Origin of the sequence: Haloarcula sediminis, assembly GCF_035656455.1 — an archaeon.
GTDB lineage: Archaea > Halobacteriota > Halobacteria > Halobacteriales > Haloarculaceae > Haloarcula > Haloarcula sediminis.
The window spans coordinates 57,672-115,342 of record NZ_JAYMGA010000010.1 but is presented as its reverse complement, the minus strand read 5'-3'; the positions used below and the strand labels follow the sequence as shown (position 1 = coordinate 115,342).

Annotated in this window: 47 protein-coding genes and 4 pseudogenes (1 of these 51 only partly in view); 21 read left to right on the top strand and 30 right to left on the bottom strand. The window is 55.0% G+C overall.

The features are described 5' to 3' along the window. Positions 1–202, bottom strand: partial view of a hypothetical protein gene (locus VJ162_RS16265; protein ID WP_324665779.1) — the start only. Its footprint begins 695 nt before the window's first position; only the first 202 of its 897 coding nucleotides appear in the window; its start codon is at positions 200–202; the stop codon falls past the left edge of the window. 37 nt (positions 203–239) lie between these two features. Next, positions 240–4,976 carry a DEAD/DEAH box helicase gene (locus VJ162_RS16260; RefSeq protein WP_324665778.1) on the bottom strand — a complete coding sequence of 1,579 codons (4,737 nt, stop codon included), beginning with the start codon at positions 4,974–4,976 and terminating at the stop codon, positions 240–242. A 312-nt stretch (positions 4,977–5,288) separates the two neighbouring features. On the opposite strand from VJ162_RS16260, the gene VJ162_RS16255 reads away from it, so the two are divergent. Together VJ162_RS16255 and VJ162_RS16250 are read left to right on the top strand one after the other, a co-directional pair. Next, positions 5,289–9,338 carry a DEAD/DEAH box helicase gene (locus tag VJ162_RS16255; protein ID WP_324665777.1) on the top strand — a complete coding sequence of 1,350 codons (4,050 nt, stop codon included), beginning with the start codon at positions 5,289–5,291 and terminating at the stop codon, positions 9,336–9,338. Next, complete coding sequence (locus tag VJ162_RS16250) at positions 9,310–9,753, top strand: phospholipase D-like domain-containing protein (protein WP_324665776.1); 444 nt, start codon at positions 9,310–9,312, stop codon at positions 9,751–9,753. Before VJ162_RS16255 ends, VJ162_RS16250 begins: the two co-directional genes overlap by 29 nt. A 26-nt stretch (positions 9,754–9,779) precedes the next feature. On the opposite strand, the gene VJ162_RS16245 is transcribed toward VJ162_RS16250, so the two are convergent. The 3 genes from VJ162_RS16245 to VJ162_RS16235 form a co-directional block, all read right to left on the bottom strand. Next, on the bottom strand, positions 9,780–10,223 hold the full coding sequence (locus tag VJ162_RS16245) for a hypothetical protein (protein WP_324665775.1): 444 nt from the start codon (positions 10,221–10,223) through the stop codon (positions 9,780–9,782). Next, positions 10,220–14,551: a DEAD/DEAH box helicase gene (locus tag VJ162_RS16240; RefSeq protein WP_324665774.1), complete on the bottom strand. Its 4,332-nt coding sequence runs from the start codon at positions 14,549–14,551 to the stop codon at positions 10,220–10,222. Before VJ162_RS16240 ends, VJ162_RS16245 begins: the two co-directional genes overlap by 4 nt. Before the next feature lie 190 nt (positions 14,552–14,741). Further along, positions 14,742–15,677 (bottom strand): hypothetical protein, encoded by a 936-nt coding sequence (locus tag VJ162_RS16235; protein ID WP_324665773.1) that lies wholly within the window; start codon positions 15,675–15,677, stop codon positions 14,742–14,744. A gap of 540 nt (positions 15,678–16,217) precedes the next feature. Here VJ162_RS16235 and VJ162_RS16230 point away from each other — a divergent pair. The 3 genes from VJ162_RS16230 (at position 16,218) to VJ162_RS18535 (ending at position 18,560) form a co-directional block, all read left to right on the top strand. Further along, complete coding sequence (locus tag VJ162_RS16230; protein WP_324665772.1) at positions 16,218–16,379, top strand: hypothetical protein; 162 nt, start codon at positions 16,218–16,220, stop codon at positions 16,377–16,379. A 449-nt stretch (positions 16,380–16,828) separates the two neighbouring features. Then, positions 16,829–17,044 (top strand): hypothetical protein, encoded by a 216-nt coding sequence (locus VJ162_RS16225; protein ID WP_324665771.1) that lies wholly within the window; start codon positions 16,829–16,831, stop codon positions 17,042–17,044. 910 nt (positions 17,045–17,954) lie between these two features. Beyond that, on the top strand, positions 17,955–18,560 hold the full coding sequence (locus VJ162_RS18535) for an IS630 family transposase (RefSeq protein ID WP_407066869.1): 606 nt from the start codon (positions 17,955–17,957) through the stop codon (positions 18,558–18,560). On the opposite strand, the pseudogene VJ162_RS16215 reads toward VJ162_RS18535, so the two are convergent. From VJ162_RS16215 to VJ162_RS16200, 4 genes and pseudogenes are all read right to left on the bottom strand, one after another. Next, positions 18,466–18,876: pseudogene (locus tag VJ162_RS16215) on the bottom strand (IS4 family transposase); the annotation flags it as partial. The gene VJ162_RS18535 and the pseudogene VJ162_RS16215 overlap by 95 nt on opposite strands. A gap of 247 nt (positions 18,877–19,123) precedes the next feature. Further along, complete coding sequence (locus VJ162_RS16210) at positions 19,124–19,279, bottom strand: hypothetical protein (protein ID WP_324665769.1); 156 nt, start codon at positions 19,277–19,279, stop codon at positions 19,124–19,126. Between the two features lie 117 nt (positions 19,280–19,396). After that, positions 19,397–19,681: an ArsR/SmtB family transcription factor gene (locus VJ162_RS16205; protein WP_324665768.1), complete on the bottom strand. Its 285-nt coding sequence runs from the start codon at positions 19,679–19,681 to the stop codon at positions 19,397–19,399. 19 nt (positions 19,682–19,700) lie between these two features. Then, on the bottom strand, positions 19,701–20,660 hold the full coding sequence (locus tag VJ162_RS16200) for a CPBP family intramembrane glutamic endopeptidase (RefSeq protein WP_324665767.1): 960 nt from the start codon (positions 20,658–20,660) through the stop codon (positions 19,701–19,703). Between the two features lie 99 nt (positions 20,661–20,759). Here VJ162_RS16200 and VJ162_RS16195 point away from each other — a divergent pair, with 99 nt between their 5' ends. The 6 genes from VJ162_RS16195 to VJ162_RS18620 all read left to right on the top strand — a co-directional run bounded on the left by VJ162_RS16195 (position 20,760) and on the right by VJ162_RS18620 (position 24,320). Next, a complete protein-coding gene (locus VJ162_RS16195; protein WP_324665766.1) occupies positions 20,760–21,101 on the top strand; it encodes a winged helix-turn-helix domain-containing protein in 342 nt (113 codons plus the stop codon). Positions 21,102–21,249: 148 nt separating this feature from the next. Then, positions 21,250–21,426: a hypothetical protein gene (locus tag VJ162_RS16190; RefSeq protein ID WP_324665765.1), complete on the top strand. Its 177-nt coding sequence runs from the start codon at positions 21,250–21,252 to the stop codon at positions 21,424–21,426. 20 nt (positions 21,427–21,446) lie between these two features. Beyond that, positions 21,447–21,719: a DUF7521 family protein gene (locus VJ162_RS16185; RefSeq protein ID WP_407066870.1), complete on the top strand. Its 273-nt coding sequence runs from the start codon at positions 21,447–21,449 to the stop codon at positions 21,717–21,719. Positions 21,720–21,807: 88 nt separating this feature from the next. Further along, complete coding sequence (locus VJ162_RS16180) at positions 21,808–23,091, top strand: DUF6498-containing protein (protein ID WP_324665763.1); 1,284 nt, start codon at positions 21,808–21,810, stop codon at positions 23,089–23,091. A gap of 116 nt (positions 23,092–23,207) precedes the next feature. Then, positions 23,208–23,948 (top strand): hypothetical protein, encoded by a 741-nt coding sequence (locus VJ162_RS16175; protein ID WP_324665762.1) that lies wholly within the window; start codon positions 23,208–23,210, stop codon positions 23,946–23,948. A gap of 90 nt (positions 23,949–24,038) precedes the next feature. After that, positions 24,039–24,320 (top strand): hypothetical protein, encoded by a 282-nt coding sequence (locus VJ162_RS18620; RefSeq protein WP_324665761.1) that lies wholly within the window; start codon positions 24,039–24,041, stop codon positions 24,318–24,320. Between the two features lie 252 nt (positions 24,321–24,572). Here the strand turns inward: VJ162_RS18620 and VJ162_RS16165 are convergent, their stop codons facing one another. Then, on the bottom strand, positions 24,573–25,481 hold the full coding sequence (locus VJ162_RS16165; RefSeq protein WP_324665760.1) for an ABC transporter ATP-binding protein: 909 nt from the start codon (positions 25,479–25,481) through the stop codon (positions 24,573–24,575). Between the two features lie 223 nt (positions 25,482–25,704). Here VJ162_RS16165 and VJ162_RS16160 point away from each other — a divergent pair, with 223 nt between their 5' ends. Next, positions 25,705–27,564 carry an ABC transporter permease gene (locus VJ162_RS16160; RefSeq protein WP_324665759.1) on the top strand — a complete coding sequence of 620 codons (1,860 nt, stop codon included), beginning with the start codon at positions 25,705–25,707 and terminating at the stop codon, positions 27,562–27,564. 219 nt (positions 27,565–27,783) lie between these two features. Here VJ162_RS16160 and VJ162_RS16155 read toward each other — a convergent pair whose 3' ends face one another. Then, positions 27,784–27,969 (bottom strand): hypothetical protein, encoded by a 186-nt coding sequence (locus VJ162_RS16155; protein WP_324665758.1) that lies wholly within the window; start codon positions 27,967–27,969, stop codon positions 27,784–27,786. A 220-nt stretch (positions 27,970–28,189) separates the two neighbouring features. Continuing rightward, on the bottom strand, positions 28,190–29,134 hold the full coding sequence (locus VJ162_RS16150) for a hypothetical protein (protein WP_324665757.1): 945 nt from the start codon (positions 29,132–29,134) through the stop codon (positions 28,190–28,192). A 653-nt stretch (positions 29,135–29,787) separates the two neighbouring features. On the opposite strand from VJ162_RS16150, the gene VJ162_RS16145 reads away from it, so the two are divergent. Next, positions 29,788–30,810, top strand: coding sequence for a threonine ammonia-lyase (locus VJ162_RS16145; RefSeq protein WP_324665756.1), 1,023 nt, complete (start codon positions 29,788–29,790; stop codon positions 30,808–30,810). A 482-nt stretch (positions 30,811–31,292) separates the two neighbouring features. Here the strand turns inward: VJ162_RS16145 and VJ162_RS16140 are convergent. Both VJ162_RS16140 and VJ162_RS16135 read right to left on the bottom strand, forming a co-directional pair. Further along, a pseudogene (locus VJ162_RS16140) lies at positions 31,293–31,458 on the bottom strand (transposase); the annotation flags it as partial. A 353-nt stretch (positions 31,459–31,811) separates the two neighbouring features. Beyond that, entirely contained in the window at positions 31,812–33,008 is a 1,197-nt protein-coding gene (locus VJ162_RS16135; RefSeq protein WP_324665755.1) for a DUF4367 domain-containing protein, read from the bottom strand. 168 nt (positions 33,009–33,176) lie between these two features. On the opposite strand from VJ162_RS16135, the gene VJ162_RS16130 reads away from it, so the two are divergent. Both VJ162_RS16130 and VJ162_RS16125 read left to right on the top strand, forming a co-directional pair. Beyond that, complete coding sequence (locus VJ162_RS16130; protein WP_324665754.1) at positions 33,177–33,476, top strand: hypothetical protein; 300 nt, start codon at positions 33,177–33,179, stop codon at positions 33,474–33,476. A 119-nt stretch (positions 33,477–33,595) separates the two neighbouring features. Continuing rightward, positions 33,596–33,766, top strand: coding sequence for a hypothetical protein (locus tag VJ162_RS16125; RefSeq protein ID WP_324665753.1), 171 nt, complete (start codon positions 33,596–33,598; stop codon positions 33,764–33,766). A gap of 390 nt (positions 33,767–34,156) precedes the next feature. Here the strand turns inward: VJ162_RS16125 and VJ162_RS16120 are convergent, their stop codons facing one another. Next, the gene (locus VJ162_RS16120) at positions 34,157–34,453 is read right to left on the bottom strand and encodes a hypothetical protein (RefSeq protein ID WP_324665752.1); all 297 of its coding nucleotides are present in this window, start codon (positions 34,451–34,453) and stop codon (positions 34,157–34,159) included. Here VJ162_RS16120 and VJ162_RS16115 point away from each other — a divergent pair. Then, positions 34,443–34,694, top strand: a complete 252-nt coding sequence (locus VJ162_RS16115) for a hypothetical protein (RefSeq protein ID WP_324665751.1) — start codon at positions 34,443–34,445, stop codon at positions 34,692–34,694. The two genes, VJ162_RS16120 and VJ162_RS16115, sit on opposite strands and share 11 nt — an antisense overlap. A gap of 278 nt (positions 34,695–34,972) precedes the next feature. On the opposite strand, the gene VJ162_RS16110 is transcribed toward VJ162_RS16115, so the two are convergent. Beyond that, positions 34,973–35,803: a hypothetical protein gene (locus VJ162_RS16110; RefSeq protein ID WP_324665750.1), complete on the bottom strand. Its 831-nt coding sequence runs from the start codon at positions 35,801–35,803 to the stop codon at positions 34,973–34,975. A 1,086-nt stretch (positions 35,804–36,889) separates the two neighbouring features. On the opposite strand from VJ162_RS16110, the pseudogene VJ162_RS16105 reads away from it, so the two are divergent. From VJ162_RS16105 to VJ162_RS16090, 4 genes and pseudogenes are all read left to right on the top strand, one after another. Then, positions 36,890–36,985: pseudogene (locus VJ162_RS16105) on the top strand (IS6 family transposase); the annotation flags it as partial. A 107-nt stretch (positions 36,986–37,092) separates the two neighbouring features. After that, on the top strand, positions 37,093–37,479 hold the full coding sequence (locus tag VJ162_RS16100) for a hypothetical protein (RefSeq protein ID WP_324665749.1): 387 nt from the start codon (positions 37,093–37,095) through the stop codon (positions 37,477–37,479). Positions 37,480–37,605: 126 nt separating this feature from the next. Then, on the top strand, positions 37,606–37,926 hold the full coding sequence (locus VJ162_RS16095) for a hypothetical protein (RefSeq protein ID WP_324665748.1): 321 nt from the start codon (positions 37,606–37,608) through the stop codon (positions 37,924–37,926). Positions 37,927–38,214: 288 nt separating this feature from the next. Then, complete coding sequence (locus VJ162_RS16090) at positions 38,215–38,880, top strand: HD domain-containing protein (RefSeq protein WP_324665747.1); 666 nt, start codon at positions 38,215–38,217, stop codon at positions 38,878–38,880. A gap of 308 nt (positions 38,881–39,188) precedes the next feature. Here the strand turns inward: VJ162_RS16090 and VJ162_RS16085 are convergent, their stop codons facing one another. From VJ162_RS16085 to VJ162_RS16045, 9 genes and pseudogenes are all read right to left on the bottom strand, one after another. Further along, entirely contained in the window at positions 39,189–39,890 is a 702-nt protein-coding gene (locus VJ162_RS16085; protein ID WP_324665746.1) for a rhomboid family intramembrane serine protease, read from the bottom strand. 367 nt (positions 39,891–40,257) lie between these two features. Then, on the bottom strand, positions 40,258–41,109 hold the full coding sequence (locus VJ162_RS16080; protein WP_324665745.1) for an ABC transporter permease: 852 nt from the start codon (positions 41,107–41,109) through the stop codon (positions 40,258–40,260). Further along, positions 41,106–42,017, bottom strand: coding sequence for an ABC transporter ATP-binding protein (locus VJ162_RS16075; RefSeq protein WP_324665744.1), 912 nt, complete (start codon positions 42,015–42,017; stop codon positions 41,106–41,108). Before VJ162_RS16075 ends, VJ162_RS16080 begins: the two co-directional genes overlap by 4 nt. Before the next feature lie 81 nt (positions 42,018–42,098). Next, positions 42,099–42,405: pseudogene (locus tag VJ162_RS16070) on the bottom strand (transposase); the annotation flags it as partial. A 450-nt stretch (positions 42,406–42,855) separates the two neighbouring features. Next, the gene (locus tag VJ162_RS16065; RefSeq protein ID WP_324665793.1) at positions 42,856–44,595 is read right to left on the bottom strand and encodes a transposase; all 1,740 of its coding nucleotides are present in this window, start codon (positions 44,593–44,595) and stop codon (positions 42,856–42,858) included. Between the two features lie 459 nt (positions 44,596–45,054). Then, entirely contained in the window at positions 45,055–45,561 is a 507-nt protein-coding gene (locus VJ162_RS16060) for a hypothetical protein (protein ID WP_324665743.1), read from the bottom strand. Then, positions 45,558–46,442: a ParA family protein gene (locus tag VJ162_RS16055; RefSeq protein ID WP_324665742.1), complete on the bottom strand. Its 885-nt coding sequence runs from the start codon at positions 46,440–46,442 to the stop codon at positions 45,558–45,560. Before VJ162_RS16055 ends, VJ162_RS16060 begins: the two co-directional genes overlap by 4 nt. A gap of 264 nt (positions 46,443–46,706) precedes the next feature. Beyond that, positions 46,707–47,117 (bottom strand): DUF555 domain-containing protein, encoded by a 411-nt coding sequence (locus VJ162_RS16050; RefSeq protein ID WP_324665741.1) that lies wholly within the window; start codon positions 47,115–47,117, stop codon positions 46,707–46,709. 132 nt (positions 47,118–47,249) lie between these two features. Then, a complete protein-coding gene (locus tag VJ162_RS16045; protein ID WP_324665740.1) occupies positions 47,250–48,455 on the bottom strand; it encodes a transcriptional regulator FilR1 domain-containing protein in 1,206 nt (401 codons plus the stop codon). A gap of 382 nt (positions 48,456–48,837) precedes the next feature. Here VJ162_RS16045 and VJ162_RS16040 point away from each other — a divergent pair, with 382 nt between their 5' ends. Further along, positions 48,838–50,067, top strand: coding sequence for a tyrosine-type recombinase/integrase (locus VJ162_RS16040; RefSeq protein WP_324665739.1), 1,230 nt, complete (start codon positions 48,838–48,840; stop codon positions 50,065–50,067). Between the two features lie 591 nt (positions 50,068–50,658). Here VJ162_RS16040 and VJ162_RS16035 read toward each other — a convergent pair. The 5 genes from VJ162_RS16035 to VJ162_RS16015 all read right to left on the bottom strand — a co-directional run bounded on the left by VJ162_RS16035 (position 50,659) and on the right by VJ162_RS16015 (position 57,449). Continuing rightward, positions 50,659–51,180 (bottom strand): hypothetical protein, encoded by a 522-nt coding sequence (locus VJ162_RS16035; protein WP_324665738.1) that lies wholly within the window; start codon positions 51,178–51,180, stop codon positions 50,659–50,661. A gap of 222 nt (positions 51,181–51,402) precedes the next feature. Beyond that, positions 51,403–51,954, bottom strand: coding sequence for a hypothetical protein (locus VJ162_RS16030; RefSeq protein WP_324665737.1), 552 nt, complete (start codon positions 51,952–51,954; stop codon positions 51,403–51,405). A 910-nt stretch (positions 51,955–52,864) separates the two neighbouring features. Then, the gene (locus VJ162_RS16025) at positions 52,865–53,224 is read right to left on the bottom strand and encodes a hypothetical protein (RefSeq protein ID WP_324665736.1); all 360 of its coding nucleotides are present in this window, start codon (positions 53,222–53,224) and stop codon (positions 52,865–52,867) included. Positions 53,225–53,829: 605 nt separating this feature from the next. Beyond that, on the bottom strand, positions 53,830–54,741 hold the full coding sequence (locus tag VJ162_RS16020) for a hypothetical protein (RefSeq protein WP_324665735.1): 912 nt from the start codon (positions 54,739–54,741) through the stop codon (positions 53,830–53,832). 137 nt (positions 54,742–54,878) lie between these two features. Beyond that, positions 54,879–57,449, bottom strand: a complete 2,571-nt coding sequence (locus VJ162_RS16015; protein WP_324665734.1) for a VWA domain-containing protein — start codon at positions 57,447–57,449, stop codon at positions 54,879–54,881. Positions 57,450–57,671 lie beyond the last annotated feature (222 nt).

Below are 57,671 nucleotides of genomic sequence, written 5' to 3'. Positions count from 1 at the left end.
TGTACTCATAGGAGAACAAGCCCCGTCCATCGCCGCTCTGAAGCTGTCGCCACCGCCAGGGATACGTGAACTCCTCTACACCGAGACGATCGAGCGCGGGGAGACAGCGGAGCAGGCCGAACTGCGACCGTTGCTCGGTCGTGTCGTGGATGAGGAACACGCCCTGCTGAGAGAGGAACGATTGGAGCGTCTCCCACTTCATCGATACTGCCTCATCAGCGGTAATTGGGGAACGACGGTCATGGTGTTTGTCCTAATGCCTCCGCGAGCAGCGTCCTGTTCAGCAAGTTGTTGTCGAGATAGGTGGCCGGTGTCCGCTCGATCAGGAGGCAGTTCTCACAGTAGCCGCTACACTCGTCACAGTCAACCACATTTCGGACCTCGTCGACGACAGCATCCAAGTGCCGGTCAACCTGTGTCGCAATCCCGTTGCCACCCTGCCGGTTGTCGACGATGTAGACACGGACTTCGTCGCCGGTGTCTGTCACCTTCACGCGGAAATCGTCTTGGTCACTCTGGGTTTCGACGGCGACCGCTTTCGTCAACGCTTGTTCCAAGCTGATGAACAGTTGGGGCCACACCGCCTCGTCTTCCTGCTCCAACGCCTTATCCGGAAGGCGATCAGCCACCGTTGTCTGGTCAAACGTGAGACAGATTCCCTGTGTGGCGTACTCTTTCCCAACAGGCGCGTACCGAGCATCACCCTCGTCGCTGTCAGGGATCCGTGCTTCAGACCGTTTGATCTCTTTCCCGGATCCCATCGTGTGCCGACGTTCGAACACCGGGATGAAGTCGATCACCTCGTAGCCGCCGACCGCGACGTGGCAGGGAAGGCCGAATACCGTGGCTTCTTCGCCTGCAGTTGTTTCGCCACGGCTCGTGACGTGTGTCGTCATGATAGGCGAGGTACTGTACTGATCTTCGAACTGGCGGGCTTTCCGGCAGTTGACTGCCTGGACACCGTGGACCGAAATCGCGTCTAACGGGCTGCCGCAGTGTGGGCACTGCTCTGCTGCTGTCCGGTAGCTTTCGAACGGCCGGGTACAGTCCTCGTTGGTACAGATCGCCACCGTCTGCAACGGTTCCTGCGTGCCTTCGACGTCCGACACTAGGTAGGTTGAGCCGTACAGGGTCATCACTGCCCCTCGCTCATTTTCCTCACCGGGGTAGAAGTCGTAGAGGCGGCCGTCACCTTGGAACGAGATGCTTTCACTGCTGCCCTCGAACTGGACAGGGAACTGTTGGCCGAACTCGCGGTAGTTCGCTAAGTAGCCCAGCCGGTTAAGCCAGAAATCCAGGCGGTCATTTCCGTCACGCACGTCGTCGAGGTCGGTGCTGTCACTGAAGCTGCGGAGCTGGCCACAGGTTTGCTGTGTCCGTTGCCGGAAGCTCACCGGGCCGTCACTATTGAAGACAGCGTCGAGGACCTCCAAGCCGCGTTGCCCGAACACTGCCTCGATATGGTCCCGCAACCGGTCCATCACGTCGTCGCGGACGAAGGTGCGTAGCTCGTCAAGATTCGCTTCTACCCGGTCGGCGAACTCGGCAACCGAGTCGACCGACTGATCAATCTGGTAGGTCTCCTCGAACGTGTCGCTGGGATGCGGGTTGCGGGCGAGATAGGCGACGACCTCGGTCACGACGTGGCCAGCCAGGACTTCGTCGAAGTCGAACGGGTCCGGGTCACGGACAGGGTCGAAGCTACCGAAGAACCGGTCCAGGTCGTCGTAGTAGTGTGCGTCGACAGGATGGGTGCCGCGGACCGTGGTGGCTACCAGGGATTCGCTGCCGCGTGTTCGCCCGGTGCGGCCACTCCGTTGCACGTAGTTGGTCAAGGTTGGCGGTATCCCGACCTGGGCAACTGAATCCAGGGTGCCGATGTCCACGCCGAGTTCCATCGTCGGGGTCGCGCTGACGATGTTGACGTCCGGATCCGATTTCCGGAACCCTTCCTCGATGGCGCTCCGCAGTGTCGATGGGACGTCCCCTTTGTGGATTCCGACCGTGATGAAGTCCAACTCCATCGTCTCAACCTTGTCGCGCGGTACCGGCGGCCCTTCACTCGGGATAAGGGGTGCAAGGATGTCGTGGCCCCAGTGGTCGACCGGGTACTCCCAGTCTGTCTCGACGTCTGCCCAGCCGAGGAGGGTCATCGAACCGTTGTCCTCAACACGGAACCGTTGGTGGACGTCGACCGTATTGCCGCAGGTCGGGCAGTAGGAAAGGCTATCACCGTCACGGGGGACAGGTGACGCCGTGTAACAGTCGTCGCAGAACGTTACCTGGGGAACCAGTTGAAGGGCGGTCTTACTCGCGTAGTCGTGGACGATGAAGATGCCGCCGCCGACATCACTGTAGCCGTCACGTGCTTCCAAATCGTCGATCTGGTCTTCGATGTACTCGAAGACGTCGTCCTCAGTTGCTTCATCCTTCCCCACGTTGAGAATCGTATTGCGGATGTCGTCCCACGTTTTGAGTTCAAGGACGTCGCCGTCCAGCAAGCCCTGCAACACGTCATCGACAACCTCGTCGATTTCCTGTTCGGTGAATCGTGTCTCGGACTCAAGCTTGTTGACCAATCGCTCCCTGGTGTACCCCTGGAACTTGATCCCGTGTTTCTGGAACTGGGGCGGGAACCGGCTGACGAAGAGATTGAACACCTCGTGGCCGATCGCTGCGGTCTTCGGATCGGGACAGGTGTAGACCCAGGCAGGGGTGACAAGCACTGCTTCACGGAGATGCTGACACTGGGATAGCCGTGCTTTCGGCTCTATCTCGTTCCACAGCTCAACGAGGATATCGTTCGCATCTGTTTCCCGGTCCGGAGTGTTCTGCCGCAGCGGCTGCCAGTATTTCTCCCGCAGGGTATCTAACACCGGGTAAAACAGTGACCGGGCCTCAGCCCGTCCACCTTCCTCGATCAAATACTTCACGTACAGCGTCTCAGCGGTCAACCCATACTCCGTCCCGATAATCTCGTTGCTGACCGACTCAGCTGTCGACCGTGAATCAGAGAAGACCAACGTCTTCTCGGACGGCATCGACCGGCACAGCGATGTCAACATGAACGAGAGCAAGGTAGGTGTCGGTACCGTGATATCGGTCAACCGGAGACGCGACGTCGTACACCCAGGACACGGACCGTTCGTCCCACCGCCGTAGACCGGTCGAAACACCTCGTCGTCCTCATCCTCGTTTTCGGTGTCGGATTCAACGAATGGGTGGTGACAGGTGCGGCAGAACCGGAGCTCTCGTGTCTGGTGGCCCTCCGGACAGGACCGGCCCCGGGTCACTTCCTCACATGTCTGGCACCAGTAGACCTTCCGCGGCGGTTTGGCGAACATGTGGTACTTCGCCGTCACCATCCCGGCTGCCCGCCCCAAGGCAAGCAAAGCTGACACGGCTTCATCTGGATTCGACGCACCTGCTTCCTCAAGCCGGTTCACGAGGTCAGCATAGTGCTCGAATTCGACCTCGGTAGTGGACTCGTCCATGAACCACGATGCAACAGTCGCGACTTCCGGAACCGTGTCACGGATAAACTGGAACCATCTGCCGCCGAGATCACCGTGTTCTACCACCTGTTCCGTTAAGGTATCCAGCTCCTCGGCGCCGATCCCGGGCGCTGCCCCACTGTTCTGGACCGCTTTCGCGGTCTCGTCTTCCTGTTCGGTGTCGATGCTGTCAGCGATTGGGGTGAACACCCAGTCACGGTGCTGATCCGGCACGGACAACGGGTCTGGACCTGACAAGAGTCCGATCTCCTCCAATGTGGTGACGGCACCGGTCAACTGTGGATAGCTGTCGCAGAATGTCTCCCGATCAACGACGTGGCGTTCGGTGAGGACGAGTGTTTCCACGATGTCGCGGAGTGAGCACTCCGCAAACCGGTCGAAATCAGTTGTCCCGGTAACTGGGAAGTCGCGGGCGCTGAATCCGAGCTCGTTGACGTCGTCTCGATCCGTCCCCGTCAAGACGGATGCTAGGTCGCTGGGGTTCTCGATGGTGGCGGAGACCAGCGTGACCTGCGGGTCGTGCGAGTTGTAAAACTGTTTAAGCCGGCGAGTGAGCAGCCCGATACTGGACCCTGAGATCCCGCTCCATACGTGGGCTTCGTCGAAGACTAAGTGTTGGACCGGGCTTTTGTCCGGACCCTGCCCCAGGATGTCACGGGTGGCCTCGTTGTTGCTGACGAACATATAGTCGAGCGCTTCCGGGTTCGTCAGGAGGATGTCGACCCCGTCCCGGATCTGTTCCCGGGTGATCTTGAGCCACGGATACGTCCAGTCTTCGCTGCCCGGTGTTCCATCGCTGGTTACCCGTAAATCGTCCTGCGTACGTGGACATTCTAGGCCGCGGACGTTGGCACCGATATCTAGGTCGAAGTCACGCGGTCCGACAGCTGCCGGCGTATCCCGGTCCCAGATCCCGATGGTGACGCGGTCTTCGCGTGGCAGTTCTTGGTTCACTGTGTCGATATAGCGGAGGAACCGATTGAGCTGGTCGACACCCAGCGTCTTCATTGGGTAGATGACGATCGCTTTCAACCCGTCGTCGTCCGTCGCCACACAGTCATTGAGTACTGGGAGGAAGAACGACTCCGTCTTCCCGGTCGCTGTCGGCACAGCCAAGATGTTGTCGTTGGGATCCGTCTCGATGGCCTCAATCGTGTCTGCCTGGTGCTGATAGAGCGACCCGGTGCGGTCCCCGCCGAACAACTCGTCGACGACGGCGTCAACAACTAGATCATCGTAGCCGTACTGGTCCAGTAACTCGGTGGCTGTCCGCTCTGCTGTGGCTGGCGGTGAAACAAATTCGAGATACGGGCCCTTGGTATCCACCAGTTTGTCGGAGACGAAAGAGGTAGCGTTGGTGACGCCTGAAATACGGTTGAGCTTGGTAAGTTTCCGATTCCACCACGTGATCTCGGAGGCGCGATCCGTGGCGGTGGTAAACGCGTTCAGCGGAGATGGCATTGACGTATAAGGGTGAAAACGTCGACCCATCAATAAGACTTTGCGTCAATTCCCCGACCCAGCCCCCCGTTGTTGGGCGGACGGCGAGGTATCCGTCAAGAGGCAAAGTTATTCAAATAGACCACTGTATTTCTTCAGCATACGAATCGATGACACTCTCTCCAACTGCCTGGCGGATCGTCCACCTCGCCACTGATGCAATATAGCGACCATACAACGAACCCTGACCGGATCCCAGCGGAGGTCCGTCCCTTGGTCCGCGGGATGTTGTTCAATCGCCAGCTACTCGGTACCGATCACGACGGCGACCCGGTGACCGACGCAATCAAATACACTAGCGAAGAGCAGAAACGCCGGCTGTCCACACCGTACGACGGCGACGACCCGTTCGTCGATGACATTCTCGATATTTTTGACTTTGACCCTCTCGACTTTCAGGTTGACAGCTGGCAGCTGATCAACGACTTCCACCAGCAACGGCACGACACGGGACAGCCCCATGCCGCTATCTTGTCGGCTCCGACCGGGTTCGGGAAGACAGAGGCGTTTCTCGGCCCGCTGTACCAACAGTTGAGGAACGGTGAGCAGGATACCACGGTTATTGTCTATCCACGGCGGGCACTTCTCCAAGACCAGCTCGGCCGCATCTTGAAACACGTACACTCCATGCGTCCCGCCGGTGAGCAGGCACCGCTCTCCGTCGGTGTCTACATGGGTGGTATGCCCTACAGCGTCGACGATGTCCGTGATGACTACTTCGAATCCGAGAACGGACAGGAAACGTTCCAACTGGCACACTGCTGGTGCGGCGACGAAAACACGACGAACGCGTTCACCTATGACGGGAGTTCGAACTCCTACACCATTCGCTGCGAGGCGGAGGACACCCACAGCTTCAGCAACAACGAACTCGTCTTGAGCCGGCAGCGGATCAAGAATGGGGAAACCCCGGACATCCTGTTGACCACGTTGGAATCGCTGGAACTCTTCGCGCTCAAACCGAACTACGACATCATCGACGACGTGGACACATTCGTCCTGGACGAGGTCCACCTGTATACTCGGTTGCGTGGCGCGCACGCGGCCAAGATAATTGACAATATCAACGACATCACGGACCAACCCCTGCTCTGGGTCGGGGCGAGCGCTACGATTGACAACGCCGACCGGTTCATCCGGAAACTGTTCGACTTCCCCTCCGGCCATTTAGCCACGGTCGACGTCCCTGAATCCGACCTCAAACAAGACCACAACGACAAGGAGCACTACTACTTCCTGCTTTCACCGGAGGATGGGCCGGGCGCCTCCTCCATGATGATCCAGCAACTGCTGTTGATTGGCCACGGCCTCCTCCGCGACACCGACGGCAACGAGGGTAAAGCCCTGTCGTTCATTGACAGTATCAGCCAGGTCAATCAGAAGAAAGCCCAGCTCGACGATGCCGAACGCGGCGACAGCCAAGGCGAACCGCCCTTGTGGCACCACCATACTGATCGGTCGCGGCGCGGCCAGCAACCGACAAATCCAGAAGCAGACTGGGCCGACATCGCCGACGCCATGGGCTACGACTTCATCGAGGACCGTGCCCTCGACTTCCTCCCGGTCTACTCCCAGATCGGGTTCGACGCGGAAGATGCTGCTGACAGCGATATCTTCCTCTCTACCTCGTTCCTCGAAGTCGGAATCGACATCGGTGAGATCAAGCACGTTACCCAGTACCGGACCCCACAGAACCTGTCCTCCTTCGTCCAGCGTACTGGTCGCGCTGCCCGGGAAGAAGGGATGGACGCACACATCTTCGTCTTCCTCTCCAACCTGACGAACGACGCCAACATGTTCTACCGGGCGGACCGCTTCCTAAGTTCCGAACTCCGAACCCCGCTCAAACCCGACAACGACGTTATCGAGTGGATCCACACCACTCTCAACACCTACTACACCCGGGCCAGCGACATCGAAAACCGCCGCATCCGTCGCGGCGAAGAAGAAATCTTCCTCGAAGAGTTCCTTACCCAGGACAAGCAGTACCAGGAGTTCTACCAGTTGCTTCTCAATCCCAGTGAGTTCCTCCTTGCCGAATTCGACATCGACGATACCGTAGAGCCGCTGACCACGGAGGCGGGGATTGAATCCTTCCGCGATATCCTCAACGAACGCGAAACCGAGCTGGAAGAGGAGTTCGCGGAGGTCGATGACCTGATCAATATCGACAGCGGTGAAATCACTCGCAGCGACAACGCCTTCGAACAGTACGTCGACGAAGTCCGGCAACGAACCCTCGAAGTCATCAGCCACTATGTCGACATTGCCGACCAGTACCAAGACCACGTCGACAGCAGCGACGCCTCTGACCTCGGTGACGAGCTTGACGAGCTCCGCGACGAGTTCGAGGAGCTACGTGAGGAGGCCCGTGACGGCTACCGCGGTGCTGAGACTGAACGCGTCGAACGGTATGAACAACTCTTCGGCAGGATCATTTCGGCAGTGGGCAACCTCACCGGGCTCCGCGCACAGGTCAACATCCACATCGATGACCGGCCTGAAGAGGTCTCCCTTGACCGGATAACCGATCTCAGTAACGCTGTCGACATCCTGAGTTCGATCGCCGGTGACGGCCGGCTCGAGGAGAACATCGACGAACGCTACCAAATATACTACCTGCGCCGGGTCCTCGACCAACTTGGAGAGTACCGTGATCTCGAACGAGACCCTGAAAGCCGGGTTAACCGGCCGCACATGAGCCTCCACTACGTGAAGCACTTGCTCCGTGCGGCCTACTACCTACACCGCTATCTCCAGGTCACCGACCGCACCTACAGCGACGAGATCTGGTACGTGCCGCCATCGTACTTCGACAGCAGCGGTCAGTTCTTCACCGTGATTGGCCCCGACGGGTTCGACGACAACGAGGAAACCATCGATAGCCTTGTCCACTCCCACGCACCGTACCGCAGCGAATTCCAAAACGAATCCACCAATCTCCACGTTTTACTCCCGCCGACCGAAGTCGAGAACTACGGGGAACAGCCGACAGGCAATGAGGTTCGGTTCGACTTCAGCGACATCCCCGGCGACCGGCGGAACGGGATGCTGATACCGGACTCCATCCAGCTCTCAGAGATCCCTGACGTCACCGGGCAACGCGCACTCAACATCGTGGCCTACTGCCCGCAGTGCCTTACCCTGCTTGACGATCAACGGTGCGTACGGCACAACGAGATTGCGTGGGGCAAGGTCCACGCCGAACCGCAGGTCAGGACCGTCGCCCGCGACACCGACGCCGAGGACGTGACCGGCAGTCTCGCGCTCGCAGGGCTGCGCGGCCAAGTCACCCTGGAAGGTGTCTCTCTCGACATCACACCGGCCCGGCCGATGGGCGACATGGGCATCCAGTTCACCGGTGACGACCGCATCCAACGCGAAATCGACAGCCCAGAGACGCCGCTCGGCTTCGACCTGAAGACACGCGGCCTGATCTATGACCTCACCGACTTCGTCGCCTACGTCGAGGACAACGAGGACCTCATCGCTGACGTCGCCCGGTACAAGAACCTGGACGAAGTCCCGGTCGATGAATTAGCGTACCATACAGCCGCCCACTTCTTCCTTCACCTAGTCGCGGATGTCGGTGGTGTCAATCCATCCATGCTGTTCTACGGCCTGGACCCTGAGGAAGGAATCGTGTTCATCTTCGAACGGACGGAAGGCGGCCAAGGGATCGTGGACCTCGTCTACGATGAACTGGAGAACGATCCCGGCAACCTGCTCGAATCCCTGGTCCGCATCACCTACAACACGCAGGTCATCAACGAACAACTCTGGGCCGACCCCGATTTCGTCGACGACCTGCCCGAGCAAGGCGTCGATGAAGACGCTGTCCAACGCTGTATCGAGACACATCTCGACGAGCAGCTCGACATGGTTTTCCCCGAGATCCGGGGTGAAGTGGTGCAGGAGGTGCTGTCGACTTATGACCGGGCTGCCCAACTCAGCGACGAGGAAAACATCCCGCTCCGCGACGCCTACACCGTGAAGCAAACCGTGGCCGGCGCCCAGCTGGACGGCGCTGACGCGTTCCCCGAGGGACGCGTTGATGCACTTAACATCGACCTAGATGAGCTGTCCCGTGTCGAGTCACTGTTCTTCTCCCCGGATATCGACGGCTGTGTCGAAAATCTGCATACGGGGGAATGCATCTCTGGCCACGACCAAGAGGAAGTCCTAAGCCACGTCTTGTTGCAGGAACTCCGCCACCACCTCGTCGACTTCGTGGACGCCGACGACGCTGTCGATGAAATGTTTGACCGTGAGCAAGTCCCTGCAGGAGAAATCAATGACACGAGCATTTACTTTACCTTCTAACGAACTTGCCTACTTCATCGGGTACACCCTGATCCATGCTGACAGGGTCGTCCTCGTCTCGCCATGGCTGAGTGATGTCGAACTCCGATTTCCGGTGAACGATCAGACATCCAGCCGAGAACTTTTGCTCTCCGAAGCAGTCGCCGAACTCACCGACACCGACATCACCTTTCTCATCAATGGCAACGAAGCCCACAACGACTATATCAAATCCCGAGTTGAACGGAACGCCGAGATCGTTGACGTCCCTGACCTCCACGCCAAAGCCGTCATCACCGCCGACTGGGTCTACGCCGGCTCCGCCAACATCACCAGACGCGGCCTTCTCGTCAACCGCGAACTCTGCAAAATCGTCACCAATACCTACTCCGACGCCGACACCTACGTCGAAGAAGAACTCAGTGTGGGCCTATAGAATCTCTGTATATTAGTACGTCTCGCTCACCTATCTAAATCCAGCATATTTTCTAAAAAAGTTGATGGTTTGGGTTCTTTATGGAAGCACATATGTGTTCTAGTCGTCTCGATGACTGCCGAACGATCCCCGTTCAGAGCTCCGCTTTTGATGTAGACCCGTCGCTCACGCGCAATAATTCGTGTTGGAATCGAAGTACACCGAGTGAGGGTAACCTCATCCTCTAAGTGATTGAGTTTCCCAGACTCTATCACCTCGCTCGGAGCGAAAATCTCGACTTCGATGTCATCTGAAATATCACGTAGGTCAAGTCGAGCACCACGGGGTCCTACCGAGACACGGAGATCGTCAATTTCAGTAGTAGCAATTGCGATGGATTCTTCTCCAAGATCGTGTGCTTCTCCAATAAAGCGTGCTTCAGAGTCCTGCCGAGGCATACTACAGCTGTCGTGGGCCTCTGGCGAACTCATACATCATCACTCCAGCTAAGGTACTCAACGTTACTATCAGTGACACGCCCCCAGAAACGGCCCTGTTCGTGGAGTTGATCTCGCTCTTCGACGGGTAACGTCCCAATAACGTGTCCCGTTAAGTGGGCCAACAATGCGTAGCTAAGAGCCTCTGATTGATCCGCATCAACGATAGTTGACTCTAACTGGAGATTCGCCTTACAACTATCCATATCAGGCGGATATAACAAGTTCCGTATGGTTTCCCGATCAAGTGCCTCATCAGAGAACACGTCCTCAAACTCAGAGAGGACAGGCTGTGGAATCTGATCGCTGGATGCTCCTTCTCTCCGTTTCTTCGAGAGGATATGTTTCAGTTCATAGATTCGTTCAGCATCAACATCGGCTTCATCTGAGAGGTAATGTATACGTTCAATAGTAGAAGCAGTTTCTTCAGCAATACGCTCAAGAGACGGTTCAAAGTCGATATTTTGTACGTTCTGAACGATATCCGCAATCTCTTCAAGACATTCTTCTCGAGTAACCGTACTGTCCCGGTCTTGAAGGGCGTCAATAGAGACTTCATCGCGAATGATTTCCCAGGGTAAGCGGTTATATCCAGAGGGAGAATTCTCATGGCCCCACATATCATCGTTCAGAATCTGGCTATTGTGAACCAGACGATAGACTGAATCGATAACAGCGGTCGGGTTCCGTTCCATCTCCTCATAGAACAACTCGATAATCCCTTGCCCCCCCTGAGTTTGGTCAAAGACATGGACACGCTGATTTTCCTTATCGATTCCGTAGAGGAGAAGCTGTGTCCCTGCTCCAGTGACGTCGGCCACAAGTAGCGTGAGGAAATGAGCAGCTGTTACCAGTGCAGATGTTTCCTCATTGACGGCGGCAAACTCCTTATGTTTTTTAGCCTCTTCAAGAGCAGCTTGCCCAACTTCAGTCTCAAAGAGGTCCGTTAAGAAACTTGACAAATCCCAGGTAATTCCTGTTGTCTCTAAAACGAATCCGAAGTCTGTGTCCGAGACAAATCTTTGGTCAGGAATTTCGCGGTCTTTATTTGGTACGAAATCCGCAGCTTGCCGCTCATATGCCGTGATTTCGAGAGTAACTGCTTCGAGGAGAGCTTCACCATCAACCGGACCGGCCCAGAGATTCCCGATCTGGAATTCAGGAGTGTCCGTCTTATGTTCAACATTAGTTCGGATATCTGCCCTAGCAAACAGTTTGGCAAAAAGTGGGTCTACGCCAAGATCATCAACTTCATCTGGACTCAGTAGCTGATAGTTCGCTGGATTGAGTGCATAGATGCCATCTGCCTCTTCACCGCTGTAGTCCCGAATTTCGGTTAGTTCAATCTGCTCAGGGATTTCTACACCTTTGTGTTCGAAGGTAGATTCTTCAGATAATTTCAGTTCAGTTGCTCCTTCGGCGTTCGTGGTTATCTCCGGGCGGAATGCTTGGAGCTCGCCTTCATCAAGATACTCCGTCTTGTAGGGTACATACTTCTTAAACAAATTATCAACCGATGCCTCACCGATAACTTGTTCACCTGCATCATTCTCACGTGCTTCGATTAGCGTAAAGTACCGGCCAGCATTCTCGAAATAATCATCCGGCACGTACCAGAACTCTGCTTCCGGATCATCGCGGTAGGCCTCCCCGATCCGGACTGAGTGTTCATATTCATTCTCTTCGATCTGCCAAGCTCGATTAAAGAAGTAGGCACTTTGAAGCAAACCTTTATACGCTGACAGGCTCCCGTGTGCTGTCCCAAGCTCCCTTACATCAAGATAGGAGTCGATCCCTTCCAACGAGCGAAGGAGATGGTTAATCTTATCGCGTTCATCAATAAGCGGTTCAAGATTCCCACTAGCAAGAAAATCAGCGGCTTCCTCAAGTTCACGAACATCATCGTTATCATACATTTGATCCTCATACTTTGTATCACGAATGTCGGATCTAAGTTGGAACCAGATCTGACCTAAAGTGTCTACCGCCTGATTAAGAATCTCAACCTGCTCATTAAATTCTTGTTCCTCAAATAACTCTAATTGGCCACGAGTATCAGATAATTGTTCCTTATCTATTTTTTCTCCAAGGGACTCTGCTTCGATAATCTCGGAAGCGGTCGTAATATTCGCAAGTGCTTGATCAGCGAGCTCGCGGAGTTTCTCAGAGGTAGCATCCGGGATATCTTTGTCGGGATCATCAGTTGGTGCGAGAAGCTTTGATTTCTCTCGAAGTTCATTTTTCACCTCGCTTTTTTGTTCGTTGAGTATATCTCGAACTTCTTCAACTCGTTCACGCTTTTTATATAACATTCCCGCTGGGCCGGAGGCCTCAACTAGCTCCCGCAGAGCACTATCTGGGTCGGTTAAGAAGTAGTGGAATCGCTCATATCCAAGCTCATCTACAAAGAGCCGTTGCACAGTCGCTGACTCATGAGCAGTATTTGACCAGTTAGAACCGTACTCCTCTTGGATTGTGTCTACTGCTTTGAAGGCGGCTCTAAACTGGTTGTGGATCCAGTTAACAACGCTGTTGTCTGTATTCAGTGGTGTATGAATATCTCCATTTAAGAAGCGATCAGCTCGGTAGAAGAAATTTTCATCTCCAGCATAACTAGACAGAAATACTTGAATGTGGGAATCGTCTCCCTTGGATCGTCCACCCCGTCCGGCCCGTTGCATGAACGTCGTAAGATCTTGTGGCGGTCGATACTGGCCAATATACTCTAGATCACCAATATCGACACCTATCTCAAGAAAACTCGTCGAATTGACCAAGTCTGCATCAGCGACCTCTGATAAACTCGTGTCCGAATCAGCATGGATCGCTACCGGGTCTTTGAAATCCCCGAAATCGCGGTTGGCCATATCCGCCATCTCTCTCCAGTCACCATTCTCGATATCTATATGTTTTTGATAGAGATTTTTGCTTTTAGCGTCGATAATCTGCTGGGTTAGTCTATTCACTTGACTTGTACTATCGATGAAAGTCAGAAGTTTGGAACGAGCCTCCTCTTCTTTTTTAGAGAGAAATGAATGCCCTGTGAGGAGGGCCTGTTGAATATACTGTGAAGCGACACCAGGGGCGTTCTCTCCGTCAGGAGTTAGGAGAAAGTAGAAATGCTGTTTATCCTCATTGTTGTCATCAATATCCTCTGGGAAAGGTCGTATATAGTCTACGGCCTCCGTCGATTCGAACCCGAAGAGATCGCGTGTGAATTCCGCTGGTTCGGCGACAGTGGCGCTGGCCCCAATATACACCGCATTATGGTCAGACTCGTCATGTTGATCGCGAACCCAGCGTATGTTCTCGACGATATTAGCTGCATGTGCTCCCCTTATTCCAGTATACTGATGTATTTCGTCAAAGACAAAGAAATCAGATGTCGCCACGATACTATAGTGCGGTTTCATCCCGATATTTTCCAGCGATTCAAGCGTCGTAAACAGAAGTCGAGGCCGATCAAGTTCATCGGTAACATATCGGAATCCATTGCGGTGAAGAATCAGATCCTCTGAAGTAAACACCACGTCCTCGTTAGCGGTGTAAACTTCATAATCCGACTCGTCACTCTCGGCCCAATATGGAAGGTGTTCGTCTGTCTCAGCTTCTCCGACGTAGAGATTTGAGTCGCCCCTATCGTCATCCCAATGGCGGATAATGCTGAGAGCTTGATCAGACCCACGAGGTCCAGACTGATTCGCTGTGATATCGTTGCTTCCATCAAGTACCTGCCACCGGTTAAATGGAATATCGCCAGACCATACACCAATTGACGGCTGTTCGAACCCATCCATCTCAGCTAAGTTCGTAGATCTTTCTAAAGCCGTACTGAGCTGATCGCGAAGCAACGCACGACTTGGGTAAACAAAGATTGCAGCGTTTGCAGCCTCCGATGTGTCAGCTATGGTCCGGAGGATTTCGCCCGAAAATCCAGCTGTTTTTCCAAATCCTGTCGGAGCAGATAGAACCAAACCCTGATCGTTATTCGTCTCCTTTACAGCTTCATGCGCCTTTCTGACTGACCTCCAACTTTCAAGCTGGAACCGGAGAGTTTTCTCCTCGTCGTCAAAGCCTAGTAACTCCAAAAACGTAGGGATATCAAGGTAGTCATAATCGGATTCAAAATATGAATAGTGGCGTCGTTTCGGCCGAGTCCGGTCTTTATTCGCATATCGAAGTGAAGCTACCGTTGGATTTCCTTTACCTGGTTCTTGGTATTCTCGGATCTGCTGATTATATACTGTCCCGGTGATGAGTGCTTTAACTTGAGGAGATAAATCCGCATCCGTGAGTGAGGTGGCTCGGTCAGCGTGTCGCACAAGTGTTCACTATTGGAAGGCCTCTTCCCGGGCATTAAACTATTGCTACCGGTAGACACAACTGATAGCGTTCGTGTGCTACAGGTCTATCAGATCGTGATATCTTCCCGCTCAGCAATTCTAACGCACTGTATCAGTTCTCAGTAAACCTCACAAACTCCATCAACGTTGCAAGATCTAAAAATCAATCTTATCCGCTTTCCTGAAGTGCATAACCTTCCGGATCATCTTCAATACGTTGTGTTCGGAACTCATCAGAAACGATGTCAGCGAGAGACTGATTCTCCTGTATCGGGAACGTTAGATCAACGACATTCGTTTCATAGCTCTCATTGACGTCACCATATGCTAGCTTAACGACTAATCGTAGGCGATGATCCAAGCAAAAGTCGTCACTTAGTTCAGGATAATCTTCTATAGCAGTCGTCGCGATCGTGCGCAACTGTTCCACAGTAAAATTGGAGGCAAGCCCATCTAACTCCTCATCGCTACTATCTTGTATCGTTGAAAGAGAACTATCCCATGTTTCAGCTATCTCACTCAACTGATCTTCCGTCAGATTGTCTCTGAACTGCTGTAATTGCTTTATTTTTAATTCGGAAACAAATATTCGAACGACTTTCGGGAAGCCAAGGATTTCGTCATTATCACCTTCTATTTGTCCCGAGCACTCTACTCGGAGTACAACTTCGGACTCACCGGCTGCTATTTGATTGCCTTCCGATGGGATCCAATCACCGTCGTCATCATTAGTGGAGGCAGCCTGCCTTACAGCTTCATGAACGAATGACTTCGTGGTAATGCCAAGATCAGAATAGGCTCTGAACTCAACGACACCCTGAAGATTTTTCGCTGCACCTCCGCCGGAATTCTTAGCAATCACATATAGTGTATTAATACCCCCAGCACGGACACCAAGTGTTTGAAGTGACGCCGACTGAGCCTGTTTCGCAGCCTCAACTTGATCCTCGATCAAATTATTCTGCTCTTGATATACATTGTACGTAAAATACGCAAGTGTGGCAGATGCGAACGTGCCGATCGCAGAAATTATCGTATTTATATTTGACAGAATACTTTCAAGAACAGCCCAGAGCATATTCACATAGATCCCAACAGGGGTCATGACTTAAGCAACACGCGTATCCACACATGATAGTATTGGTGGAGATTACAAAACATATTCCGGCTTCAATTTTCGAGATGGAGAACAAGGTTGTCGATATAATGATCATGGCTGGCTATATAAACAGTAATTTGTTAGACTAATCTCGACCTTATTCCAGCTAAAATATCTATCTCCATAGAAGACAACAGAGATCTGATCCGTCTTAATACAAGCCGCCTAGTCTTTCCTGTAGATCCTAAATGACGTCGCCGCTCAGTTTCTCGACGGTGTGGTAACAGTCCGGGTCGTGGCCATCTTCAGTCGGATTGGATACGTGGTGGCCGTGCTCGTGGAGGACGGTCCTGATGCGTCGTGGCGTGGTTCGTCCCAGTCGTCGGCGAGCGCGTTCAGGTATACAGTCTCGTCACCGGGGCTGTACGTGGTGTGAGTCTGCCCGTCGTCGGTGTCTTCACTGATGTAAGCGAGTTCAATAACGACGATTAGTCAAGAAGCACCGAGTTGTCCATATGTATACTCTGGACCTTGCAATATGCTGTTATGGAAATCGATCCCAACGAGTTCAAGGAGAATCCAGAACAGTCGGGCCTCTGCATGAATGTGCCGAATGAAATACCGCTTGAACAGCTGTTTGCGGAGGATTTTATGCAGCTCTATACCGAATTCGTGTCCGCCGAGGCATTTCTTGAGGCAAGTGAGTGAAACATTGAGAACCAAGTCCTTTCTACGGTCTCTCGAAAAGCTGTGTCACTTATATTCTCGGCAGCCACCGCAGAAAGGACACCCACAATTGCCGTCTACATGTGTGCATCTCATTGATTACCGTACTCGGAGACGTCCAGCTGAGAGGGGGAAAGTATGGAGGGCAGGAGGCGGCCAGTCAGGACCTGTCAGGGTGGCATGGAGCGAACACTCGGCCGCCTCCAAATGGGAGGGTGGGGTGGTGGGCAGGCAGGTCGGATACTTTTCGGGGACCGCCTCCGACCGGCGGCTAACTACACATACCGGCCGGTAAGTAATCAACCCCCACTGAGTGTTTCAAACCCTGAAACACGATTATCAACATCGCTGGACCAACTGACACTACCAGCTGTTTCAAAGTTGGAAACGTTGTGTTCGGTATTATACGCTTGGCACTCGGTGTCTCGGGTATGACCGCTCCTGTTGTCCGGGATGAGAATGTCCCTTGGATTGCCGACCAAGCTCAGCACCCCGATGAACTGCCAGACTCACCGCAACTCGATCTGCTCTCCGATCAAGAATCGAACATGGTAACGTTCGTTTCGAATCAACTCGAGGATGATACGACGGCGGCGTGGATCACTGTTGATGCCGATGTACTCGTTGGCATTTCAGAGGCGCGTTGAGGGAGCTGTCGCGACGGGGCTCTGATTGTCGGTACCTGCTCTAACGATCGGTTGCTGGTTCGTTGTGGAACCGTAGGTTCAGGCCGCCTATTGGTCAGCGGAACAGCGGTGTTGATACTATCCATTTACCTCACAGTTCCTCAACGGCTAGGACATACGATGCGTTTGGATGGTCGGGACATGCATCAATATCTGTCTCGACAGATGCCTGCTGACCGATTGTGTCAACCCCAGCAAGTGGACTATCACACTCGGCACATCGAATCATCGCTCGCATCCCGCTGGGAGCTTCCGAATCGCTCGTCCCAAACATAGTCGAGATTGGACGGGACGGAGTATCAATTTGCGTCAGACATCGACGATATTCTGAAAATCGGGGCGCTTGCTTATTCCGCTGAAATAATTTTCAGTCTACTGATATTATCCCCGGTTGGCGTGCAAGATTTAGAGAGTGACGGCACCGTAGAAAAGGTCGTCGATGATTTTTAACTTTTCTAAATGGCCTCTATCGGATTATTATCAATTATTCTTGTAAGTTATTTACGTCAGAGTTTCGAAAAGTCAATAACTTGGGTAATAACGTGTTTAGAGAAAATACTGAACATGAGCAAGAGATGCTGTTTTCGCCTCTGAAATATCTCTCAGGCAGGGTGAAAAAGAAACTACAGAACCACTGGTCTACTCACTTCTATGAACATGTTTTACCCAAATTGATGAAACGAAGTTCGAACGGCTATACCACGAGAGTGGTCAGCGCAATGTTTGAGCTTTCAGAGAGCGTAATTACCAGCAATGGCGGCAAGTCGTCGGAAAGAAGTGGTGAGGCATTTGTCGGAAGAGCGACTCGACGAAGCACTCAATAAACGCCCAGAAAGCGGATGAGACGCGTCTCATCCGGCGGCTCTGTTTCATGAAGAACCTCTATTTCGGTGATGCGACGAAGGTAGCCGCTCGACGTGTTGGCGTCTCCCGTGATACTGGCGATCGGTGGCTCTCCAATTGGAATGATGCGGATATCGATGGACTTCGACCGAGCTTCGCGGGCGGTCGCCCCGCGAAGCTCTCGCCTGAGCAGTTCGAGGAATTCTTCGCTCTCCTTGAGGAAGGCCAACCGTGGACACCACGAGAGATCGACGACCTCCTGTGGGAGCGCTACGGCGTCTCCTACAACCGTGATCACTTAGCACGCATTCTCCGCGCGGACGGAATGCAGTACGCCAAGCCACGGCCTATGGATTCGCGGCAACCGTCTGATGCAGAGGAGGATTTTCGCGAGCGCCTGGGAAGGGCGCTCGCAAAAGACAATGACGATGAGCCACTCGTCCTCAGGTTCTTTGACGTATCGTGGCCACAGCCGTTCGAGAACTCTCAACGGATGTGGTCATATGACCGAACCGTGGAAATCGACAAGCCGATGGTGTCGCTCCAGCCTGCTCCTCTTGATTGGCTTGAAACTCACCAGAGAGGAACTCGTGCAACCGCAACACCGTTCCATCAGCGATCATCACATCCCTGAATCGGTCGATATCAGCGTCAACAGCATTGGGAACAGCGACCTCGTTGAGCGCGGCCTCGACGAGGTCGCGGAGGTACTCTGCTAACGTCGGCGTCAACCGCTGATAGAAGCCACCAGGAGAGACCGTCTCGTCGGCCGTCGAGTTGTAACTGCGTCTGAACCCTGCGAGTGTTCGGCTCTCGCCTGCGGCGAAGCCGAACACGAGCGCCCACACGAGGACAGAAATCTAAAGCTTGCCCTCTCGCTCGACCACGCCGAGTTTCTAGGCGTGCTCTTCAAGGAACTCGGAGGGAAACAGTGTAGTGAGCCGACGCATGATTCTCGATGAGGAGCGAGGGTTGTGCACAGACTTCTCCTCCTCATTCCTCTCGAAAAGTAGCCTCGATAAGCCGCTGCTGTCACGTGATTCCTCTCTTAGCTAAAGACGGATGCAAGAAGAGGATTGACGAGAATACTGTGAGAAGTGGGAGATGATTTTTCTGGTGTCAAAGAACAAACGGCCGGTTCTGTTGAAATCTTCAGCAGATGATCTGTCTGAACTAGTTCCAGTCAGTACAGTAGGATTACTGTCCATCCGGTGGCTCATAGTCATCCGAGAGGAAGATGCGGTTTTGCTCAGGATCGAAGTAGACTTCTAACGCCCGGAGTGCCCCAGCATAGGCAGCAATCATCACAAACATGAATCCGATTAAGCTTGGGAGAATGAGTCCGAGGACCATTACGCTGAGTCAGTCACTTCTACCCGATAAATTCCGGTCACCGATGACTCACCGCCGCGTCTCTGGGATGGTGTCTCCAAACTGAACGACTTTCTTCCACAGGGAGTCCGTATACCGTCATTTCACCTCCTTTCTAGAGTACCACGTATCGACGGCTTCGACAAGGTCAGCCTCGCAGAGGCGATTTAGGTGATACTTGGCGTTCTGGATGGATGTGTCGATAGCCTCAGAGATGTCTGAAGTTGTTGCTGGTTCGCCGTCAAGCGTCGTCAGTATCTGCTGTGCGGTATCTGAGGAGACCGTCTGGAGTACGTCACTTGGTTGCTCGTCGTCAACAATGATGTTCGTCCGTTCATGCGGCGCGTGATCAACAGGAGTGCGGTAAGGGAATGCGGTTGGCATTGGTATTGAATCGAGTCAGTTACCGTCCGGCGTAGCTGGTCACGCGATCGTCCAGTTCGAGTGATCCATCACGCCAGTGAATATACGCGATCAGTACCAGGCCGCCGAGGATGGCGAAGGCGACAAAGACGAATCCCTCTTCTCCGACCCAGCGCGATGGGCCGACGATGTCAACGGCGAGGAGCTCCGGCGTCTGCTGTGAATGTCCCAGTCCGAATATCGCGCTTTGTGTGAAATTATAGAACACGTGAAAGCCGATGCTGAGTGCGAGTTCACCGGTTAGCACGTACACGCCACTCAGTACGAGTCCAGCAATTAGGTAGTACCCGTAGTGGCTGGGATTCGTTATTTTTCCGCCGTGTAGAAACGCAAACATGAGCGTGCTGAGAGTTACTGCGAGGCCAACGGCTATCCACTGGGGAACAAACCTGTTTGATCCCTCGGCAAGGTTCTTCAACATCGCACCACGGAAGATGAACTCTTCCCACGTAGCCGCGAGGGCGATATACGCGAATACGACCACCATCGCAGGTACGAACGGTAGATCGCCGGACCCGCGCATCACGCCCACGAACGTAGCCCATCCAGCACTGAGTGACACTACGAGTGCCCCACCGTTGATTGCGGTGGCGATGATTCCACCAACAGCGAATGAGTGCCACCACTCTCGGTCGAGCGAGAGCCCGAATTCACTCACCGGGTGTCGGTCAATGACTCGTGCACTGAGGAGAATTGCACCGATGAGAATGACGCCAATGCCAGTCAGTTCAAGGACTTCCCGGACGGGGTGCTCGAACCTGGCTCGGATCGCAGTCTGAAGGATTCCGAGGAGAATGAAGGTCAGCAGGGCCGGCAGTAGCGCACGAAGTGGCGCACGCAATCGGTGTTGTTCAGTGTTCCAGACCGGCCAGAGGAGTTGGAAGACCCTCTGGTGGAGGGTGGTCGGGAGGATACGGTCAATCGTCGATCGTAACGACATATACGACTCAAGAGGACGGGTACAAGTAGCATCCCAGGCACGGCTTCTGACCCAGAAGTTGTGGCGGGTTTTTTACTATTACCGGGGTCTGGCATACACATGGATGAGGACGAGGATGCTGTCTTGGCGGTACTCGACGACGAGTATGCCCGGGCGATCCTCGCTCACCTCACACTTGAATCGATGTCAGTCGATGAACTCTGTACGGCCTGTGAGATGTCCGATGCGACGGCGTACCGTCGTCTTAACCGGTTACAGGAAGCAGATCTTGTGACCGAACAGCAGGAACTTGACCCCGACGGGCACCACTACAAGCGGTATACAGCTACAGTCGAGACTGTTACCGTCACGTTCGCTGATGGGGGCTACGAAGTAGCAGTGACGCGCTCGACAACCGATCCTGCAGACCGATTCACAGATCTATTCGAGGGGTTGTCCTGAGATGTTTCTCTTACAGTTGGATGCGACTGGAGCTGATCCGTTCATCGCACTCGGCGTGCTCGTCCTTTCCGTGGTCTCTGTAGTACTCTCGCTGACTACCGCCGTCGTTCTGGTTCGTGGTTACCGTCGAGGACCGTCTCATCGCGGGATGCTTTGGCTCGCAGTCGGTCTCATCTTCCTGATTACGGTTCCTGAGTTGCTTCGCGTCGGGTTACCGACGGTGACTGACATCGGGGCTGTCGATCGGTCGATACTCGTCAGTGGCTGTGAACTATTCGGGCTGGGGACGATCCTGTGGGTGGTGTACGGAGGTGGGATGCAGTGATAGTAGAGAGTTTGCTGGCGATGGAACCGCTCAGTATGGTATCGGTAGCTCGCGGCGTGACTGCCGTCGTTGGCCTGTTCGTCGCTACGCTGGCCTATCGTGGGTACCGACGCAATGGCTCTACGAAGATGCGGGCACTTGCCATCGGCATCGGTTTCCTAACGGTAGGGGTTTTTGCGGCTGTTATGTTCGCTGAGGTGAGTGGAGCGGAGAACGGCGTCGTCTTACTCGTACGGGGTCTCGTGACAGTCATCGGTCTCTGTGTCGTGCTGTACGCGATCATCGTAGCATAGCCGTTTCTGTCGAGAAGACGATACGACCATCCACGGACGGTACAGATTTCACCACATATTTGTCTCGGTCGGCCGGCATATTCGGTGGATGGTCCCCTTCGAAAACGCACAGTGCTACAGCCCTTCACCCGAAACGATAGCCGTTATCGTTGCGAACGTGCTGCCACTCGCCGGGGTCGTCGCTCTCGGGTGGGATCTCGTTGCGCTGGTCTTCCTCTACTGGTTCGAACTCGGAATTCTCTCGTTTTGGGCGCTCGTCAAAGCAGTGTTTGCCGGCAGACCGTCGGAGTTCGATTCCGATCCGCTGATCGGAGGCGCGCTAGCGAGCAAGCGCACCGCAATCCCGGTCCCGTTCACCGACCTTGGTATTCGGTTCTCGACGCTACCTGTCCTCGTCGTTGCCATCCCTATTCTCACACTCGTCTGGTTCTTTGCAGGTGTCACGACTGTCGGTGTGATCGGTCCTGAAACCCCTGACTCGGACGCGTTGGAGATAGTGATGATCTCCGCATTCGGAATCTTTCTCAGCGAAGGAGCCTCAACGCTTCTCGAGTATTTTCACCGAGGCGGATACCGCGATCACAGCGCCCAGACAGCGGTTCAAGGGATTTTCATGCGCGCGGCAGTAATCGGTGTCGGCGGGTTATTCACGGCAACGTTCATTGGACTCGCTGCGGACTCGGTTGCATCCGACGATCCCATCACGGCTGTCGATCCGACAGTCATCGGACTCCCAATCTTAGTCGGAATTGTCCTCGTGAAGTTCAGCTTCGATCTCGGGGGACTGTACCGCGAGCGGCTTGCTGACTTCGACAAGGCATCGTCCTTCGAACTCGGATGGGCGTACGAACCACCACCGCGTGAATCGATCGATTCAGTACGTGCTGTGAACGAGCGGCTTCGACCGACGCTCTTGGGACGATTGACCGGTGGAATTTCGACAGAGAACGTCCGACGCCATCCGGGTGCGTTGGGCGTCGGCGGATTTCTCCTTCTCATTTCTCTGCTGTTCGTGATAGGGCGCGTCTGGGACATTGTTCTCGCCCTTGTCAGCGTCAGCCTCATCGTTCCAATAGGGCTTCTCACAATCGAATACTGGTTGCGGTACGGCGGCGTCGAGTACCGGATCTCGGAGGACGAGATCGTCGCGCACGACCGACTGTTCCGGACGGGACTATGGCGGATTGAGGCGTGGGATGAAAGCGACCTGCGTGTCGAACGTGGTCGACTTCACAGGTTGCTCGATACGTCGACGGTCGTCATCGAGTGTGCTGATCAGGAGTTGTGGCTTCCACACCTAGAGGATCCCGACCCGATTCTTGACGTGTTCGATCGTCGTCCTAACGGTGTCCAGAGGAGAGGAGAGAAGTAGGAAACGAAACTTCGAAATATGAGTTAAATAATTAACACTATCTGATTCAGCGAGAGAATCCCGGCCTTCACAGTAGTTGCCGAACCTAACTCACTGCTCGACTCGTAGCTCTCGGCATGGTCGAGACAACCGAGGCAAAACAGGTCTGTCGTGCAGCCTCGACACTCGTTTACCCGGCATTAGACTTCGGGATCAAACCATGTGGAACCTACACGAGAGAGGACTTGCTCGAAGTCCTCTCTCGAATCGCTTTCGATCAAGAGTTCGCCAACACGGGCGGCAAGGCCGTCCAACTGGATCGGTCCGAGCCGGTCGACGTTACGTCGCCGGCTCGGAATCCACTCGCGAAATCACTGCTCTACCACCTTCGACAGCTTGACGCGGACGCCATCGGCGCCCAGTTCGATGGCGTCCGCGACCGCCTCTTTCAGGCCCTCCAGTCACTCCGGTTGCTTCCTTCTTGTGTCGACGTCGCAATCGACCTCCACGAGTGGCGGTTCTACGGCTCAGCCGACACAGACCACGTCCTCATCACCTACCCTGACCTCGGAACGAACCGAGCCTACTGCTTTGCGACGCTCTGTATCGTCGCTCCTGGTGTTCGGTTCACTCTTGCTGTGCTCCCGATGGATGCGAACGGCTTCCGTGCGAAGCAGGAAGCCGTTCGCTCACTTATCGTTGAAGCGCGTCGATACGTCTCGATCAGACACGTCTACCTCGATCGAGGCTTCTACCAGGTTCACGTTGTTGCAGAATTAGACCGGTTGGACGTGGGGTACATCGTCCGTGCGCGGCCGAGTAAGGGGATGAAAGACCGTCTCAGCGTCGGCGCTGAGACGGTCGTCGATGCCTATTAGATGCAGCGAAAGCGGCCACCGACAGCGTCAGTCGACGTTACTGTCTTTGCCGTGCCTCATCGAACGAGCAAGGACGAACACGTCTGGTTCGTGACGAACCTCGACGTAGAGCCAGAGACAGCCAGAGCGTACGCGGCAGCGTTCCGCCGCCGCTGGGGCATTGAGACATCGTATCGGCAGATCGGCGACTTCTTGCCGAGAACGTCGTCGTCGACGTTCTCGGTCAGATTGTTCTACTTCCTGGTCGCGGTCTCTCTGTACAACCTGTGGGTGTTGGCGAACGTCCTCCTCTCGAATGGAACGATTCCGAAGAAACCGCCCCTCTCGACCCGAATCTTCCGGCTGTTCGTCCTCCCAACGGACTACGGATAGCGGCTGAGTCACACCGACCGGAACGACCGGTCAGAACGCCCCAACTGAGTGGCAACGCTCGGGACCGCCGCTCGGCGGCGGTCCCTCGGTCTTCCGGTTCTGTTCTGTGAGTTTCTGTTTTGGAATCGCCTCAACTGAGCTGTCGAAGGAAACTGCCCTCTTCCGGTCTCGATTTGATTCGGCGTCTACTGTTCACCGCGGGGAGGATGTCATCAGTGTCTGTCCTGTCGCCAACCACTGCACAGATGTTGATTAGTTTGTTTGTCTGTTTGTCATTTCGACGAACGCATCCTCGATGGTTCCTTGTTCGACGTCGAACGAAGCGATAGTCGCTCCGGACCCCTCAAGCACTTCAAAAATACGATAGCGGCGGTCGCGGGGGCATGTAACGACGATCTCTCCATCCGCATGGGACACACGCTCGACTCCGTCGAGTTCCCGGATAGCCGTTAGTACAGTGTCGTCGGCATCAGTCTCGATTCGAAGATGACTTTCGATGCCGGCCATATCACGGAGTTCTTTCGGTGTGCCCTCAGCGATAAGGCGGCCCTCTGCAAGCAGACCTACCCGGTCACAGACTCGTTCGACTTGATCGAGAACGTGACTCGAGAAGAAGACGGTCGCCCCTCGCTCTCGTTCGGCAGTGACGACCTCCCGCACGAGCCGTACTCCGTAGGGGTCGAGCCCGGAGAAGGGTTCGTCTAGAATGAGCAGATCTGGCTCACCAGCAATCGCCATCGCGAGACCGAGACGTTGGCGCATCCCTTTCGAATAGCCACCAGCGCGCTGGTCAACTGCGTCACCAAGACCGACACGCTCGAGAACCGTCCCGGGATCACCGCTCGCGTCGTTCGCATCGAGGATGTATTCGACGTGTTCGCGACCGGAAAGCGAATCATAGACCCCGAACTGGTCGGGGAGAATACCAGTCCGTGCGTGAATTGTACTGGCCTCCTGACGGGCATCCATCCCGAGAACGATTGCAGTTCCTGTAGAGGGTCGCGTGTAATCCATCAGCATATCGATAGTCGTCGATTTGCCAGCGCCGTTCGGGCCGAGAAACCCGTACACCTCACCGTCCTCAACAGAGAGATCGAGGTCGGAAACAGCGGGTTGCCCATCGTAGCGTTTTGTGAGCCCTGACGTTTTGATAGCAGTCATCGCACTTGGAGGGGGCTACTCGCCGACTGTAACATCGGAATATCGTTCTGGAGGACCATACCTTCGATTCGTAGAATACCTGTAAAAATATTTGGAACGACTGTCCTTTTCAAATCTATTTTTATTAAACATCATCCGTATAGAAGCGAAGTCGCAGTGACCTGTTTCGGGAGTATTACATCAATACAATCATGACCCAGTATCGATGCCCTCCACCTCCGTCATGCGTACCGAATTCCGGCGATATCTCCGCGGGAAGACGCCGTGGATTATCGGGTTGAGCTTCATCCTGGTGAGCGGATTGCCGACGCAACCGGACGCAGACGTTGTCCAGGTTCTCGGTGATGCAGTCGTGTTCGTAGATGCCCAAGTTGCCGTTGCGGTCTCCGTGCCATTCGCTGCGGCCGCACTCGGCTTTCGATCGATTATCGGCGAACGTGAGAACGGAACTGCTCGGGTACTTATCGGGACCCAGCTTACTCGACGTCAATTCGTTCTCGGCAAAACACTCGGCCGTAGCGCAGCTCTCGCCGTCCCAATTGTCGCTGGAACCATCGTCGTCGTCGGCTCCGATGTCTTCCAGTATGGCCGTTTCTCGGTCCCACTACTGGTCGGACTGCTACTCATTTCCCTCGGCTATGTGTTTGCATGGGTCGGGGTGACAGTGGGGCTGTCGGCTGCGAGTTCGTCAACGGCTCGTGCTGCCGTAATCGTCTTCGGTGTAACGCTCTTTCTCGGTGGTTTCTGGAACTCCCTCACGCTCCCATTCCTCTGGCAGTTTGTAACCGGCTCCGGACCGGGCAACCAGATGGCAAATCCGGCACCCTTCGAGGCCGCAAAGTGGCTCTCGCTTCCGAGCGCGTACTACGTCCTCACCGACTGGCTTCTCGGCGTGCCTGTCGGGCCCGCGAGTGCGGTTTCCCAGGTCTCCGATGCTCTCAGAAGATCTGGGCAGGCCACATCGACGGGTCCAGTGATTCCTCTATGGACTGCCCTTATAATCGCCTCTGCGTGGCCGGCGATAGCTCTGAGTGGCGGTACAGCGGTCTTTCGATGGAATGATCTCGCCCCAGCCAGCGGGACGGGAATTCTTCAGAAGCTCCGGAATCTATCCCCGTCACACCTCCTGTTGGGCCGGTTTCAATTCAAATGGATACCCGGCCAGAACGGTGTCGTTGATTCACTCCCTGGGTCGTGGCAGCCAGTGGCTCGCCGCGAGTTCCGTCGTCTTGTTCGAACACCTGGCGTGTGGGCGCTCGGCGTTCTCGTTCTCGTTGCTGGCGTTTTGAGCCTCTCCCCGACCACACTCGTTCAGGACTCACTTGGTGCTCATGTCCCGCTGGCCGGGCTTCAAACGCCTATCGCTTTGCTGGGCGGTGTCGGTATCCTCTTTGGCACTTTCCGGACGGTCACACGCGAACGCGATACTGGGAGCATCCGGGTGACCGCAAGCACCGCGGTCTCACGGACACATACCCTTGTCGGTCTCGTTATCGGCCGTGCGAGCGCGTTCGCTGTTCCGGTCGTCGGTGCCGTTCTTGGGACCTGTCTCGTTGCAATCCCTCGTTACGGACTGGTTCCCCTTGGTACGCTTGCTGGCTTCCTGGCGGTTACTCTCGTCTTTGTAGGCTGTATGACTGGACTCGGCGTTGCAATCTCGACAGTCATACGGAGCCAATCCGTTGCTGGGACGGTGATTCTCGTGTTCACCGGGCTTCATTTTGCGTGGTTCCCGATATCGAACGCACTCTACGGTGCTGTCACTGGTACGAGTGTCAGCGGGTTCGCTCCACCGGACAATCCGATATTCGTGTTCGTACGCTGGCTCCCACCGCTCCGACTGTTCAATGTCGTTACAAACCCGATTCTCGGGGTCCCGAATTCGGCGGCATCAGCGGCCGGCGTTATTAGCGATCTGCAGGAGAACGTGTTCTCGAATATCGTGGTCGTGCAATCAGCCTATGGCTCGAACGTACCTGTGTGGTACCTGCATCCAGCAGTTGCGCTCGTCGAACTCATCTTCTGGTGTGTCATCCCGTTCGGGGTCGCACTCGCCCTCTATCAGTGGCGGAGTATTGACTAAACTGAGTATGATGGAGGTCTGGACGGCGGTGCCATCAAGTGAAAGTGTGGGAAACCGGGCTAAAATTACAGCACCACTTGCGACGATAACCACGAAGACCACACCTCGCAAAACGTTGGACTGACGCAGAGATACTTTCAATATTCCATAGCACTCGCACGTACTTAGATATATATTGGTACTACCTTCGGGCCCCAATATGGTTACTTTGTGAATAGTTCATTTATCCATGAGAGGTGGAACAAAAGCGTATAGACAGACCGCAATGCTAACCAGGATGAAAGGGAATGCCAAGGGATCTTCGCGGATAATCAGGCCGGTTGCGAGAACTGAAATTGCTACAGCAACAAGTGCCGTTCGAATCGAACGAAGATGCGCGAGAAGCGCGGTCTGTTCGTCTGTCACACATCATTTTCCACAGCTATCTTGTTTTGATGTTTTGGAATAGAGATCTTTGTGGGGGGATGTGTGCTTCAACTTGCCCTCACACCTATTTCATCACTTGAGAGTGGAAGAACGATAGCCGTTTGCTGCATAGAACTTCCATATTCAGCAGTCAGTATCGGCACAGATCACACGGGGCGGGCCGGCCCACGGCGTGGCTGCCGTCGGTGAGGAGGAGGCCCTACTCGGTCTCGGTCGGTGTGCTGATCTCGTTCCCTGTCGCGGGTTCGTAGTGGACGCGGTGCACTACGGTCTCGGTCCCGTTTGAGATTGCCGTCACCACGATCTGATCGCCGTCCTCGTGGAGGGCGACGTTCGCCCACGTTCCGGCCCAGCCGTCGGGTTCGTTGCCGCCGCCGGAGAGTTCGGTCTCCCAGCCCTCGATGGTCGACTCGACGCGGATCGCTTCGGCCTTGATGCCCGGCGTATCGGTCATGACCACTTGCGCCCACTCGACGTTCGAGACGGCGCCGTCGGTGTCTTGGTCGTACTCCCAGTCCACTTCGGCAACCACGTCGTGTTCCGTGTCGACAATCTCGGGGTCAAAGACCTCGCTGGGCTCGTCGGGGACGTCGGGACGAGTCCCAACCCAGAACACCCGCCACTCCCCGGACTCGCGGAGCAGCACCCACGTCTCGCCCATAGAGAGATTCGTCGGTTCCGACGCCGCCTCGACGAGCACTCCCGAACGACCCGAGAAGGCGTCGTTGAGTTCGCCGTCGTCGAAGACGAACCCGGCGGCCTCGAACTCGCGGATCTGCGCCGGCGTCGGGTCCGACTCGACGGTCTCGGCCGTATCGGGGTCGAATGCCGGCGGCGAGTCGGGGAACGTGACCTCGCCCGCGTCGATCGTCGGGACATACGGGCTCTCGTCGTGAACGGTCTCGCGGAGTGCATCGGCATCACCGGCCGAGACGGCCTCGAAGTACGCCTCGATCGTCGCGACTGGGTCGTCGGTCTCGGCCGTTTCTGTAGGCGAGTCAGTCTCCGTGGGCGAGTCAGTCTCCGATGGTTCAGGGGACGCAGTCCCAGGGTCACCAGAACTGTTGTCGTCAGTAGTGAGACAGCCACTCAGGCCAGTCACGCCGAGCGCTCCGGCGAGATGGAGGTAGGTTCGTCGTCGCATAGGTGAACGTTCCCGTGTCGGGCCCTTAACACGTGGAACCGTGTTTCCGAGTCAGCAACGGGGTGCTCACAGGGTCCGGACCGTTGGGAGGGGTACGCGATACTGCGTCGTACGGACAATAAACGCGGCAGCATCCTGTTGGACGACCTGCACGACCAACGAGGAGGCCAGCCCATGCCGTCTTTTGATCTGCAGGGTGCAGTAGACGGTGCCAAATCGACTCACACGGCGAACTCATTTGAGCCGTCGTCAAAGGTGAGCCTCGGACGACGAGAGTGCTTACTCCTGCTGATGTATCGATCCACAGTTTCCTACCTACGTCTTCGAGAGACTCACCGACTAGGTCTGACTCTCTGACCCCGCTGTTCGCCGTATTATTCGACTTCTCCGCTACGGAGCGGTACACTGGTCGTGCTTCTCCCCGCCTTCTCAAGCGAGTACCTGATGTTCAGTACAGTGGACTCACATATCGTTCAAACAGCCCTAATGAGATACTTGATAGACATGTCGTACGAAATATAGAGGACAGCGGATCCATGGCGTACTTCCAGTCGCCTCCTGCATCACGTGTTCAGTCTGAAGTGGCACGCGGTTAACCGAGTGGGCAGATCGATGGCGGTGGGTCTTTCAGGTATTTCGTAATATGGGCAACCATGTCAAAGTACGACCCAGTTGAGTCACCGGATGAAACAACTGTGTTTCCGTACCATGAACTAACCTCCCCGACGACCACAGACGTCTTGTGCGCCCGCAACCGTGTCAGTCAGCACCTCCCCAAAACACCATTGGTCCGAAGTGAAGTGTTATCTGCCGAGTTCGACGCTGACGTGTATTTGAAGCGGGAGGATACGCTGCCGACCGGTGCCTTCAAAGTCCGTGGTGGTATCAACTTGCTGTCGACCCTCGCCCCCGATTTTCACGACCCGGGTGTAATCGCTGCCAGCACAGGCAACCACGGACAGTCCATCGCCTACGCCGGACGCCAGTTCGATATCCCCGTGACTATCGTGGTTCCGGAGGACGCGAATCAGTCAAAGGTAGCGGCGATGGAGCGTCTCGGTGCTACGGTCATGTTTTCCGGCACTGACTTCGATGATGCCCGCGTGCACGCCGAAAAGTTGGCGTCCGAGAACGGCTATCGATACGTGCATTCGGCAAACGAGCCAGCACTCGTGGCTGGCGTGGGCACAGCTGGTCTGGAGGTTGTCGAAGAACTGCCTGACATTGACTATCTGTTCTGTCCGGTCGGCGGTGGCTCCAGTGCGTCAGGCTACTGTCTCACAGTTGGGGCGCTGACCGACGCGACCGTAATCGGTGCTCAGTCCGAGGCTGCACCCGCGATGTATCGGGCGTGGGCGAACGACCATCTTGAACCACATGACCGAATGGAGACTCTTGCCGAGGGAATCGCCACACGTGTGCCGTTCGCCCTTACAACGCAGCTGCTTCGTGACCGTCTCGATGACTTCCGACTTGTGAGTGAAGACGCCATCAAGCAGGGGGTTGGTGATCTCTACAGAGCAGAGCGGATTCCGATGGAAGGTGCGTGTGCAGCGAGTCTCGCGGCAATGCGACAGCGTGCAGATGAACTTACAGGGGCTACTGTCGTTTTTCCGATTTCTGGTCGAAATATCGAGCTTGAGAAGCTTGAGGCGTTAGTTGCTGAGACCATCTGACGACAGACTGACTGTCTCTGTTGAAATTGGATTCGGTGATTTACGGTCGTACTTTTAGAACGGGAACGATGTCTTGACTATCGACACCAACCAGTGCAAGATATGGGCCCTAGCCCCTGTATCTTGCACAGGCTATCAAACACGTCTGGATTCTAACTGAAGCCTCGCCAGTCATTACGCAGGCTTGTCTCCATAGCTATTTCATAACTTGAGAGGTGAAATGAAAAGAGGTCGTGTGCTGCATAGCACCGCGTACCAACCGAAAAAATGCTACCAGTTCGACGAGATCTTCTGAAATCCGTGCGAGATATAGGACGTGAGTCTTATGTGACAGGGCCGAACGGACATGGTCCATATCAACCAACGTAGTTCACGTATATCCCTTCTCACTGTCACTAACCTTTATACATCTGACCTACCAGCGAGTCATTCACCAGTTCCCGTCTCAGTGGCTGTGGTGAATCACCAGATGTAGCTTGATTTCACGGTTTCAGCGACTGCTTGATGTTGTGAACGGCACACATCAAAAACGAGTTCACGAAATTCACCGTACCAATTTCGCCCACGTATGGTGTCGCCGAGCGTGCGCTTAATCGTGGAGAATACGGTCTCACACATCACTCTCTGGCGGTATCGAGGCCCATCAACCGCGCGCAGACCGTGGTATTGCGCCTGCTCACCGTGTAATTCGGTCGGGAAGGGGAGGATATTACTGGGTTGGGCATAGCCCGGCTGGGAGCATGTGGGGCCTGTCCCCACACACGGTGAGGATGAAACAATCACGTCGGAGGACGTGTGTGAGCGGGGACCAAGTCCCACTTGACAAATCTGGAATTGAGGATAATAAGTTTTCAGTTTTCCGTCGATGGACACCGTCGCGTGGCTATACCGTGGCCTGTGTGGTTACGAGAACTGAATTTAAACAGTCGATTAGCCAATACACAGCGTCAGTATGGACGACAATCGACAATCATGAAATAAAAAGGCTGGCGCGGTCGTTACTACACCATCGATTCGGCGATGTCTATCACCGTCGATTGGGAGACTGACCCGTATATTGTGTACTGGTGGTCGCCAGTGTTCCACACGAGGATAGACATATTCGAGTTGCCAGCGTTGAATTCGTTGTAGTAGCCGGTGTGGTCACCGACGGTCACGTTCTCGAATTCGTCGCTCTCGCTGTAATAGCTACTGACTCCTTCGCTGGTGGTAGACTGTGAGAGCGTTATCGATCCGTCGTCGCCGTCCGTGTACGAGAGTGAGACTGACGAGTTGTCCTCACCATCGCTCACGTAGCCACTCTCGAACGTGTAGTTGGTCGGTAGTTCCGGCTCAGGAACGGACTGGCTCGTATTCTGTCGCAACTCGCTCTCGGACTCATATGACTCGATATCCGGTGTTGAGTAGTCCGGTCGTTCAGCATCTTCTGGGATATCGATGCTGAACCGCTCGTCGGAAATCGTCTCGTTAATACTCACGTTGGTGAACTGGACCGACGTTTCGGAGTTGTAGCGGTCGGAATCCTCCGACATCTCGTACTGGACTGGCATGTACGTTTCTGCGTTAATCCAGAGCGTAACGTCGTGCTCGGCGTCGCTGTAGTCGTACTGTGGATTGATATCCAGTCGATAGGTTTCGGTTCCGTTGAGGAGGTCAGTCTCTTCATATGTCACCTCGCTTTGGTTATTCAACACGAAAGGGAAGAACCCGTTGTCTCTTGGATCCGCCCCTGAGAACGTAATATTGGTAGTTCGAACGGTTTTTTCCTCGACATCGTACCTGACACTCGCTGTCTCATTCCGCACAGATATCGTATCGGCAGACTCGGATTCAGTACGCATCTGTTCATCGGCAAAGTCAATCCACATCGAACTGGTCGATGAGGAGGAATAACTCTCCGAGGAATAGTTGTTATGCACCGTGAAGGACAACGTTTCAATGGAATCTAACTGCTCCTCGTGTGTCTCAAGTATCTGCTCGGCAGTGAGATTCGCTTCGCTGTCGGTGGGGTTCTGTACATCAGTTTGACCCAAAGTATCCCCCTGTGTCGGGGCCGCTGCGGCCGGACTAATAGCGCCGGTAGATGCAATGAGCAGCACCGACAACGCTACTGTGAGGATTCTTTTGGAGGGCATCAGCTTCAGCATTGCAGTCGATACATACCCTGCTATTCTCATAACCGCGGTGTAGACTTTCACGACCGCGGAGCGTCCACAAAGTATAAATAATCGCAACGCTCCTTCAGCATCCACGATACGACCGCCAGTGTCCGTTTTCAGGCCGTTCGATACGAATGCGACAGACTTGAACCCAAGCGATAGATCGATATCTGTAACATTTTTCGGTGGTGCAGATACGTCACACACATGGTCCCCCTCAACTCCCCGGTATCACTATTGCTGATTGGATTCGTCGGTATTATCGCGTTGAGTTTGCTCGCTTACTGGTTACAACAAGCACGAGACATGATGACGCCCTCGAATGGCGATCACACCGTCGCATGGGTGCTCGGATGCGGTGCTCTAATTGTCATGGGCGGGGCACCAGGAATCGTCGGTCTTGGACTGTATCTAACTGTTGAACGTGACTTGGCGATTGATGTACTGTTCGTCCTCACCACAGCAGCCGTTGCATTGTTCGGTATTGGATCCCTTTTCATCGTTTGACCGTATCGACCTCAGACAGTCAGTCTGACCGACAATCTCGTTTGCTGACTAAGCGGTCGCAATGTAAGTATGACTATTGCATTGGAGTGTTCATCTATTCTAAGAAGAACATATTTCAGATGAGGTTCAGTAAAGAAGATGATATTAATCACACAGGGATGGGCGTTGGAACCGTGATTGGAGCAGGACTTGGGGTTGCGCTCGGAGTTGCAATAGGCAACCTCGTTTTGGGCACCGTGATTAGTATGAGCTCTGGGATTGCAATCGGTGCTGGATTTCCAATGCGGTGAGTACAGGTGATACAACTACTGCCAAAAAACATATAGCCGCGAGCTATCCATTCAGTAGATGAACAACAGAGTCATTGGAATGCTTGCTTGCGGTAGTTCACTGATAGCTCTGAACCCGTCGGTTCCAGAGTCGATATCTCTAGTACCCACTCAGCTATTAGTACTGTTGCTCGGTGGTGTACTATCGGCAGTCGGCGGCTTGCTCCTACTTCGAGATCTACTCCACTCACAGAGTGCGGCCAGTTGAACCCCTTTTGTGGAAAGATAGACAATAGTTCTCTCTTCAATCCGCAGCTTAGACCGGACGGGGTGTTCCACTGGAAGCGCGAAACTCGGGAGGCCACCAACAAGCCCAGTTCTGCAGCAGTGAGTTCGAATTGATCACCCCGCTCAGTTGGTGAGGAGTTCGGGTGTGACGATCATAATTACGAGCATGCTCACCAGCACGACGAGTGCCGTGAGTCGCATGACGCCGGCTGCCCCTCGTCGAGGTTTCGGCAGGGACTCGGCAATGCCAAAGAGAGCCATCCCGGCGATCAGAAACAGTCCAGCATAGAACGGTGTCGCTCTTTCTACAATGACGTAGTACCCTTGCTGCCCGGCCAGCAGAAGTGCGCCACAGAGGTAGACCAGTGCAAGACCTCTGGAGGGTTCGCCGAACACGGTTTTATCAATGATGGAGGGCATCGAGCGTGTCGTCTCCCGCGAGGTTCAAATGTTGCGGGGATTCGCGTACCCGCCGCTGAGACGAGTATGGTTTGATCGTGAAACGGTTCTGATGGCTCTGACCGACGCGCGCGCGCTGTATTCAGAGGTTCTCAACACATCCGATACTGACAGAAAGCTAGGTATGCGGGATTCCGCTACTATCCAGAATCAAATCTGCCGCATCGTCGTCACAGCCTCTAGGCCGGTCACCCTCCACTGATACCGGTTCCAGACAGCCTCGATGCGCTCGAAGCCGTCGTCCGGCCGCGGCTCAAACCCGATTTCCTGCTTGGGAACGCGAAGAAGTTCATTTTGAGTCCGAGCAGTAGCGACGGGGTTGCCTGCGACACATCGACTGGCACTGAATCGTGGGCAAGTGCGCGTTCTTTCACAACTCCATCACCGTCCTTGTGACCATCGCGAACGAGATTACGCGTCAGTCGGCGTGACTGACACGCGTTCTTTGCACCCAGCAGAAAGGGTTAACAATTCCACAAATCAAACACTACCGACAACCGGTAGTATCTCAACTAGATTGCCGAGATTGGACCCAAGAGCGACTAAGCCGATACCACTGAACGCTATGCCGAGAACAAGCAGGAAGAGTCCCCGAGCACCCGTCCTCAACGCGGCACTTTCTGGCTCATCGTTTGCCACTATCAGGTGTCCCTCCTCCGGTGTCATGACTGCATCTGCATCTGCGGCCCCTCGTTCCGGCGCTGTGTGTGCTTCCCCGACGACATGTACCCTTTCGCCGACACCGAGTGTGCCCTCCACCAGCTCGATTGGACTATTGAACAAGCCGGAGTCCGTGTGCGCCGACGGCTCCAGATCGAGTCTTGCTTGGTCTACCTGTTCCAATAGTTCAGCACCTGTGACTGTGTCTATCTCATGGTCCAGTGAGAGACTCTCGTCCATAGGGTCGACGTATATCTCCCCCATCTCATCAGCGACGATGAATGGACTGCATCCGATGCCTGCATCAATAGATGGATCCCCGGTCCCCTGCACCTGACGGGTAATGTTATACTCGTATGCTACGCACTTTTCTCCCCGAATCGGTGATACGAGGGTGTGGCCCGGCCGAGGCGGGCGAACGGTCCCCTGGATCCGAACCAACCCATCGGCCGCGACAGCCTCACGAAGTGGTACTGCGTCGACGGTCGATAATCTCCACCAGTTGCGTATACCCTTAATACCACTAATCGTCGCGCCCGCCCCGATTGCGGTTGCGATGACCCCACCGGCTACTCCGGGCAGAACTCCGTAGACACCCAGTATGAGAGGTCCGAACAGGACAGTGCCCGCGAGAGTGCTGTCCACAGGCATATGTCGTTATTCTGTACTCTCAGTATTAAGCGACGTTGCTTGTCGAGCGGGAAGTTTTCCATATGAACTATCGACGACTTCGGGCTTTCTGCACATCGTTCTGACAGCGAAAACCGACGCCGCCAAGTAATCCACTATCACCTATTCTAGTCAAGAATGGGTAGAACTGGCGCACAGAACGACTCACTAGACGATGGTGAGCGGAACGGCTCCTGGCTTTGGGCCACCGTGCTTGCTATCCAACCGCTTTTGACAACTATTGGGTTGGTGGGTCTTCTCCTGTTTGCTCTCGTCAGTACTGCAACATCGTCGTTGCAACTTCCGAAGTTTCTCCCATTGCTCCCAGGGGCAGTGGCGCTCATTTGTATTGGGCTGGTCCACCTGTACACGCCGGTATATTTCGCCGGACTGGTACTGGACATACGGCAAGTGCGGCAATCCAGCAGCGTCTGGCGCCCGTCGTGGTGGTTCCTGCTTGGCGGCGGTGCTCAACTCGTCTACTTCAGTATCCCTCTCATACAGGCCTACGGAGGCGAAACATTTGAAGAACTCGTGTTCGGCACGCTCGAAGTAATGGCGCTGTTGGTCGCCGGAATAATAACGACAAAGTATCTACATGATCGCGATAGCCATCTGTCCCGTGCACCGATGCTCATGTCATTGTGGTCTAGTGTATGGCCGGGCAGCAGTGTTTAGCTCCTACTCTCCCCAGCTTGGACCACAAGGAGACGGCTCAAATATGTCTCAGATAGCTCCATAGAGGGGCCGCACGATTATGGCTGTCATCCCTGTAGCGATTACGAACGCCCAGCCGGTTATGCGGACGCGTCGGCCGTACTCGGGTAACTAATCGCTGTCAACGCTGACTGAGCAGAAGCCATATCGCTAAATTAGCGTCGGCTCAGTGTAACTATACGGTCTTTCCGTAGCTCTGCATAAGAGCGCATCTTCCTAACCAACAAGACGCGGCAGAAGGCGACAATGTTGGTTAACGAGTGTGGACGCTGGCCGTCTGGAACAGGTATCGGTGGCGGGTGACCGGGGGAGAAATAGTGGCGACGATACGGCGGATGTGAGCAGGTAGGCAGCTCCTTAATTTCAAACTGTTTTAGCCATGTTGAACCGAAGACAGCTGAAGATTGGCTTCAGAGTTTCGCTCGCTGGCACAATGCTCCAAACTAAACACGACCGACGTGACCGGCACCATCTGTTTCACTAGCCGTTCCCATTCAAACTGATTTTTGACTCTTCCACGTTTTTATACGTACTACTGTTGAATCCTGCCACGTATGCCCTCCATCACGCGGCGAAGGACGATTGGACTGCTTACAGGATGTGTTGCACTCGGCGCAATCGGTGGTGCCGTGGCACATACTACACAAAAGAATGCACCGCATCTGATCGTGAACAATCAAACGGATAGTGAACTGGACATCACGACGGTCATTCGCACTGTTGAAGATAGCGAGGTTCTCGTCGACGACACGACAACCATTCCGGCAAACGGCGATCACGGATACACAGATCTCGCGTCCAATGAACCGCTCGACGTGATGATTCGCACGGGAACCGGGTTGGAGAACATGTATCGATGGGAGGAAACTGATCCAGAGAACGCATTATCGGTCGGTGTCTCCATGGACGAAATCGGCTTTGTCGTTGCAACGCCGCCCTAAGACTCGTATATCCCCGAGGAACGGCGCTACGCATTCCGCGAGTGGGCCCAGCGCATCGCCGACACGACCGCCGGCACCTCCGACGACCACCTCACCGACCTGCTCGGTGAAGACGCACTGGCCCAGTTGCTCGGTATCGCCGACCGCCTGAACACCGAGGTCTACGCCGACGGCGGCGACGGAGGCGTCGACCTCCGGTATCGCGGTGCCACCATCGACGTCAAGACCGTCGGCCGCCACCGCGCCGACCCCGCCCTCACCGTCGACGCCTACGACCAACTCCGCGCTGACTACTACGTGCTGGCCAGTCGTGTCGGCTCGAGTGATATGCGGCTACTGGGCTACGCGCCGCAGGAGTTTGTCGCGAACGCGCCGACGCAGACCCACGAGAGACGGCCGTACCACCTGGTCGAGCAGGCGTATCTGTTTCCGCTCGTTGAGTGGTGACACCGACTTCGGGTGCGGAGGTCCTGGTCGGCGCCCTGCTCGTCCCCGCGATGGCGTTGTCGACCGTCTCAACTGTGGCGTGGATGCTGCGGTGACTGTTCTATCCCGATTCTTACCCAACAGTATCGCGTCGGAAGCCACCTGTGTTGGGTAACGGAAGCGCCGCTTCCCGAACCTACCGGTAACCGGTCGGTCGTTCGAACATCAACCACAGTACCTGCGACCCGATGAGCGCCAGACACGGGCTTTCGGAACTACTAAGCGGACTGCAGCTACGGCCTGACAATAATGCCCTCCAGCATTGGCCCCCGTATACGAGAGGTATCGCGCCCGTACTATGCAGAGGCCCTCCCAGCACACGATATCTTCCACGCAAAGCGAGTCCGTGATGTCTCGGTCCAACTGGCGGCCCAGCACTCCGAGTCGATCGACAGAGCCGTCCTCACAGCTGCGGCGTGGTTGCACGACATCGGCCGCCCCCTCGAACGTCTCGGAGAGATCAACGACCACGGCGAGTGGGCCGCGAACGAAGCTACAACCCTACTTGCGGAGGAAGACGTGACACCGGACCAGATCTCCGCCATCGAACACTGTCTCCGGACCCACAGCATCCGGTCGAGTTCGCCAACTCCCACGACACTCGAAGCGAAGTTGCTCTTCGACGCTGACAAGCTCGACGCGGCTGGCGCTGTCGGGCTCGTTCGCCTCGCCTGTATCGTCGGTGAGCGCTCCGGGCGTGCTGAAGACCAGTATGCTGTCCTTGATGATGCGGCCACACTCGATGGAGACCGTCCAGACGGGCCAGATATTGACCTGTTACGGGAGTGGGCGCGCGAACGGCTGGATGCGCTGTACACTTCCCCAGGCCGACGTCTTGGGGAATCCCGATGGGCGTTCATGGAGCAGTTTTTCGCCCAGTTCGCTCACGAAACCGGCGCAGACACAGGCACGTGACACGCCTATACTGACGAGCAATGCTGTCGCGTCGGTAGGCCGGTGACGTAGAGTGTGGCACTGGCTGCAAGATGGCGGAGTAGACTAACCACCACGCGATGCAATTTGAGCCGCCTGTGTTGGTTAACAGAATAGAAGCTCTCGCTCCTGCCACACGTAGCCCCACCCATGACCCACAACAACCCTGACGGCACCCACGAGCGGCGGCTGTGGTGTGACCAGTGCCAGCTCAGCGTGGCGCCGTCGACGGACGGTGGTGAACCCACGTGTCCGGCCTGTGGGAGTGGGTTTTGAGACTCAGTGCCCGCCTATCTCCTGAATCTAGCTCGCCCCACCCCATACCCGACACCGAGCACCAACCCAACGAGGTGGCCGATCACAGCCACCCGACCAGCTGGTACGACACCAGCGTACTGCCCGAGCGTAAACAGAAGGAACTCTGGCGGGAACAGCAACAGTGCACTCTGCCAGTATGCACGCAGTGCCCCTTCGTCCAGCGGCCCATAATCGCTCGTGTCCAGCGCCAGCCCGCCTCGATGTGTGACCAAGAGGTGTGCTCCGTAGAACCCGACGAACGCCAGTACACCGCCACTGGCGCCCAGCATACTGTCACCCGTCACCGCCGAGCCGACCGTCACCGACACCAGCGCCGTTGCGACGAAGAAGCCCAGGACCTCGACGCCACTCAGATGTTGCTCACTCTCGCCGGCGAACAGCCAGAACAAGGTGACATTCCCGAGTATATGCGTCACATTCGCGGGGTCATGCGAGATGGATGCGAGGACAAGTCCCGGTGAGAGTGCCGGGAACGAGTCCGTCGTGAACACCCACTGCCACTGTGCGACCGTCCAGCCGAGATACAGCGTCCCAAGCTGGACGCCGAACCACAGCAGTAACACCAGGACCAACGCCTGCGTGGCTGGCCGCTCCTGGAAGGTGAGCCGTCGACGAACTCCGTCGACGAGCGACGGTCGGTCCGTACTCGCGACCGACGCGTTACACCCAGCCATTGGGAAGACACTCACTGTGAGTCTGGACCAGCTCGGGGAACGACTCAATCTCCTCGAACCGTGGACCCTGGCTAATCTCGTGGCTCTGTTCCTCCCACACGATGTAGCCAGCTGCAGCCAACCGTGGGAGGTGGATATGGACGTATTCAGCGTGAATCGGCGTCCCTGGCGCGGATTCGTCGGCGCGAAGCTCAGTGAAGTGGACTGCCTCCGTTGGCTGGCACGCAGCGAGCCCGGTCAGAATTATATATTGGTTCTTTGTAGCTGGGTTGATGACCATCCTGGGATCAACGGCGGTGATGGCCTGGGTACCACTCTATCTGTTGGACGTATGGGTAGCGGAGTAGAGTCAGTACAATAGTAGGGACTAGCCTAGATCAGCCCCTTCGAATCGTCGATATCCAAGATAGACTGGAATCGTTGCCCATCCAATCAAGACCAAGATACCGAATACGTTCGGAAGATTCGGCCCGGGGATTGTTGTTCCGTACCAAAGTCCTTCGATGAGGTCAGGAATGTAGTAGCGTGCAGCGTTGAACGCTTCAGCTGGGCTCAGCCGATTGACATAGAGGTACCACGTTGGCTCCTCAAGAGAGTAGAAAACAGTCCCTGGACTCGGTGTTTGTGTGGTCCCGGTGAAGACAACCGCGAACAATCGCAGGATGAGGTTCCGCCAGAGTGGTTCAACGATTGCATAAATCCCCATTACAAGACCGATAGCGCGAGTTTCGCTGGCGACGAAACTGGACACGCCGACGGTAAGACCGATCCATGCGAACGCAAAGAGGAGCAGCGCTATTGTACCGCCAAGTACGTTGATGTACCCGATGGTTCCAAATCCGAGGGCAACAACGGCAGCCATGACTGAGAGGGCAAGTAAAACCGTTGTTGCTAGTATCAGTAATCGGCCAAGGTAGGTGCCAAAGACGACACTACGACGGGTCCCTGGCTGTCCGAGCAGTATACGGATGCTTCCGGAGGTTCGTTCGCCAACAATAGATTTGAACCCGATGCCGATCGCCGCGAGTGGCAGCCAGAGCGTGAACTGAGCGACTGCAAGAATGAACGGTTGCGTATGCTGATTCGCAATCGGGGTGGATAGAAACGCCAGGATGTGCGACAGACTGAGAATCGTCATCGCCCCGGCAATCACCCAGATCGATCGAGTACGCAGTGAATCTTTGAAATCTTTCTGCGCGATTGTTGTCAGCGAACTCATTCCGAATCCCCTCCGGTTGTGAGCTGACTAAACAAATCAGCCAGTGACGCTTCCTCGATTTCGATGTTGGTTACGGATACGCCGGAGGCTTCAACTTGCGCGATGACGGTGGATTTCTGCTGGGGATTACGAAGCTGGACATTGAGAGTCCCGTCAGTGTATTCGACATCGCTGACACCGTTGAGGTTGCCCAGTTCGAGCCCCGTCGGCGTGCCGTCAATTGAAAGAGTCAACGTCGATCGCTCGTCGAAGGTATCTCGAAGGCCAGAGATAGTATCGACGGCGACGAGTTCGCCGTCGTTGATGATTGCAACGCGATCACAGACTGCTTCGACCTGTTCGAGGATGTGGGTCGAAAAGAAAACCGTTGTTCCAGCTTCGGCTTCCGCTCGGATTATCTCTCGCATGTCTTGGAGGCCATTCGGGTCGATGCCTGCTGATGGTTCATCGAGAATGAGTACGTCGGGGTCACCAACGAGTGCCATCCCGAACGCCAGTCGCTGCGCCATGCCTTTCGAGTAACTCCCGGCTGCCTGGTCACCGGCATCAGCCAGTCCAACACGGGAGAGGAGTGCATCAGTGTCTTCCTCGCTTCCATGCAAATCTTTGGCCAGTTCGATGTGTTCTATTCCAGTAAGCGAGTCGTATAGGCTGTACTCGTCCGGAAGAACACCGATGTTCTGTCTTACCTTTCGAGGGGTTTGCTGTGGGTCATGGTCTGTAACGACAGCGCGCCCCTCGGTCGGCCGGATGAAATCTAGGAAAACGTCGATGGTCGTCGATTTCCCCGCCCCGTTCGGGCCGAGGAAACCAAACACCTCTCCACGTTCTACGCGGAGATTAAACTCATCAAGCGCTGTTTCCTCATCATACCGCTTGGTCAGCTTTGTGGTTTCGATAGCAGTCATCTGGAGGGCGCTTTACATTTATAATCTGTTCACAAATATATACTGGTTTGACTCTGTAGTTTCGATACACTGCGCTACATTTTACGGATATCGGACGCTCCGGCGAAGGTTGTAGACGGTGGCTTTGAGAATGATTTCACGGAACTCAAGCCACTCAACTTCGCGCACGCACGGCACCGCCGAGCGTGCGCTTGATGCTTGAGAAGACGGTTTCAGACATGAATCGTTGGTGATACCGATCACTGTCCATGCGGGCGTTGTGATCGTGACCGAGTGAGTTAAACAGGCGGTGTTTGATCAACGGGCGGATACCGTTTTGACGGAGTTCGTCACGGAAGGCTTTCGCGTCATATCCTTTGTCAGCAGCGAGGCTCCGCAGGTCGCCCGCCGGATGGCCCCGCGGTTTCGTGCGTTCCTTCGCCGGGAGGTGAGCGCATTGCTGTGAAATCCACGCCGTGCTTGCCCCTCGTGAGAGGCATCACTGTCTGAATCGGCTGATTTGCTTCGTCTTTTCTCTCCGACCGCTCCTCATCACCGCTGAGGAGCGGTCGTGACTGTTGAACCGACCAGTATTCTGGAGCGATTTTCTCCGAGAGACGGTTCTCTCGTGCACGAATTCGGCGGTATTCGCAGCGCCACACGTTTTCGGGATATAGAGCGTCTACAAACGAATAGCGGCCGAATCAGACGAAGTTTGAGATGTTTTCAAGGAACTCCTATGCATCGGTCGCCAGCTGACGAGGAAAGATGGGGCGATTGGAAGAGAACAGCCGATATCATGCTCAGACCGCGAGTCCTGCGGCTTGCCGCAGACGAGCGACAGATACAGCACGCCTTCTCACCCGGCTTTTCGGAGGGAGTTCCCGACCGCCCGGACGAACGTCCTGGCGGTCACGACTGGCGGCGACCTGATTTCTCGCTCCATGCCGACTTTCACCAGAAAGTCGGTGAGTCGCCACAGATTGTACAGTAGCGCTGCGAACGTGAAGTTGAACAACCGTACTCGGTAGTCTGTTGAGGAGGTCTTGGGGAGGTACGCTTTCACCGACTTGTACTGGTTTTCGATGTCCCAGCGACGGCTGTAGCTGTTGGTCACGTGAGCGATCTCGTCGGGATCGACGTGATCGCGGTTCGTCACGAATACGGCGTACTTGCCTTCAGCGTCGTCACTGGTGGCTGGAACGTACAGATATTCTGCAGTATGATCGACGTCCCCGTCTATCCCGACGGGGACGTCGTGGTTGACGGCCGCGTCTACCCCGTCTTTACTCTCGATTTTCTCAATGGCCTCGTAATCCGGCTCGTACTTCGGTACTGGCATCGTGTACAGCAAGCCACGACCGTTGATCTCTGCACGGACGTTTCTCGTGTAGAAGCCACGATCTAGCAGAATCTCGTCCAGATCGACGTACTGCTGGGCTCTCGAAAGCAGACGCGCTACGACGTCTGCTTTCGAGTCAGCTGGGGCGTCGACTGGTTCCCAGTCTGAATGTTCCTTGACGCCCTCAATCCCAAGGATGATCGGAACATCGTTCCCGACGATTGTGATCGTCGCGAACGTGTAGCCGTGTTTCAACTCACCATCGTCGACGTACCCGCTCACCATGGGCGGGTACGTCGACTTCGGAATCTCGTCGTCCTTGTCGATCCACGGCCAGACGTGGTAGGGAACGTGGGTGAAATCGACGGCCGCCACGACGTGGCGGTCGTCGAATGGATCTTCGTACCGAATCGTCTGGAGGATATTCTCGGTCGCTGTATCGAACGCGTCCATGAGATACTCGCGGAACACCTCGGTGAACGCCACGATATCCTCAATCTGTTGCTCTTGGAGTGGGACAGAGACCTCCTGATCAGCCGGCATTGCGAACTGCTTGATCACTCGGAGGAACGTAGAGTCATCACAGGCGTCGTTTTCGTCGAGAAACCAGCCAGCTTCGCCTTCGGAGTGGGCGCTTCCTTGGGTGAGGCATGCCGAGGCGAACAGATCGAGGATCTGTTCGTCCTCGTAGACTTTGTTATCGGCTCTGTGAGAGTCGAACTCGCCGAAGGCATGCCTTCGGGCGAGCTCGACAATTTTGTTCCCCTGCTTTCGAACGTGCTCACGTGTTACGGTCGGTTCATCACCGTCTTCTTCGATATCGTCTTCATCGGGAATGATCGGAACCCGCGCTTCCAACACGACACCGCAGTCAACAGCTTCTTGTACGATACCCGTAGCTGCGGCGTTAAGCGTCCGTTTGGTTTGTTCGCTAAACTGCTGCCACGCGTACGAGAGTGATTGCTGGGACGGTGCCTTCTCCAAATCAAGTATCTTCAGGAGTGATGGTCGGTTTTCGAGACGATCTGCGACCTCGCTCTGGGCGAGGTCGTAGATCTCCTGATAGAGATACACCCGAGCCATCGGCTCAGTCCCGTTTGCGGCTTTGTGTTGCTGTCGGCAGTCAGTGAGTCCTTCAACTGGAATCGATACCTCCCCGAGGACACGCCAGAGATGATCCACTGTTTCACAGACTTCTCCAGCGTGATAGACGATCGCCCCCGCGAGCGCGGGGGCGTCGTCGTCACCTGTTGACATCTGCTCAGAAGTCATCTAGTTCTGAGTCCGTCGGCAAGAGATTTCAACTCGTCACATTGGTCGCTAAATCGACTGGTTCAGATTTCTCTTGAACTCATAGCTGTCTCATCAGTCGATACTACGACACAACGGTATTGTCAGCAGTCTAGTGGTTGGTAGAATTTGAGATCCCGAAAACGTGGCGCCATCTGTGAATAATAATATATCGGTATAACGTTTATACACAGGAATGATATCCACAGAACGCTACTATAATGCTTCAGGACTCTGAATACGGCAAAATTCTATGTGTCACCGAGTGCTTACGTTTACTCCAATAAGCGTAATACCGCCTATCAAAGAACTCTCAACGTGTATGCTTCCACCATTCGATAAAAAGACCGCGGTAGTCAGTCAGTTCTGGTACGAGATGACAGATTGATCGTTACGGTTCATCAGGATTTGTTGAGACACAATATCTTATTCTGATTCAGACATCCCTAACTCTTCTCGGACAATCTCTCGATTCTGTAGCACTGCTCTGAAGAGAGCCGTGTAGAAGTCCCAGTGCTTGTCGAGTTCACCTTCGAACTCTTGGGAGAACTCGTAGTCTACCTGCTTATAGAAAGCGTTGACCTCCTCTTTCACTTCGGGGGGAACGTACACGTTGAAATTTTCGTATGTATCGATCAGCGCCCCCAAGTCCTTGTCTGGGTTCGGGTAGACGTGATCGTCAAGACCGCCTGGTTCAGGGCCCCCTTCGTCTCCTTTCTCTTCAGTTTCTTGCGTTTCTAACGTTTCTGATGTTGCTGACGTTTCTGTTGTTTTCACTTCTTCGCTCGCAGTTTCACCGCCGTCGTGCTCATCGTCTACTGTCTCCTCGTCCTCTTCAACTAACTCAGACGGATCTGTCGGCTGATCACCGCTCACACCCAGTGCCTTTGCTCGCTCGGCCGTCTCTTCCATTTCTTGTTCGAGATCGCTCATGCTTCAGGGGCCTCCTTGATGCGCTCTCGGAGTTCTTCGGTACTCATGTTCCGTGCGTGTTTGAGGTCGACGTCATGATCTGGAGGTGATGTCTGCTCGAGGACATGCTGCACGACTTGGTCAAATACAGGGAACTGGTCGTTCTCGACAGCCTCACTGTGCTTATAGATCGACGCCTGATTCCATTTTGCTCGGTCGAAGGCAGCTCTGTCGTCGACGAGGACTCCTTTCTCGTCGAATGTGTCCTCGAACCAATCGATGACCTTTCGCTTTTCTTTGGTGAGCTTCGTCGAATCGTAGGTCATAGTGAACGCGAGATACTCGATTTCGAGGCTGTGCATCATCGCCAGCGTCTCGTAGTGGTCAAACAGCAGGTTCGCCGAGTGTATCATCTCCGAGCGCGGCTGCATCGGTACGATGACGTTCTCGCCGGCCGTGACAGCATTCTTCGAATACGCTGAAAGATCAGGCGGACAGTCACAGACGATGAAATGGTAGTCCTGGTCGATTTGTTCGATGACCTTGCCGAGTCGGTTCTCACCGGCATCAGCCGAATCGAGTGGCGTCTTGTTCCCGTTGAACGTCGTGTTCGAAGGAATCAGATCGAACTCCTCGTGATCCTTGAGAATGATCTCGTTGATCTCCGACCACTTGTTCACATCCAGGAGAACGTTGTCCAGTGACAGCTGGTCGATGTCCTCGTAGACTTCTCTCTTACCGAGGTTTGCCGTTAGCGACCCCTGTGGGTCGAGGTCGATAAGGAGGACATCGAACCCGCGTGCTGCGAGTCCACCCGCGAGGTTGAGTGCGGTGAAGGTCTTTCCTGTTCCGCCTTTCTGGAACGATACTGCGATTACCTCTGGTTGGGTGGTTTCCGACATTTCTAATGCTCTATTCATTTCGACTGTTTCTAACGCTAAAAACGTTAGTCAGCCACTTGTCTGACGTTTCTAATATTAATAATGTTTCTAACGCTGATTACGTATCAGAGACCATTGACGCTGAGAACGTCATTAATCGGTCTAAGACGGGTACTTTAGCAGGACCGAGATTTCGACTTCACCCATGCTGTTAGAAACACTCTCTATGTTTTTAACATTGGCAGTTTTTCTAACGCTATTAATATTAGAAATGCGCGGTGTTGACTACTCACGCGATACGTCGACCGACGTGAGTGGTGTATCTTCCAGATGTGGCCCGATCTCTCTTCGAGCCCTTCGCTCTGCCTCCTCCGCTGACTTAGCTTGGACCTCAAGGGTCACAAAGAGACCGACGAGAGCAGTCTTTGAAACCAACATCAGGGCTTCTGTCTTACTGTTACAGTCGTTGCAACCCAGGCTTTGCACCTCGATGTTACAGTTCCTTGTGCGATCGCTGGCAGCACTGATCCGCTTGCCGACTTCGCTAACAGCGATATTGATGGCATCTTGTCCCGTGTCAGCTCCACGGACGATCCACGGCACGGAGAACGTCACGCTATGCCATTCATTACCGGTGGTGGCGCTGTGACTCCCATCCTGGGGTGTCGGTTCTGGATGGGATTCACTCTCAACCATCGGGGAACCATCGTTAGTGGCCGTACTAGATTGAGTTTGTCTTTCGGCCATGACGATGCAGAAGCGAGCAACGGTCAATAGGGCAACTCCAAAGACAGTGTAACGAGTTGTGGAACATTTCTTTCCAACAAATCATGTTACCTTCGTCTGAGGTAACGACGATTGAACCGAGCGTTCGTGACTTTGCTCGTCTCTGAGGGCACTTGCTACATGCTCCTGAAATACACGTATGGGCGGACGAGCGCCTTCGAAGTATTCGTTGAAGAGGCCCTGTACCCATTCTATAACACAGGAGTCGGATGATTCGAGAGCTGTTGACTCTGCTTCCGTGACTCCAGTTGAGGGAGCGGGTGCCATGATTACTCGCGAATCGTCGTATATGGCAAGGAGGAGCGGTATCGGTCCGGGAACGAACAGTAGTCGTGCACTTGGCCTGACGGACCCCTCTTCGAGATACACGGAATAATCGTCCTGTGCGGCATAGTCGACAAATCGATGGTCGCTGTGGAACTGGAAGAGAACCTGGTCGGTGAATATAACAGTGACACTAGGGGAGTGTTCGATGACGGGACGATATGCCTGATCGAGTGCAGGGCTCCGGATGGCACTCATACCCTGTAGTCCCTCTAAATCTGCTTTAGCACCGCTCACAAACGCGTTCAATACGTTGTGGGGCTGGTCAGGAGTATTATGTATAAGCGTGGAATCCTCGAGGGCTTCGAGCGGAAACGAATCGAGCTCAGCGGGTAGCCACCGAATGAACTTCTTGTATTCAATAGCTCCTGCTACTATGGTCTGAAGTTGTCCGAATACCTGGTAGAGTAGCTCACCTGTCTCTGATAGCTCATAGACATCAGCCCGGAGTTCGACATAACCATCCTTCTGCAGACAGGTGATTATCCGATGGACCGTTGTTCGAGCGATTGCTCTCTCATCTCGGGCACACTTGACGAGATTGCTCCTTCTAATGGACTCTTCACTGAGAGCACGAAGTAGCCACTGTTGGTGTGATGAACGTGCGAGGCGGGCAAGCGATTCGATTGTTACCTTCGCATCAATATCGGAGTAGGCCTGCAGCAGTCTCGCTCCAGAGCAGGTCAACGTGTACCGCTCGTTCCGCTCTCGAACGAGACCGGCTTCTTCGAGTGGGGCAACCGCTCGATACGTCGTCTGGCGAGTAACATCCGTCATCGCTGCAAGATCGGGAATACAGAGGCTTCCACGTTGGAGGGCTTGCAAGACGCGGATACGCGTTGGATGCTGGCTCCGGTATGATGTGCTAGCACTGGCTTGTACCCGGGAGTCTAGAAGAGATTGGAGGAATTTCTCGGGATTCATACTGCGATTATCGCATATCTGGTGGTTATTAGAGATAATGAGTGTTTGCATACCAGACACTACAGATAGTAATTGTACTCCTCTAGGGTTGACTCTCAGCTAATCTCTGAGGCTGGCCTCGGGAGCAGCCGCAAATAGTATAGCAGTATACGATTTATGAAATATTTACTTGCCGAATTTCTCCGGCTGTGGGCTCCTAAACGCGTGATTAGAAGAGAATGTGAATTGAGCCAGTTGGTCATGATTACGCCGGTAATCACGACCACTTTCAAGTACCCCGACGCCGTCGGTGAACCACGAATGCTGCAATCGGCTCAGAACGGCGCTTCCCCCGGGGTAGAGCCGCCGAGACCGGACTCGCAGAAACGAGGGGAGCCAGTCGATGCCTGACCGAGTACTCTCTACGTTGCTCGACGAGACGTTCGAGCGGTACCTCCAGGACAAGGGGAAAGGTCGCGGTGGTGATGGCGGGAACTATCGACGCAACGTTGCGCGCGAACTCAAGCGATTTGCCGAATGGACTGCCGGCGAACGTGGTCGCGACGATTGGACGGGAGTCGTCCCCGACGACGTCGACCGAGACCCAGCGTTCGAGGACCTCGACGAACGAATGTTCAGAGAGTACGCCCGTTACCTCGCCGGAGATCGGGGACTCAAGCAGAACACGGTACAAACCTATTATCGCTATATCTCTGCGTGGTGCGGCTGGTGCGTCAACGAGGGGTATCTCGAAGCGCACTACGCCCAACGGGCGAGTGCGACGGCGCCGCTGCCTGAGGACGACGGCCGCAAGCCCGGCGACCAGCAGGCCTGGACGTCCGAACAGCGCCACGCACTCACCCGTCACGTTGACGAGCAGGCTCGCAACGCCATAGAGGCGTACACGACACTCCCGGCAGATACTGACCCGCTCGACAAGCAGCGAGCGCGCTACGCGGCGCTGAAGGCGGCACGTGACCGGGCCCTGGTCTTCGTCCTCGCGTACACCGCCGTCCGCGTTGGGGAACTCCTCCGGGACCCGAACGACCCACGCCGGCGTGGCGTCCGCTGGGAGGACCTCTCTCTCGACGACGGGAGTATGGACGTCTACCGGAAGAAACAGCAGTGGGATGCCGCCAGTCTCCCCGACCCGGTGATCTCGCCGCTGCGGAGCTACCGTCAGCTGATGGACCCATCGACTGAGCGGTGGCCAGTGTTTCCGACGTTTGACCAGCGGACGCTCGCAGGGCTTGTCCAAGATGAGCTAACCGACCGAGGGGAACGCCAGGAAGTAATTTCTGAACACCGTGTGGAGTACGCTCGCGACCTCCTGCTGGCAATTGCTGAAGATATTCTCCCGCCGTCAATCACGACTGACGGCGCACGGTCGATTCTCCAGCACCTCTCAGGAGCCGCAGAGATCGACATTGACCATCCGAAACACGACTATCTCGCTCCCCACGGCGGCCGGCGCGGGATGGGTGAGGTCCTCGTCAGAGCCTTTGGATACACCGTGGCGGCCCGATATCTCGACAATTCAGAGGAGATGGTTCGAGAGCGGTACTCTCACATCGAGGCCGGCGAACTCGGTGATGTTGCGACAGAAGCACTCAACGATATCGACTCAATTTGAGGCTACTACACCAAGATCTAGCAGGGGATGATCCTATCAACAAAACTCAATATCTATGACACGTAGCTCATGCTATGCCATACTGCCCGAACTGCGGAGGTCAGGTCAAGGCGGTTCACCATTATTGTGGATCCTGTGGACAGGCATTGTCCGATACAGCTGAATCCGAAACCGATCCACCGATGGCAATCGATAGAGATGGATTCCTGTCACTGCGTTCGCTCTCTTATATCAGTGACCTGTTAGCGGGCGAACGAGACTTCGACCGCGATTCAGTCTCCTACAAGCAATTATCTCGAGAGGTTGATGCTGCGCTTGCAGATTTTGCTCGACTTGCAGTTGTCAAACACCTCGACCTTCTCCAACTCTGGTCAGCGGGCTGGAACGCGGAATCGCTGAGAACGTCCCCCGAGGATATGAATAGCAACCAGTTTCGAGACTACCTCGCTGCCATTGGATTGGGACGTACTCTTCGAATGTACGATGATGCGCTCCATACTGAGTTCGAAGACGAGTTCGACGACCGACTGCAGAAACTGATCGAGTTTGCCGACGAAGAACTGGACGACGAGGAGATCTCCGAGTAAGGAGCTACAGTTGACTCGCTGGACCGTATTCCTCAGACAACGCGTTTTTGAGATCGAAGTCATCTCCCTCTGAGATTTCTTCGATGACATCGTACACGAACTGGAGAGCCTGTACCTCAGCATCCAGATGAGCGAGCTCCTCTTCTCTTCGCTGGATTTTCGAGAGGAGATGAGATTTGAATCGCACCTCGGAGTCCCTGGATACGGGTTCAGACTGTCCAACGTCACTTTGCTGCGGTATGCGTCCATCTGGACGCGGAATTTGACCGGCCTCTAATTCTAACTCGACTCGCCTGACGTGCTTACAGGGGCTCGGGGTAGATGGGTTTTCCCCATCGGGACAGTTGCATTGTCTGTCCAGGAGGTCTACTTCGTATCGCGCGCCTGATTCGGACTGAACCTCATAGAGGCCACCCTGGCGAAGCAGTGCTACGTCCATGTTTTCTTCACGAGCCCGCCGATCGCGGCCATCAACTATCGGCCCCTGTTCGTCTTCTTGGATTGAGGATGAGTTTGTGACTGCCATGTGGAGAGGGATGGAAGAACGAGTGCGACTGTTCGCTCCTCCACGCTCTTCAGAGAGATAAAATTCAGAGCTGGGATATCGACAACAGCAGCAGCGGTAGCAGTATTATTAACGTTAGAAACGAAGGGTGGCCAATCCATTATGAGATTAGAAACGTTAGAAACGAATCCTAACACCGAACCCGGGACTGCATGTTGACTGTCCAATACCTGGGTTCTGAGACTACTCGGGCTCAGCGAGCAACTTCTCACGAGCAGCGTTGATATTCGACCGAACTGCATCTTCGGTCACATCTCGGATTTCAGCCCACTGGGCGACAGTGAACCGCTCTGCTTCCTCGACGACGATCCAGTCGACAGCCTCGTGAATCGAGAGTTCCCCGGCGATCAGTTCCGTGACTCGTTCGAGGAAGTCCTGGTCGTCCCAAGCGAGATCGACTTCTTCGAACCGGTGGTTCTCAGGGTCGTACGAGGCGACCATCTGGATGGCACCGTTCTGTTCGAGTTCTGCACGAACGTGAGCAGGCAGAGAATCCAGTGCAGTCTCTGGCAACGGGTAGGCTGGGACATCGTGGAGCGAGGAAACGTCGAAGGGTGTGAGACTGCGGTGTGACTCGTCTCCGAATTTCATTAGGTAGCTCGTTTCCGCGGTGAGCTGTGTCCGTCCCTCGAGTAGTAGATCTGCGAGTTCGGGATACTCACTACGATCAACCGAGCCTGTTTTGGAGATTGTGACGAAGTCGCGACCACTGCCAGTTCCGGGTTGAGCTGCCATCGAAATCCTCCGTTGTATGACTCAGATTCGTCGCGAACGAATATCAGTCTGCCTGCAGTCTCGATCTTCAGTCTCTGGCTCTGTTTCCAACTCACGTAGCGCCGCTGCTCGCGCTGCGAGCATTCTGAGAACCCAACGTCGTCCTTCATGCTGATTCTCGTAGGCCACGTACTGCTGGACGGTTGGGATATCGTGCATACAGACGATTCCTCCTCGTATCAGCCTTTGCTGGTTGGTCTCCAGAAGTCTCTCCGGAGGCAACACTTCTGCGATTCGCGTAGGTTCCAGCTGTCTCATTGACCTCTCTTGTGTAGGTATTGACACCAACTGGTCCCGAAAGGAACTCCTCCGCAACGGGTTACCCCACGAATTGCATTCTGCTCACTACGTGGGGTAACTTCGGTAGCACTTAGTAAGAGAATGAGCGACGGCCTCATACAGGCTATTCTCCTTCACCGTCCGTAGTTGACGAGCCGAAAAGCGGCTGAATGGCCGCTAGCCGTCCGTCTAGCGTACGTTGATCACGGCTTGTCGCTGCGAAAAGAGCCGCCTGAATACTCTCGCTGATGTCACTACTGCTCTCAATTGGTCTCTCATCCACAAAGCCTCGGCAGCGAGGCATATCGATACGGCTTGACCGAGACGGTGCGAGTTCGATTCCGTGATCCGAGAGGGTTGATTCCACCGGGGTTCCGTCGACGGCGATTCCACCACTATCGAACACCGTCTGTCTGGAGACTGTTCGCTTCAGCGTGGATTGCCTGTCCGCTTGAACCGATTCATTCTGAGTTTCTTGTTCGGTTGCCATGGCTTCGTGGAGAAGCCAGCTTCTGTCCGGCCCCTCCACTCTGTTCGGGTCGATAAACCAGCGCTGATACGGCCCTATCTTTCCATTTGAGCCCAGGTTCGGTTAGAGCTCTTGAAAAGTATAGGCACCACCACGGGGGCCATCACCTTGGATGAACGGTCCTTCGAGATGGACCTCCAGCGTGTCAGGCCGTCCGCCGTTGAAGCGGCCCGTTACCGAGAACGGAGCCAGCCATGGACCTCTTCCAGCACTGTTCTCATTCGTGCGGCAAGCATCATTGGTGACGGGTTCGAGATAGATTTCGCCCACCCGGTCGTTCATCAAGACATGCGTCAGACCAAACGTATCGCACTCCCACTCAAGATGGACATTCCCTTCAACGATGAATCGATCACCAGCTACTGATACTGCTAATGTATCGTCTTCCAGCAGATGGTAATCAAAAACCCACTCTGTCCCCATGTGAACAGTTACGTCCGTCAACTGGAGATTTCCCTCAGGGTCGTCTATCCAGGGATGATCGTTAGTTAGGGGACTATCGACGGGTCCATTGACGAATTCATTCCCAAGAGTTGTTTCAGCTGACCCAGATGCGTCGGGGCTCTCTATCTCGGACTGAGGTTCCCTATCGTCTCTTGAGTTGGATGTCTCGTCTCTCCCAACCTCTTGACCCGACGAAACACTCGTCTCTTGTTCAGGGGATACATCATCCCCAGTTTGATTGAGGAAGCCGAGGCAGCCGGAGAGGGCCGTAAGTACAGTAACTGTGCCAGCTGAGAGAACCCGACGCCGGCGCCAGCTATCTTCCTGGTAAAAGGAGAGCGGACGGGAGTCATCATCTTGAGGCCGGGTATCGAGGGCTGGCATAGCGACAATCGAAGGAAGGGACGTTGGCAGACAGGAAATAGACACAGTTGTTGCGGAATACGCAACTATGCGCTCATCTGATAGTGCACGATAGTTACCCCACGATCTAATACAGTCCTGCAAATCGTGGGGTAACTCAGAATCTGCCAAATCAAAACTAAGCCTCACGTCTGCTCCAAGCTGTGAAGTTCCGGAGTATCCTAGTCAGAAAAATCCGGACTCACGAACCGGCGGGCTCGATGCGGGATCTCGAGTCCCTTGGTTACTGGTAGAAAGATAGAGTTCTGGTCGCCGGCGACGACAGCTGCAAGCAGTTCGTGCTTGCAGAGGACTCTCCAAGGTTGATCATGCTTGTATGGACACGAACAGACAAGGCCATCCGACCAGGGGATGAACGGATACCGTCCCCCAGTCGTATACTCTCCCACGAGCAGTGGTGCCGGGAGTTCTATTCCGAACTCGCTCGGACGTGCTGCCGCAGAACTCTCACTACAGGATAGGTCTGCTTCCCGAATGACGTACTTCGCTGGGAGACTGTGAGATCGAGCATACTTGGAAGGTGTTTGATCGTCATCTCCGAGGACGACCATCCCAACGAGCGTGTTCTGCCTGGTAAGGGCCTCAGCGTTTGGCTGGGGTCCAGCACTACTCCCAAAGAGCGTCCCGTACGACGATTTTTTCAGAACTTGGTACAGATTGAGCCAGGGAATCAGCTTCCTGTACCAGGTCGCACGGCGCTTGCGCTCGGAGTGAAGCGCTTCTTCTGGATCCGTCGCTGACCGACACTGCCGCAAGCGGTGAGCGAGAAACGCAGGTGCCTCACTGAGAGCTCGATCATCCTCGAAGCAATCGTAGTATCGCTCTTCTTCCTTGAGCGTCCGACAGCACGTCTCTTCGGCGTATTTCAGACCTTCCGGTTTCGCCGTCCCTGATTGTTTCCAGGGATCTATATTCTCAGGACCGCCCTTCCAAGAGTTGTACTTCTCCAGTAATTGATCGCGGCGGATGGGGCCGCCAGCCATGAAATCGAGCCGAATACGGTGTTCGACTGGTTCAATTGCCGGAGGATCGGTCTCGACATCGTAGTTGTGTAGAGCGTCGGTTCCACCCATGGACCCTGGTGGGAGTCGAAGGGGCGGTAGCGTCGACGACGCGGCGTGGATGTGTCTTCGTTGCATTCGTCTCACGGGCTGAACTGGACTCCGCCCTGTACCCCATTCGGGCGGATAAACCGAGGTGAGCGTGGAGTTTAGAAACCGACGAGAAGACTGGCGAATTGATCGAGTCGGTCGTCTAGCTGATCCCCATCGTAGATTGTCGCTTCCCGTTCGTAGTATGTGGCGAGCTCTGAGGCATCAGCCGATAGATTCCCTGCCTGAGTGTCAGTAGCGATTGTGAGAGAACAGATTGGGGCTGGGGATGCTCGGATCTGTTCGATGACATCGTCGACGCTACTGGGCTCTCCGTCGGTGACAGCCACGATAAGCGGTTCATCGCGATGGTCCTCGACGAGCTGACTTGCGAGTTCGAGCGCGTCTGCCAACGGCGTACCCCCGCCACAGTCCGTGTCCAGTAACGTCGCCTGGATGTGTCGCGTCTCGACTGAGAACGGCTTTAGGAGCCGGGCATGGCTGTCGATGAAATCAACTATCGCGACATCAATCCCCAACTCTTCGGCGGCGACGGCAAACCGCGCCAGCGCCTTCGTCGCGACCTCGATCTTCGGAGGCTCGCCGTTCCGCATCGAGCCAGACCGGTCGAGAACCAACACCAGTGCGTATCGCTTCTCGCGCCCCGGCGTGTCGACTTTGCAGACCCGGGGATCACCGATCAGAAGCCGATGTCCCGCAGTAGTATCGTATCCGCCGGCGGTCAAGCCTCGCCGGACACCACGCTGTCGGTCGAGACGGAGCTGTTTCTCGAGCGTGCCAGCTACCTGAGCAGCGCCGTCTTCGATGTCAGCCGATACGCCTGGTGGTGCGAGGTCGTCAGCGATTGGGACGATCTCCAGTTCGTCGAGCTGTCCTGGTCCTCCTACGTTGCCGCCGCCTGTTTGGTCGTCTGAACCATCTCGGGCTAGCCGGTGGGCGAGATCTTCCAGCTCCCGCTCTAAGGCGTCGGTGTCGATTCCCTCTCGATCTGCTTCGTCGTGAGCGGCTGTCCGGTCTCCTTCGAGTGCCCCTTCGTAGGCGTCTGCCTCCTCAGTAGAATCACGATCGAGTACCTCAGCATGCGCTGGGCCGGGATCGGCTATAGAGTCTAGCTGTTCGTCGGGTGAGGGACTCGTGATCAGTGGCGCCCGTCGGTCATGACCCTGCTCTAAGCCCTCGTGAGAGTTGGTTGTCTCTCCCACTTCGTGGTCGTTATGAGAAGCGTCGACAGCGTCGAAGTCTCCAATGGTCGACTGACCTGCATCAATATAATCGTCATCCCTCTTTTCCTCCACTGAGGGCTCTCCACTCTGCGGGGAATCAAGGTGTGCCCCAGGCTGTTCAATAGAACGAGCAAGTGCCCGCGCTCTAGAGTCGAAGGATTTCGGGCTCTGTGACGGTTGGTCTTCATCACTGTCGGTCGAACCTAGTGTCTCGTCGGAATCGGGTGTTGACGTACCAGCGTCGAGGGAATCAGGGGTCTGTGGGGAAGGTGTCGCTTCGAGATTCTCGTCGAATGAATCCGCAGTGATCGAGGGCTGTCTGAGGACGTCTTGAAATGGATCGTCGGTCGCGCTCCGTTCGAGTTGCGGGTGCTCATCGTGAACTCCGCCAGCCCCCTCGTCGATTGGCTGTTCTGGATCAGAGTTAGAATCTGCTGCTCCGGGAGAATCGGAGTCCGATGAGGGGTTGGTGTCTACATCAGAGTCCCCAGAATCGTCCTGATCTGGCGACTGTGTTGATGCTTCGGAGTTCTCCTCTAGGAGTGGCAGGATTGCCGACTGCCACGTCTCGACGACCAACTGGGCTCGCCGTACAGATGCCGTCTTGTCGTGGCTATGGGTGATGTCGTCGCGTTTTGCACCCCGGATTGTGAGGGTATCTCGTGCTAACGCTTGGAGTACCTCTTGAACAGCGTCGAATCCCGAGGCATCCGCCTCTGACGCGAAGGCTATCCGTTCATCGTCTTCGTCGAGTAGAACCTCTGTGATACCCGTCGGATAGATTGCCCACTCGTAGAGGGCGCTCGTCACGGCATCCCAGAATGAGAATAGGACTTGCTCGCCGTCAGGGAGATCATCAGGAACCTGCGAGTGGATTCGGCGGGTGAGTTCGAGGCGTATCTCGGCGTTGTCGCTGAAGTTTGCCCCCTCAATCGCTTCCTGTTCGATGGCACCGTCCTCGATGATATTGATGAGGTCGTGTACCTGTTGGCGGTGGTTGGGCTCGATCTCGGATTCGAGAAGTTCTGCAATGGGGCCGATTGCCGTTTTGAGAATATGAAGCAGTTCGTGAAAGGCGAGACCGAATTGGTGAGCGTGGTCAGCTGTCAGCTGATCGTTCACTGGGATTCGGTCTATTGGTGCTGGATCTGTCGTCACTAGTATGAGGAACTCAGCGTCGACGCTTTCGAGCAATTGTGCGGCCTGCTGCCGTTCAAGCTCGGTCGCATCACTTCTCACGAGCGCATCGGCTTCTGCTGGCAGGACTGCGGCGGTCTTGACGGCTGGCGTAAGAATGACCTCTACGTCGAGACCTAAAGGCAGGTGTCCACGAATGAACGCCCGGAGCCTATCGGACCTGCTAGCCGAGGTTCGGACGAGAGAAGCAGTATCGGGTGTGGACTTCTCTACTGGATGTATCGTATCGGTTTGGTGGATGGCGGACATATGAATGTACGAGAAGCCGTGGTCTCCTCAATCTCTTATGCGAGATAAACTTCTATGGAGAGTCGGTGTCTCAAAACTCCTGATATAGATGCTGAAAAATCCACGGGTATGTTCTTCATTGAGCACTGGAAAGAGGGTTATCAACCGTTTACGTGGAATGCTCATCGTGGAGTAAACCAGTGTTCTGTCGTAGAGGGTAACAATCATCAATTCTAACTAAGC

Excerpts from the sequence above, each read along its gene's own strand:
- VJ162_RS16260 (WP_324665778.1), bottom strand. The coding sequence starts at position 4,976 with ATGCCATCTCCGCTGAACGCGTTTACCACCGCCACGGATCGCGCCTCC.
- VJ162_RS16250 (WP_324665776.1), top strand. The coding sequence starts at position 9,310 with ATGACACGAGCATTTACTTTACCTTCTAACGAACTTGCCTACTTCATC.
- VJ162_RS16245 (WP_324665775.1), bottom strand. The coding sequence starts at position 10,223 with ATGAGTTCGCCAGAGGCCCACGACAGCTGTAGTATGCCTCGGCAGGAC.
- VJ162_RS16235 (WP_324665773.1), bottom strand. The coding sequence starts at position 15,677 with ATGACCCCTGTTGGGATCTATGTGAATATGCTCTGGGCTGTTCTTGAA.
- VJ162_RS16230 (WP_324665772.1), top strand. The coding sequence starts at position 16,218 with ATGGAAATCGATCCCAACGAGTTCAAGGAGAATCCAGAACAGTCGGGC.
- VJ162_RS16225 (WP_324665771.1), top strand. The coding sequence starts at position 16,829 with ATGACCGCTCCTGTTGTCCGGGATGAGAATGTCCCTTGGATTGCCGAC.
- VJ162_RS18535 (WP_407066869.1), top strand. The coding sequence starts at position 17,955 with ATGAAGAACCTCTATTTCGGTGATGCGACGAAGGTAGCCGCTCGACGT.
- VJ162_RS16210 (WP_324665769.1), bottom strand. The coding sequence starts at position 19,279 with ATGGTCCTCGGACTCATTCTCCCAAGCTTAATCGGATTCATGTTTGTG.
- VJ162_RS16205 (WP_324665768.1), bottom strand. The coding sequence starts at position 19,681 with ATGCCAACCGCATTCCCTTACCGCACTCCTGTTGATCACGCGCCGCAT.
- VJ162_RS16200 (WP_324665767.1), bottom strand. The coding sequence starts at position 20,660 with ATGTCGTTACGATCGACGATTGACCGTATCCTCCCGACCACCCTCCAC.
- VJ162_RS16195 (WP_324665766.1), top strand. The coding sequence starts at position 20,760 with ATGGATGAGGACGAGGATGCTGTCTTGGCGGTACTCGACGACGAGTAT.
- VJ162_RS16190 (WP_324665765.1), top strand. The coding sequence starts at position 21,250 with ATGCTTTGGCTCGCAGTCGGTCTCATCTTCCTGATTACGGTTCCTGAG.
- VJ162_RS16185 (WP_407066870.1), top strand. The coding sequence starts at position 21,447 with ATGGAACCGCTCAGTATGGTATCGGTAGCTCGCGGCGTGACTGCCGTC.
- VJ162_RS16180 (WP_324665763.1), top strand. The coding sequence starts at position 21,808 with ATGGTCCCCTTCGAAAACGCACAGTGCTACAGCCCTTCACCCGAAACG.
- VJ162_RS16175 (WP_324665762.1), top strand. The coding sequence starts at position 23,208 with ATGGTCGAGACAACCGAGGCAAAACAGGTCTGTCGTGCAGCCTCGACA.
- VJ162_RS16165 (WP_324665760.1), bottom strand. The coding sequence starts at position 25,481 with ATGACTGCTATCAAAACGTCAGGGCTCACAAAACGCTACGATGGGCAA.
- VJ162_RS16160 (WP_324665759.1), top strand. The coding sequence starts at position 25,705 with ATGCGTACCGAATTCCGGCGATATCTCCGCGGGAAGACGCCGTGGATT.
- VJ162_RS16150 (WP_324665757.1), bottom strand. The coding sequence starts at position 29,134 with ATGCGACGACGAACCTACCTCCATCTCGCCGGAGCGCTCGGCGTGACT.
- VJ162_RS16145 (WP_324665756.1), top strand. The coding sequence starts at position 29,788 with ATGTCAAAGTACGACCCAGTTGAGTCACCGGATGAAACAACTGTGTTT.
- VJ162_RS16130 (WP_324665754.1), top strand. The coding sequence starts at position 33,177 with ATGGTCCCCCTCAACTCCCCGGTATCACTATTGCTGATTGGATTCGTC.
- VJ162_RS16125 (WP_324665753.1), top strand. The coding sequence starts at position 33,596 with ATGAGGTTCAGTAAAGAAGATGATATTAATCACACAGGGATGGGCGTT.
- VJ162_RS16115 (WP_324665751.1), top strand. The coding sequence starts at position 34,443 with ATGGAGGGCATCGAGCGTGTCGTCTCCCGCGAGGTTCAAATGTTGCGG.
- VJ162_RS16120 (WP_324665752.1), bottom strand. The coding sequence starts at position 34,453 with ATGCCCTCCATCATTGATAAAACCGTGTTCGGCGAACCCTCCAGAGGT.
- VJ162_RS16110 (WP_324665750.1), bottom strand. The coding sequence starts at position 35,803 with ATGCCTGTGGACAGCACTCTCGCGGGCACTGTCCTGTTCGGACCTCTC.
- VJ162_RS16100 (WP_324665749.1), top strand. The coding sequence starts at position 37,093 with ATGCCCTCCATCACGCGGCGAAGGACGATTGGACTGCTTACAGGATGT.
- VJ162_RS16090 (WP_324665747.1), top strand. The coding sequence starts at position 38,215 with ATGCCCTCCAGCATTGGCCCCCGTATACGAGAGGTATCGCGCCCGTAC.
- VJ162_RS16085 (WP_324665746.1), bottom strand. The coding sequence starts at position 39,890 with ATGGCTGGGTGTAACGCGTCGGTCGCGAGTACGGACCGACCGTCGCTC.
- VJ162_RS16080 (WP_324665745.1), bottom strand. The coding sequence starts at position 41,109 with ATGAGTTCGCTGACAACAATCGCGCAGAAAGATTTCAAAGATTCACTG.
- VJ162_RS16075 (WP_324665744.1), bottom strand. The coding sequence starts at position 42,017 with ATGACTGCTATCGAAACCACAAAGCTGACCAAGCGGTATGATGAGGAA.
- VJ162_RS16065 (WP_324665793.1), bottom strand. The coding sequence starts at position 44,595 with ATGTCAACAGGTGACGACGACGCCCCCGCGCTCGCGGGGGCGATCGTC.
- VJ162_RS16060 (WP_324665743.1), bottom strand. The coding sequence starts at position 45,561 with ATGAGCGATCTCGAACAAGAAATGGAAGAGACGGCCGAGCGAGCAAAG.
- VJ162_RS16055 (WP_324665742.1), bottom strand. The coding sequence starts at position 46,442 with ATGTCGGAAACCACCCAACCAGAGGTAATCGCAGTATCGTTCCAGAAA.
- VJ162_RS16050 (WP_324665741.1), bottom strand. The coding sequence starts at position 47,117 with ATGGTTGAGAGTGAATCCCATCCAGAACCGACACCCCAGGATGGGAGT.
- VJ162_RS16045 (WP_324665740.1), bottom strand. The coding sequence starts at position 48,455 with ATGAATCCCGAGAAATTCCTCCAATCTCTTCTAGACTCCCGGGTACAA.
- VJ162_RS16040 (WP_324665739.1), top strand. The coding sequence starts at position 48,838 with ATGCCTGACCGAGTACTCTCTACGTTGCTCGACGAGACGTTCGAGCGG.
- VJ162_RS16035 (WP_324665738.1), bottom strand. The coding sequence starts at position 51,180 with ATGGCAGTCACAAACTCATCCTCAATCCAAGAAGACGAACAGGGGCCG.
- VJ162_RS16030 (WP_324665737.1), bottom strand. The coding sequence starts at position 51,954 with ATGGCAGCTCAACCCGGAACTGGCAGTGGTCGCGACTTCGTCACAATC.
- VJ162_RS16025 (WP_324665736.1), bottom strand. The coding sequence starts at position 53,224 with ATGGGGACAGAGTGGGTTTTTGATTACCATCTGCTGGAAGACGATACA.
- VJ162_RS16020 (WP_324665735.1), bottom strand. The coding sequence starts at position 54,741 with ATGGGTGGAACCGACGCTCTACACAACTACGATGTCGAGACCGATCCT.
- VJ162_RS16015 (WP_324665734.1), bottom strand. The coding sequence starts at position 57,449 with ATGTCCGCCATCCACCAAACCGATACGATACATCCAGTAGAGAAGTCC.